This is a genomic window from Allomesorhizobium aridi, from assembly GCF_043769475.1.
Classification (GTDB): Bacteria; Pseudomonadota; Alphaproteobacteria; order Rhizobiales; family Rhizobiaceae; genus Allomesorhizobium.
Map to the genome: position 1 here is coordinate 5,326,341 of NZ_CP171729.1, position 54,595 is coordinate 5,380,935.

Annotated in this window: 54 protein-coding genes, 1 other RNA gene and 3 pseudogenes (2 of these 58 only partly in view); 32 read left to right on the forward strand and 26 right to left on the reverse strand. The window is 63.1% G+C overall.

Annotated features, from left to right (window positions below; genetic code table 11):
- The 4 genes in view from ACG873_RS28395 to ACG873_RS28410 are tightly spaced (at most 31 nt apart) and all read left to right on the forward strand, a layout consistent with a single transcriptional unit that may run on beyond the window.
- Window positions 1-605, forward strand: the 3' portion of a protein-coding gene (locus ACG873_RS28395) for a CoA transferase subunit A (RefSeq protein WP_394889137.1). Its footprint begins 271 nt before the window's first position; the window shows 605 of its 876 coding nt (coding positions 272-876); its start codon lies beyond the left edge, outside the window; it ends in the stop codon at window positions 603-605.
- Complete coding sequence (locus ACG873_RS28400) at window positions 602-1,405, forward strand: CoA-transferase subunit beta (RefSeq protein ID WP_394889138.1); 804 nt, start codon at window positions 602-604, stop codon at window positions 1,403-1,405. The genes ACG873_RS28395 and ACG873_RS28400 overlap by 4 nt, the downstream gene beginning before the upstream one ends.
- Entirely contained in the window at window positions 1,398-2,603 is a 1,206-nt protein-coding gene (gene pcaF / locus ACG873_RS28405) for a 3-oxoadipyl-CoA thiolase (protein ID WP_394889139.1), read from the forward strand. Before ACG873_RS28400 ends, pcaF begins: the two co-directional genes overlap by 8 nt.
- Before the next feature lie 31 nt (window positions 2,604-2,634).
- On the forward strand, window positions 2,635-4,527 hold the full coding sequence (locus tag ACG873_RS28410; RefSeq protein WP_394889140.1) for a bifunctional sugar phosphate isomerase/epimerase/4-hydroxyphenylpyruvate dioxygenase family protein: 1,893 nt from the start codon (window positions 2,635-2,637) through the stop codon (window positions 4,525-4,527).
- A 3-nt stretch (window positions 4,528-4,530) separates the two neighbouring features.
- Here ACG873_RS28410 and pobA read toward each other — a convergent pair whose 3' ends face one another.
- From pobA to pcaD, 6 genes and pseudogenes are all read right to left on the reverse strand, one after another.
- Window positions 4,531-5,697, reverse strand: coding sequence for a 4-hydroxybenzoate 3-monooxygenase (pobA, locus tag ACG873_RS28415; RefSeq protein WP_394889141.1), 1,167 nt, complete (start codon window positions 5,695-5,697; stop codon window positions 4,531-4,533).
- Between the two features lie 34 nt (window positions 5,698-5,731).
- The gene (locus ACG873_RS28420) at window positions 5,732-6,784 is read right to left on the reverse strand and encodes a 3-carboxy-cis,cis-muconate cycloisomerase (protein WP_394889142.1); all 1,053 of its coding nucleotides are present in this window, start codon (window positions 6,782-6,784) and stop codon (window positions 5,732-5,734) included.
- A 3-nt stretch (window positions 6,785-6,787) separates the two neighbouring features.
- Window positions 6,788-7,402: a protocatechuate 3,4-dioxygenase subunit alpha gene (gene pcaG, locus ACG873_RS28425; RefSeq protein WP_394889143.1), complete on the reverse strand. Its 615-nt coding sequence runs from the start codon at window positions 7,400-7,402 to the stop codon at window positions 6,788-6,790.
- A pseudogene (gene pcaH, locus ACG873_RS28430) lies at window positions 7,402-8,155 on the reverse strand (protocatechuate 3,4-dioxygenase subunit beta). The gene pcaG and the pseudogene pcaH overlap by 1 nt, the downstream one beginning before the upstream one ends.
- Complete coding sequence (gene pcaC, locus ACG873_RS28435; protein ID WP_394889144.1) at window positions 8,152-8,556, reverse strand: 4-carboxymuconolactone decarboxylase; 405 nt, start codon at window positions 8,554-8,556, stop codon at window positions 8,152-8,154. Before pcaC ends, pcaH begins: the two are co-directional and overlap by 4 nt.
- A complete protein-coding gene (pcaD, locus tag ACG873_RS28440) occupies window positions 8,549-9,361 on the reverse strand; it encodes a 3-oxoadipate enol-lactonase (protein ID WP_394889145.1) in 813 nt (270 codons plus the stop codon). Before pcaD ends, pcaC begins: the two co-directional genes overlap by 8 nt.
- Window positions 9,362-9,454: 93 nt before the next feature.
- Between pcaD and pcaQ the strand changes: the two genes are divergently transcribed.
- Window positions 9,455-10,363 (forward strand): pca operon transcription factor PcaQ, encoded by a 909-nt coding sequence (pcaQ, locus tag ACG873_RS28445; RefSeq protein ID WP_394889146.1) that lies wholly within the window; start codon window positions 9,455-9,457, stop codon window positions 10,361-10,363.
- Window positions 10,364-10,366: 3 nt separating this feature from the next.
- Here the strand turns inward: pcaQ and ACG873_RS28450 are convergent, their stop codons facing one another.
- On the reverse strand, window positions 10,367-11,281 hold the full coding sequence (locus tag ACG873_RS28450) for an SMP-30/gluconolactonase/LRE family protein (RefSeq protein ID WP_394889147.1): 915 nt from the start codon (window positions 11,279-11,281) through the stop codon (window positions 10,367-10,369).
- Window positions 11,282-11,510: 229 nt separating this feature from the next.
- On the opposite strand from ACG873_RS28450, the gene ACG873_RS28455 reads away from it, so the two are divergent.
- From ACG873_RS28455 to ACG873_RS28470, 4 genes and pseudogenes are all read left to right on the forward strand, one after another.
- Complete coding sequence (locus ACG873_RS28455) at window positions 11,511-11,843, forward strand: hypothetical protein (RefSeq protein WP_394889148.1); 333 nt, start codon at window positions 11,511-11,513, stop codon at window positions 11,841-11,843.
- A 121-nt stretch (window positions 11,844-11,964) separates the two neighbouring features.
- Window positions 11,965-12,869 (forward strand): annotated as a pseudogene (locus ACG873_RS28460) (EamA family transporter).
- 171 nt (window positions 12,870-13,040) lie between these two features.
- Window positions 13,041-13,202: a hypothetical protein gene (locus tag ACG873_RS28465; protein WP_394889150.1), complete on the forward strand. Its 162-nt coding sequence runs from the start codon at window positions 13,041-13,043 to the stop codon at window positions 13,200-13,202.
- Window positions 13,199-14,641 carry an FAD-dependent oxidoreductase gene (locus tag ACG873_RS28470; RefSeq protein WP_394889152.1) on the forward strand — a complete coding sequence of 481 codons (1,443 nt, stop codon included), beginning with the start codon at window positions 13,199-13,201 and terminating at the stop codon, window positions 14,639-14,641. Before ACG873_RS28465 ends, ACG873_RS28470 begins: the two co-directional genes overlap by 4 nt.
- A 74-nt stretch (window positions 14,642-14,715) precedes the next feature.
- Here the strand turns inward: ACG873_RS28470 and phhA are convergent, their stop codons facing one another.
- Window positions 14,716-15,546, reverse strand: coding sequence for a phenylalanine 4-monooxygenase (gene phhA, locus ACG873_RS28475; protein WP_394889153.1), 831 nt, complete (start codon window positions 15,544-15,546; stop codon window positions 14,716-14,718).
- Window positions 15,547-15,687: 141 nt separating this feature from the next.
- Between phhA and ACG873_RS28480 the strand changes: the two genes are divergently transcribed.
- Complete coding sequence (locus ACG873_RS28480) at window positions 15,688-16,164, forward strand: Lrp/AsnC family transcriptional regulator (RefSeq protein ID WP_394893750.1); 477 nt, start codon at window positions 15,688-15,690, stop codon at window positions 16,162-16,164.
- Between the two features lie 29 nt (window positions 16,165-16,193).
- On the opposite strand, the gene ACG873_RS28485 is transcribed toward ACG873_RS28480, so the two are convergent.
- The gene (locus tag ACG873_RS28485; protein ID WP_394893751.1) at window positions 16,194-17,390 is read right to left on the reverse strand and encodes a lytic murein transglycosylase; all 1,197 of its coding nucleotides are present in this window, start codon (window positions 17,388-17,390) and stop codon (window positions 16,194-16,196) included.
- A gap of 65 nt (window positions 17,391-17,455) precedes the next feature.
- A complete protein-coding gene (recR, locus tag ACG873_RS28490) occupies window positions 17,456-18,061 on the reverse strand; it encodes a recombination mediator RecR (RefSeq protein ID WP_394889154.1) in 606 nt (201 codons plus the stop codon).
- Between the two features lie 94 nt (window positions 18,062-18,155).
- On the opposite strand from recR, the gene ACG873_RS28495 reads away from it, so the two are divergent.
- Window positions 18,156-18,665, forward strand: a complete 510-nt coding sequence (locus tag ACG873_RS28495) for a GNAT family N-acetyltransferase (protein ID WP_394889155.1) — start codon at window positions 18,156-18,158, stop codon at window positions 18,663-18,665.
- 125 nt (window positions 18,666-18,790) lie between these two features.
- Here the strand turns inward: ACG873_RS28495 and ACG873_RS28500 are convergent, their stop codons facing one another.
- From ACG873_RS28500 to ffs, 3 genes are all read right to left on the reverse strand, one after another.
- A complete protein-coding gene (locus ACG873_RS28500) occupies window positions 18,791-19,114 on the reverse strand; it encodes a YbaB/EbfC family nucleoid-associated protein (RefSeq protein WP_394889156.1) in 324 nt (107 codons plus the stop codon).
- Between the two features lie 15 nt (window positions 19,115-19,129).
- The gene (locus ACG873_RS28505; protein ID WP_394889157.1) at window positions 19,130-20,950 is read right to left on the reverse strand and encodes a DNA polymerase III subunit gamma/tau; all 1,821 of its coding nucleotides are present in this window, start codon (window positions 20,948-20,950) and stop codon (window positions 19,130-19,132) included.
- 117 nt (window positions 20,951-21,067) lie between these two features.
- An RNA gene (gene ffs, locus ACG873_RS28510) (signal recognition particle sRNA small type) lies at window positions 21,068-21,164 on the reverse strand.
- A gap of 138 nt (window positions 21,165-21,302) precedes the next feature.
- Between ffs and ACG873_RS28515 the strand changes: the two genes are divergently transcribed.
- The 3 genes from ACG873_RS28515 (at window position 21,303) to ACG873_RS28525 (ending at window position 23,706) form a co-directional block, all read left to right on the forward strand.
- A complete protein-coding gene (locus ACG873_RS28515) occupies window positions 21,303-21,722 on the forward strand; it encodes an HIT domain-containing protein (protein WP_394889158.1) in 420 nt (139 codons plus the stop codon).
- A 95-nt stretch (window positions 21,723-21,817) separates the two neighbouring features.
- Window positions 21,818-22,759, forward strand: coding sequence for an NAD(+) diphosphatase (gene nudC, locus ACG873_RS28520; RefSeq protein ID WP_394889160.1), 942 nt, complete (start codon window positions 21,818-21,820; stop codon window positions 22,757-22,759).
- A gap of 65 nt (window positions 22,760-22,824) precedes the next feature.
- The gene (locus ACG873_RS28525; RefSeq protein WP_394889161.1) at window positions 22,825-23,706 is read left to right on the forward strand and encodes a bifunctional helix-turn-helix transcriptional regulator/GNAT family N-acetyltransferase; all 882 of its coding nucleotides are present in this window, start codon (window positions 22,825-22,827) and stop codon (window positions 23,704-23,706) included.
- A gap of 30 nt (window positions 23,707-23,736) precedes the next feature.
- Here the strand turns inward: ACG873_RS28525 and ACG873_RS28530 are convergent, their stop codons facing one another.
- Both ACG873_RS28530 and ACG873_RS28535 read right to left on the reverse strand, forming a co-directional pair.
- The gene (locus tag ACG873_RS28530; RefSeq protein WP_394889163.1) at window positions 23,737-24,603 is read right to left on the reverse strand and encodes a prephenate dehydratase; all 867 of its coding nucleotides are present in this window, start codon (window positions 24,601-24,603) and stop codon (window positions 23,737-23,739) included.
- A gap of 2 nt (window positions 24,604-24,605) precedes the next feature.
- Complete coding sequence (locus ACG873_RS28535) at window positions 24,606-25,346, reverse strand: 3-deoxy-manno-octulosonate cytidylyltransferase (RefSeq protein ID WP_394889165.1); 741 nt, start codon at window positions 25,344-25,346, stop codon at window positions 24,606-24,608.
- A gap of 205 nt (window positions 25,347-25,551) precedes the next feature.
- On the opposite strand from ACG873_RS28535, the gene ACG873_RS28540 reads away from it, so the two are divergent.
- From ACG873_RS28540 to ACG873_RS28580, 9 genes and pseudogenes are all read left to right on the forward strand, one after another.
- Window positions 25,552-26,259 (forward strand): c-type cytochrome, encoded by a 708-nt coding sequence (locus ACG873_RS28540; RefSeq protein WP_394889167.1) that lies wholly within the window; start codon window positions 25,552-25,554, stop codon window positions 26,257-26,259.
- A gap of 154 nt (window positions 26,260-26,413) precedes the next feature.
- Window positions 26,414-28,295: pseudogene (locus tag ACG873_RS28545) on the forward strand (extracellular solute-binding protein).
- A complete protein-coding gene (locus ACG873_RS28550) occupies window positions 28,295-30,175 on the forward strand; it encodes an extracellular solute-binding protein (protein WP_394889168.1) in 1,881 nt (626 codons plus the stop codon). Before ACG873_RS28545 ends, ACG873_RS28550 begins: the two are co-directional and overlap by 1 nt.
- 66 nt (window positions 30,176-30,241) lie before the next feature.
- Window positions 30,242-31,336: a microcin C ABC transporter permease YejB gene (locus tag ACG873_RS28555; RefSeq protein ID WP_394889169.1), complete on the forward strand. Its 1,095-nt coding sequence runs from the start codon at window positions 30,242-30,244 to the stop codon at window positions 31,334-31,336.
- Complete coding sequence (locus tag ACG873_RS28560) at window positions 31,336-32,469, forward strand: ABC transporter permease (protein WP_394889171.1); 1,134 nt, start codon at window positions 31,336-31,338, stop codon at window positions 32,467-32,469. The genes ACG873_RS28555 and ACG873_RS28560 overlap by 1 nt, the downstream gene beginning before the upstream one ends.
- On the forward strand, window positions 32,466-34,109 hold the full coding sequence (locus tag ACG873_RS28565) for an ABC transporter ATP-binding protein (protein WP_394889172.1): 1,644 nt from the start codon (window positions 32,466-32,468) through the stop codon (window positions 34,107-34,109). The genes ACG873_RS28560 and ACG873_RS28565 overlap by 4 nt, the downstream gene beginning before the upstream one ends.
- A gap of 21 nt (window positions 34,110-34,130) precedes the next feature.
- Window positions 34,131-35,072: a 2-hydroxyacid dehydrogenase gene (locus ACG873_RS28570; protein ID WP_394889173.1), complete on the forward strand. Its 942-nt coding sequence runs from the start codon at window positions 34,131-34,133 to the stop codon at window positions 35,070-35,072.
- A 914-nt stretch (window positions 35,073-35,986) separates the two neighbouring features.
- On the forward strand, window positions 35,987-36,265 hold the full coding sequence (locus tag ACG873_RS28575) for a type II toxin-antitoxin system RelE/ParE family toxin (protein WP_394889174.1): 279 nt from the start codon (window positions 35,987-35,989) through the stop codon (window positions 36,263-36,265).
- A gap of 12 nt (window positions 36,266-36,277) precedes the next feature.
- Complete coding sequence (locus ACG873_RS28580) at window positions 36,278-36,565, forward strand: HigA family addiction module antitoxin (protein WP_394889175.1); 288 nt, start codon at window positions 36,278-36,280, stop codon at window positions 36,563-36,565.
- 45 nt (window positions 36,566-36,610) lie between these two features.
- Here ACG873_RS28580 and argB read toward each other — a convergent pair whose 3' ends face one another.
- Window positions 36,611-37,510, reverse strand: coding sequence for an acetylglutamate kinase (argB, locus tag ACG873_RS28585; RefSeq protein WP_394889176.1), 900 nt, complete (start codon window positions 37,508-37,510; stop codon window positions 36,611-36,613).
- A gap of 126 nt (window positions 37,511-37,636) precedes the next feature.
- Here argB and ACG873_RS28590 point away from each other — a divergent pair, with 126 nt between their 5' ends.
- The 4 genes from ACG873_RS28590 (at window position 37,637) to msrB (ending at window position 40,218) form a co-directional block, all read left to right on the forward strand.
- Window positions 37,637-38,176 (forward strand): sigma-70 family RNA polymerase sigma factor, encoded by a 540-nt coding sequence (locus ACG873_RS28590; RefSeq protein ID WP_394889178.1) that lies wholly within the window; start codon window positions 37,637-37,639, stop codon window positions 38,174-38,176.
- Entirely contained in the window at window positions 38,173-38,886 is a 714-nt protein-coding gene (locus tag ACG873_RS28595; protein ID WP_394889179.1) for an anti-sigma factor, read from the forward strand. Before ACG873_RS28590 ends, ACG873_RS28595 begins: the two co-directional genes overlap by 4 nt.
- Before the next feature lie 162 nt (window positions 38,887-39,048).
- Window positions 39,049-39,525: a fasciclin domain-containing protein gene (locus ACG873_RS28600; protein WP_394889180.1), complete on the forward strand. Its 477-nt coding sequence runs from the start codon at window positions 39,049-39,051 to the stop codon at window positions 39,523-39,525.
- A 195-nt stretch (window positions 39,526-39,720) separates the two neighbouring features.
- On the forward strand, window positions 39,721-40,218 hold the full coding sequence (msrB, locus tag ACG873_RS28605) for a peptide-methionine (R)-S-oxide reductase MsrB (protein ID WP_394889182.1): 498 nt from the start codon (window positions 39,721-39,723) through the stop codon (window positions 40,216-40,218).
- Window positions 40,219-40,455: 237 nt separating this feature from the next.
- On the opposite strand, the gene yihA is transcribed toward msrB, so the two are convergent.
- The 6 genes from yihA to ACG873_RS28635 form a co-directional block, all read right to left on the reverse strand.
- Window positions 40,456-41,103 (reverse strand): ribosome biogenesis GTP-binding protein YihA/YsxC, encoded by a 648-nt coding sequence (gene yihA, locus ACG873_RS28610; RefSeq protein ID WP_394893752.1) that lies wholly within the window; start codon window positions 41,101-41,103, stop codon window positions 40,456-40,458.
- A 20-nt stretch (window positions 41,104-41,123) separates the two neighbouring features.
- Window positions 41,124-41,762, reverse strand: coding sequence for a CatB-related O-acetyltransferase (locus ACG873_RS28615; RefSeq protein WP_394889183.1), 639 nt, complete (start codon window positions 41,760-41,762; stop codon window positions 41,124-41,126).
- A gap of 149 nt (window positions 41,763-41,911) precedes the next feature.
- A complete protein-coding gene (gene yidC / locus ACG873_RS28620; RefSeq protein WP_394889185.1) occupies window positions 41,912-43,729 on the reverse strand; it encodes a membrane protein insertase YidC in 1,818 nt (605 codons plus the stop codon).
- A gap of 21 nt (window positions 43,730-43,750) precedes the next feature.
- Window positions 43,751-44,104 carry a ribonuclease P protein component gene (gene rnpA, locus ACG873_RS28625; protein WP_394889186.1) on the reverse strand — a complete coding sequence of 118 codons (354 nt, stop codon included), beginning with the start codon at window positions 44,102-44,104 and terminating at the stop codon, window positions 43,751-43,753.
- Window positions 44,105-44,120: 16 nt separating this feature from the next.
- Window positions 44,121-44,255, reverse strand: coding sequence for a 50S ribosomal protein L34 (gene rpmH, locus ACG873_RS28630; protein WP_008833937.1), 135 nt, complete (start codon window positions 44,253-44,255; stop codon window positions 44,121-44,123).
- A 190-nt stretch (window positions 44,256-44,445) separates the two neighbouring features.
- On the reverse strand, window positions 44,446-45,354 hold the full coding sequence (locus ACG873_RS28635) for an SDR family oxidoreductase (protein ID WP_394889197.1): 909 nt from the start codon (window positions 45,352-45,354) through the stop codon (window positions 44,446-44,448).
- A 103-nt stretch (window positions 45,355-45,457) separates the two neighbouring features.
- On the opposite strand from ACG873_RS28635, the gene ACG873_RS28640 reads away from it, so the two are divergent.
- The 4 genes from ACG873_RS28640 to ACG873_RS28655 all read left to right on the forward strand — a co-directional run bounded on the left by ACG873_RS28640 (window position 45,458) and on the right by ACG873_RS28655 (window position 49,937).
- Window positions 45,458-46,027 (forward strand): TetR family transcriptional regulator, encoded by a 570-nt coding sequence (locus ACG873_RS28640; protein ID WP_394889199.1) that lies wholly within the window; start codon window positions 45,458-45,460, stop codon window positions 46,025-46,027.
- 149 nt (window positions 46,028-46,176) lie between these two features.
- A complete protein-coding gene (locus tag ACG873_RS28645) occupies window positions 46,177-46,944 on the forward strand; it encodes a TVP38/TMEM64 family protein (protein ID WP_394889200.1) in 768 nt (255 codons plus the stop codon).
- 49 nt (window positions 46,945-46,993) lie between these two features.
- On the forward strand, window positions 46,994-48,421 hold the full coding sequence (locus tag ACG873_RS28650) for a dihydrolipoyl dehydrogenase family protein (RefSeq protein ID WP_394889201.1): 1,428 nt from the start codon (window positions 46,994-46,996) through the stop codon (window positions 48,419-48,421).
- Window positions 48,422-48,449: 28 nt separating this feature from the next.
- Window positions 48,450-49,937: an ATP-binding protein gene (locus ACG873_RS28655; RefSeq protein ID WP_394889202.1), complete on the forward strand. Its 1,488-nt coding sequence runs from the start codon at window positions 48,450-48,452 to the stop codon at window positions 49,935-49,937.
- A gap of 29 nt (window positions 49,938-49,966) precedes the next feature.
- Here ACG873_RS28655 and ACG873_RS28660 read toward each other — a convergent pair whose 3' ends face one another.
- Window positions 49,967-50,395 (reverse strand): hypothetical protein, encoded by a 429-nt coding sequence (locus ACG873_RS28660; protein WP_394889203.1) that lies wholly within the window; start codon window positions 50,393-50,395, stop codon window positions 49,967-49,969.
- Window positions 50,396-50,591: 196 nt separating this feature from the next.
- On the opposite strand from ACG873_RS28660, the gene ACG873_RS28665 reads away from it, so the two are divergent.
- Window positions 50,592-50,954 carry a winged helix-turn-helix transcriptional regulator gene (locus ACG873_RS28665; protein ID WP_394889204.1) on the forward strand — a complete coding sequence of 121 codons (363 nt, stop codon included), beginning with the start codon at window positions 50,592-50,594 and terminating at the stop codon, window positions 50,952-50,954.
- On the opposite strand, the gene ACG873_RS28670 is transcribed toward ACG873_RS28665, so the two are convergent.
- The 3 genes in view from ACG873_RS28670 to cobS are tightly spaced (at most 12 nt apart) and all read right to left on the reverse strand, a layout consistent with a single transcriptional unit that may run on beyond the window.
- The gene (locus ACG873_RS28670; protein ID WP_394889206.1) at window positions 50,935-51,960 is read right to left on the reverse strand and encodes an esterase-like activity of phytase family protein; all 1,026 of its coding nucleotides are present in this window, start codon (window positions 51,958-51,960) and stop codon (window positions 50,935-50,937) included. The genes ACG873_RS28665 and ACG873_RS28670 overlap by 20 nt on opposite strands.
- On the reverse strand, window positions 51,957-53,855 hold the full coding sequence (cobT, locus tag ACG873_RS28675; RefSeq protein ID WP_394889207.1) for a cobaltochelatase subunit CobT: 1,899 nt from the start codon (window positions 53,853-53,855) through the stop codon (window positions 51,957-51,959). The genes ACG873_RS28670 and cobT overlap by 4 nt, the downstream gene beginning before the upstream one ends.
- Window positions 53,856-53,867: 12 nt before the next feature.
- Window positions 53,868-54,595: the 3' portion of a cobaltochelatase subunit CobS gene (cobS, locus tag ACG873_RS28680; protein ID WP_394889209.1), read on the reverse strand. 259 nt of this gene lie beyond the right edge of the window; only the last 728 of its 987 coding nucleotides appear in the window; its start codon lies beyond the right edge, outside the window; the stop codon is at window positions 53,868-53,870.

Here is a 54,595-nt window from a genome sequence, read left to right on the forward strand (position 1 = left end):
ACGGCTTCCCGAATGCGCTGGAGATCGAGGAGCACAGTCATGCGGCCATGGCCAATGCCTACGAGGCGGGCGCGGCCGGATTGCCCTGCGCCGTCTTCCGCGGCTATCGCGGCGCCGAACTGGCGAAGGTCAATCCGAACATCAAGCCGATTACTTGTCCGTTCAGCGGCGAACAACTCGCGGCGGTTCCCGCGGTTCGTCCCGACGTGACTTTCATCCACGCCCAGAAGGCCAACCGGCGCGGCGACGTGCTCGTCGAGGGCATAATCGGCATCCAGAAGGAAGCGGTGCTCGCCGCCAAACGCGCGGTGGTTACGGTCGAGGAGGTGGTCGAGAATTTCGACGGCTTGCATCCCAATCTGACAATCCTGCCACGCTGGACGATCTCGGCTATTTCCGTCGTGCCTGGCGGCTCGCATCCGTCCTACGCGCACGGCTATTACGCCCGCGATAACGCGGCCTATCTCGAATGGGACGAGATTGCCGCCGATCGCGACCGCTTCCGCGCCTGGATGGAGGAGAATGTGATGCGGGCCAAGTCGGAGGATTTCGCCGCGCGCGTGGAAGGCCTCAGGGCCGGCGCAAGTCTCCGGAGCGTGGCATGACCGGCTTCACGCCCAACGAGATGATGACCATTGCGGCGTCGCGCGCGCTGAAGAACGACGATGTCTGCTTCGTCGGCATCGGTGCCCCCTCGGCCGCCTGCAACGTGGCGCGGTTGACCCACGCGCCCGACATCACGCTGATTTACGAGAGCGGCACAATCGGGACTGCGCCGGACGTGCTGCCGCTTTCGATCGGCGACGGCGAGCTTTGCGATACGGCGGTGACCACTGTCTCGGTGCCAGAAATGTTCCGCTACTGGCTGCAGGGCGGGCGCATTTCGATCGGCTTTCTTGGCGCAGCGCAACTCGACAAATTCGGCAACATCAACACCACCGTCATCGGCGACTATGCGCATCCGAAGACCCGTCTGCCGGGCGGCGGCGGCGCGCCCGAGATCGCTACCTCGTCGCGCGAAATCTATATCACCATGGCGCAGAGCAAGCGCGGCATGGTCGAGAGGATCGACTTCTACACATCTTTCGGCCATGGCGACGGCGGCGATCACCGCAAGCGCCTGGGTATCGACACCGCAGGGCCGACTCTGCTTATCACCGACCTCGCCATCTGGAAGCCCGATCCCGAAACAAAGGAGTTCACAGTCGTGTCGTTGCACCCGGGGGCCACCCGTGAAATGGTCCAGGAGACCTGCGGCTGGACGGTGAAGTTCTCTCCGGCGCTCGAAGAGACGCCGGCGCCGAGCGAACTCGAACTCGCCACGCTTCGCGATCTGAAGGCGCGTACAGACGCCGCTCACAAGCGCGATGCGATAGCCGCTAGAAGAGGGTCGAACGATGGCTGAAGCCTTTATCTGCGATTACATCCGCACGCCGATCGGCCGCTTCGGCGGAGCGCTTTCGGCGGTGCGAACGGACGATCTTGGAGCTGTTCCGCTGAAGGCACTGATGGCGCGCAACGCCAGTGTCGACTGGGCGGCCGTCGACGACGTGGTCTATGGCTGCGCAAACCAGGCCGGCGAGGACAATCGTAACGTCGCGCGCATGTCGCTGCTCCTGGCCGGACTACCGGAAGCGGTGTCTGGTTCGACCGTCAACCGGCTGTGTGGCTCGGGCTTGGATGCGGTAATCATCGCGGCCCGGGCTATCAGGGCTGGCGAGGCCGAACTGATGATCGCCGGTGGCGTCGAATCCATGTCTCGAGCGCCGTTCGTAATGCCGAAGGCAGAAACGGCGTTTTCGCGCAATGCCGAGATCCACGACACGACGATCGGCTGGCGCTTCGTCAACCCGTTGATGAAACAGCAGTACGGTATCGATTCCATGCCCGAAACCGGCGAGAACGTCGCCGAGGAGTTTTCGGTCTCCCGCGCCGACCAGGATGCCTTCGCCGTGCGCAGCCAGAACAAGGCGGTAGCCGCTCAGGAGAATGGCCGTCTCGGCAAGGAAATCACCGAAGTAACGATCCCCCAGCGCAAGGGCGATCCGGTCGTCGTCGGCCAGGATGAACATCCCCGCGCCGGCACGACGCTGGAAGCGCTGGCAAAGCTGCCGACGCCCTTCCGGCAGGGCGGCACGGTTACGGCCGGCAACGCCTCCGGCGTCAATGACGGAGCCGCGGCGCTGATCGTCGCTTCCGAAGCTGCCGCAAGGAAGTATGGCCTGACGCCGATTGCCCGCGTTCTCGGCGGCGCGGCCGCCGGCATCGCGCCGCGCATCATGGGTATGGGCCCAACCCCTGCGACGAAGAAGCTCTGCGCCCGCATTGGCATCACGCCGCGAGATTTCGACGTGATCGAACTCAATGAAGCCTTTGCCTCCCAGGGTATTGCCGTGCTCCGTGAACTCGGCATCGCCGAGGATTCGGAGCATGTGAACCCGAATGGCGGAGCGATCGCGCTCGGCCATCCACTCGGCATGTCGGGAGCGCGCATCACCGGAACCGCCGCCCTGGAACTCAGGGAGCGCGGCGGCAGGCTGGCGCTGGCCACAATGTGTATTGGCGTCGGACAGGGCATAGCAGTGGCCATGGAACGGGCCTGATCCATAGAAGCCCATCGGAGGGTCGAAGCCGATGAAAACCTCGATCGCAACCGTCTCTATCAGCGGAGACTTTTCCGAAAAGCTGGCGGCGATCGCTGCGGCAGGCTTCGACGGCGTCGAGATTTTCGAGAACGACCTTCTGGCCTCCGACGCGTCGCCCGCCGAGGCCGGCCGGATGGTCCGCGATGCCGGCCTCGAGATCACGCTGTTCCAGCCGTTCCGCGATTTTGAAGGCATGCCGGAGCCGCATCGGTCACGCGCCTTCGACCGGGCGGAGCGGAAGTTCGACTTTATGCAGGAACTGGGCGCCGACCTGATGCTGGTCTGCTCCAACGTCTCCTCCGTCTCGCTCGGCGGCATCGACCGCGCCGCGGACGATTTTCGCGAGCTCGGTGAGCGTGCCTCGGTGCGCGGGCTGCGCGTCGGCTATGAGGCGCTGGCTTGGGGCCGGCACATTAACGACCACCGCGACGCTTGGGAGATCGTGCGTCGAGCCGACCATACCAATGTCGGGCTGATCCTCGATTCCTTCCACACCCTGGCGCGCAAGATAGACGTCGGCTCGATCCGCGCCATTCCGAAGGACAAGCTGTTTCTGGTCCAACTTGCCGACGCGCCGAAGATCGAGATGGACCTGATCTATTGGAGCCGGCATTTCCGCAACATGCCGGGGGAGGGCGACCTGCCCGTCCGCGACTTCATGCGGGCTGTGGCGGCCACCGGCTATGACGGCTTCCTGTCGCTCGAAATCTTCAACGACCAGTTTCGCGGCGGCTCGCCAAAATCGATCTCGGTCGATGGTCGTCGCTCGCTGATTTATCTCATGGATCAGGTGCGCCGCGACGAGCCCGCTGCCGCCGCTGGCCTGCCTGAAATGCCCGATCGGATCGCCGTGAGCGGCGTCGAGTTCATCGAATTCGCCGCCAACGAGGCGGAGGGACGCGAACTGGCGGCTTTCTTTCGCGGCATGGGATTCGCGAAATCCGGCAAGCACGTCTCCAAGGACGTCACGCTCTACCGCCAGGGGGATGTCAACCTCGTCATCAACACCGAACGCGAGGGTTTTGCGCATTCCTCCTACGTCGTGCACGGCACCTCAGTCTGCGCCCTCGGCCTCAAGGTCGAGAATGCGGCCGCGACCGTGGAACGCGCCAAGGCACTGGGCGCGGAGATATTCAGCCAGCCGGTCGGGCCTGGCGAACTGACCATCCCCGCGATCCGCGGCGTCGGCGGCGGGGTCATCTACTTCATTGACCAGACGTCGGAACTGCGCCGCGTGTGGGAGACTGAGTTCGTTCCCATCGAGGATGACGATGCACCGCGGGATGCCGGTCTCACTGCCATAGATCATGTCGGCCAGACCATGCTGTATGAGGAGATGCTGACCTGGCTGCTGTTCTACACATCCATCTTCAGGACCAGGAAGACGCCGATGGTCGACATCATCGACCCGGCTGGTGTGGTGCGCAGCCAGGTCATCGAGAGCGACGAGGGCAGCCTGAGGCTGACGCTGAACGGCGCCGAAAACCGCCGCACCTTCGCCGGGCATTTCATCAATGAGTCCTTCGGCTCCAGCGTCCAGCACGTCGCCTTCGGTACGGATGACATATTTAACGCCGCTGCCGCGCTCCGGGCGAACAGCTTCGAGCCGCTGCACATCTCGCCCAATTATTACGATGACGTGGAGGCTCGTTTCGGCCTTGATCCCGATCTCGCCGATCGGCTGCGGACAGAAAACATCCTTTATGACCGCGACGACAACGGCGAGTATTTCCAGCTCTACAGCCCGAATTACGGCGAGGGCTTCTTTTTCGAGATTGTCGAGCGGCGCGGCGGCTACCGCGGTTACGGCGCTCCGAACGCGCCGTTCAGGATCGCGGCGCAGAAGCGGCATTTGCGGCCGAAGGGCATGCCACGCGCCTGACGCTCAGTAAGGCAGGCCTACGTAGTTTTCAGCCAGCGCAGTGGAAGCCGCGCGCGAGTGGACGAGATAGTCGAGTTCGGCTTCCTGGATGCGCTGCCCGAACGCGCCGCCTTCGGGGAAACGGTGCAGCATGGTGGTCATCCACCACGAGAAGCGCACAGCCTTCCACACCCGCGCCAGCGCGCGGCCCGAGTAGGCGTCCATGCCCGCCGTCGATCCGTCCGCATAGAATTCCCGCAGGCCCGAAAACAAATAGCGCACGTCGCTGGCGGCAAGGTTCAGGCCCTTCGCCCCGGTCGGCGGCACGATATGGGCGGCGTCGCCGACCAGCGACAGTTTGCCGAATTGCATCGGCTCGACGACGAAGGAGCGCAACAGCGCGATCGACTTCTCGAAGGACGGGCCGGTGGTGACGGCGGCGGCGCTCTCCGCCGGGAGGCGGCGGCGTAACTCGTCCCAGAAGCGGCCGTCGCTCCAGTCCTCCACTTTTTCGTCGATCGGGCATTGGATGTAGTAACGGCTGCGGGTCATCGAGCGCATCGAGCAGAGCGCGAAGCCGAGTTCATGATTGGCGTAGATCAATTCGTGGCTGGCCGGCGGCACCTCGGCCAGCACCCCGAGCCAGCCGAACGGGTAAACCCGTTCGAAGCTCTGCAGCGCGCCCCCAGGGACCGATCTGCGGCTCACACCATGATAGCCGTCGCACCCGGCAATGAAATCGCAATCGATGCGGTGCGATTGCCCGTCCTTCTCGTAGGTGACGAAGGGGCTGCCCGAAATGTCGTGCAAGGCAACATTTGCGGCCTCGAACACGGTCGTCAGCCCGGCCTTCTCGCGCTTCTCGACGAGGTCGCGTGTCATCTCGGTCTGGCCATAGACCATCACCCGCTTGCCGGTCAGCGCGTGGAGGTCGATGCGGTGCAGCCGGTTGTCGAAAGCGACGGCAAAGCCGTCATGCGGCAGCCCCTCGGCATGCATGCGCTCGCCCGCGCCCGCCTCGTCGAGCAACTCGACCGTGCCCTGTTCAAGCACGCCTGCGCGTACCCGGCTCAGGAGGTGATCGCGGTCGACGCGCTCCAGGATGACATTGTCGATGCCGATGCCGGCGAGCAATTGCCCGAGCAGCAGGCCGGAAGGGCCGGAACCGACGATCAGGACCTGCGTGCGCAACGGCTTCTCCTGGAAACGGTGACATGCATGTCGGCTACGCTCCGAGCCTGTCCATCCTGCCGATCAGTTCCGCCGCAAGACGCAGCGATGAGCCGGCCGCGACGATCATCTGCGGCAGGATGAGCCACTCCAGCGACCAGGCAGAACCAGAGCGCTCCTGCTCGTGAACCAGTGCGTGGTGCATGCCTGAAAGCTGCGTGGCGTTGAACCTCGCCAGCGTGACCAGAATTTCGGCTGCAACGGGGTTCTGCTTGTGCGGCATCGCCGAGGAGCCGCCGCCGCCGCTCAGCGCGATCTCATCACCCGCCTGCGCCATCAACGCGACATCTTGGCCGAATTTCCCGAGGCTGCCGGTCAGCAGGGACAGGAAGCTTGCGAATTCGGCCATTCGGTCGCGCTGGCTCTGCCACTGTGGAACGTTCGCCAGGCCCAGCCTTTGCGCCAGCGCCGCACGGACTGCCTCGCCCTTGCCGTCGAGCTTGTCCAGCGTGCCGGCCGCGCCGCCGAACTGGATGGTCAGGAGTGTCGGCCGCAATGCCTCGAGCCGAGCCTTGTGGCCGACGAGCGGGTCGCGCCAGCTTCGGATGCGGTCGCCTGCGCTGATCTCTATTGCCTCCTGCATGCGCGTGCGGCCCATCAGCGGATTTGGGCCGAAGCGTTTGTCCAATTGGTCGAAACCTTCCACCTGTGCGTCCAACCGGCGTTCGAATAAATCCAGCACCGGCTTCAGCCGCAACACGAGCGCCGTGTCGATCACATCCTGGCTGGTCGCGCCAAAATGCAGCCGGTCGGCATGCGGCGCGGCGATAGCTTCGCGCATCTGCCGGACCAACTCCGGGACCGCAACCCCGTCGTGTGCTACGCCATTCCGAAGGGCCGCTATGTCTGGCTTGAAGCCGGCGAGCGCCTTGGCTATGGCGCTTGCGGCTTCCTGCGGGATGACGCCCGCTTCCGCTTCGGCCTCGGCAAGCGCGATCTCGAACCGGAGCATTGCCGCGAGTTCCGCATCGAAGCCAAAGAGTGTCTCGATCTCCTCGTCGCCGAAGAGGCTGGAGAGGAAAGGATGGTCGAAAGCCGAGACAGCCATGGTCTAGATGTCGAAGAAGACGGTTTCCCGCTCGCCCTGGAGATGAATGTCGAATGTGTACGTATCGCCGTCGCGCGTCGCGATCAGCGTCGGCACGCGAACGCGGTGCTCGATGCGCGCCAGTATCGGGTCCTCCGCGTTGGCCTCTTCCTCGTCGCCGAAATACATCCTGGTGTGCAGGCCGATATTGATGCCGCGCGCGACGATCCAGATCGTGAGGTGCGGCGCCATCAGCCGCCCGTCCGGGAACGGCACGCGGCCGGGCTTGACCGTCTCGAACAAGCATTCGCCCGTCGTCATGTCGGTCGCCTGCCGGCCCCAACCGGTGAAATTGGGATCAGCCGCCCCGCGCATTTCCGAAGGCGAATTGTAGAGGCCGGCCGCATCAGCCTGCCAGATTTCCACCACCGCGTCCTTGAGCGGCGTGCCCGACCCGTCGATCACCCTGAGCTTCAGCGTAATGCGTTCACCCCTGGTTTTCTCGTTGACAATTGCGGTGCCGAGATCGCCGTCATAGACACCCGAAATGCCGGAAAAGTTCGGCGTCAGGCCGATATGGGCGTAGGGTCCGGCGGTCTGCGAAGCAGTTTCCTTCAGCCGATCGAGGCTCTGCACCATCAGTTGCCCTCCAGCCTGTTTTCGAACAGCGACGAGCGGCGGCCCCGGAGCACGATGTCGAATTTGTAGGCGCGAGCGTCCATCGGGATCGTCGCCTCCATGTCGAGCGCCGCGACAAGGCGTTCGATCGCGGCGCGGTCGGGAATTGTCCGCACGATCGGACATTGCCAGATCATCGGGTCGCCCTCGAAATACATCTGCGTAATCAGCCGCTGCGCGAAGCCATGGCCGAAAATCGAGAAATGGATATGCGCCGGACGCCAGTCGTTGGGGCCGTTCGGCCAAGGGTAGGGGCCGGGCTGGATCGTGCGGAAGGCGTAAGAGCCGTCTTCGTCGGTGATAGTGCGCCCGCAGCCGCCGAAATTCGGGTCTAGCGGCGCGATATAGCCTTCCTTCTTGTGGCGGTAGCGCCCGCCGGCATTGGCCTGCCAGAACTCGAGCAGCGCGCCTGGAAACCCCCTTGCCGCGTTCGTCGAGGACCTTGCCGTAGACGATGATGCGCGGCCCGATCGCGCTTTCGCCGGGCTTGGCGAAATTGTGGATCAGGTCATTGTCGAGTTCACCGAGAATATTGTGGCCGAACACCGGCCCGGTGATCTCCGACAGCGTCCCGTCAAGCGACAGCAGCGCCCGCCGCGGCGAACGCAGCACGGAGGTCTTATAGATCGGCGTATAGGCAGGCGGATGAGCGTTGAGATCGCGCCGGAAGAATGCGCCGGTCTCAGGCCTGCGGTTCGATATGCGCTCCGTCATCGCTGTTCGCCCTTGCCGTCCATCTCGTTAAACACCTGCTTGGCGATCTTGATCGCTTGGTTGGCTGCCGGCACGCCGGCATAGATCGCCACATGCAGCATCGCCTCGCAAATATCCTCGCGGCTGGCCCCGGTGTTGGCAGTGGCACGGACGTGCATGGCGACTTCCTCGGAATGGCCGAGAGCGGCCAGTAGCGCGATGGTGACCATGGACCGTTCGCGCTGCGTCCAGTTCGGACGCGACCATACATGGCCCCAGGCCGCTTCAGTAATGAGTTCCTGGAACGGACGGTCGAAATCGGTCTTGGCGGCTTCCACGCGATCGACATGGGCATCGCCGAGCACCGCGCGCCGTGTCGCCATGCCGACGCCGTAGCGGTCCGCTGGTCCTGCCTCACGCATCGGCAGTGCCTCCGAGATCGTTGCGCGCGAGGAATTCGCGGATTCTTGCGGCGAGCTGCGCCGGTTGCTCCACGCAGGGGATATGCCCGGCATTTTCGCTAATCGCGAACTCCGCGCCTGGTATCAGATCCGCCATCGAGCGGACCAGCGCCGGTGGCGTCGAGCCGTCCTGGTCGCCGACAAGGCAGAGCGTCGGCACTGTGATGCGTCGCACCAGGGCAGTGTGGTCGGCGTCGCGCACCGCCGCGCAAGTTCCCGCATAGCCTTCGACCGGCTGCCGCGCCAGCATTGCCCGGCAGCCGGCGAGCAGCGCCGGCTTCTCGGTGTGGAAGGACGGCGTGAACCAGAGTTTCAGGATGCCGTCGGTAAGCGAATCGATGCCGTTCCGGCGTACGGCGTCGATGCGCGCGTTCCACGTTTCCGCGGTGCCGATCTTGTGGGCGGTATCGCACAAGATCAGCGCGCGCACGAATTCCGGACGCAGCCCATAAACGCACTGCGCGACAAGCCCGCCGACCGACAGGCCGCAGATGATCGCTCCGCGCGCGCCGACGAAATCCAGCAGGCCGGAAAGGTCGGCGGCATGGTCTTCGATTTCGTAAGGTGGGGAGCCTAGTCCCGACAGGCCATGGCCACGCATGTCGTAGCAAAGCGTGGAGAAGTCCGCGGCGAGATCGTCCGCGACTTCGCGCCAAATGCGGAAATCGGTGCCGAGCGAATTGGCGAAGACGATCAGGGGTTTTCCCGGCCCGCCGTCCCTGTGCTCGTAATGAAGCGTGATGCCGCCGATTTCAGTGAACTGCATCCAGGCTCCTCCTTCTCTCAAATTGATATGCTTTTTCAGTTTCGTAAAATCATTTCTTTTGCCAGTTCGATAACCATTGGGTTATCACATGGCATGATCGATCCCCGCATCAAGCTTCGCCATCTGCGCACCTTTCTTGAAGTGGCGCGCCAGAAAAGCGTGATCGGGGCGGCAAATCTCCTGCATATCAGCCAGCCGGCGGTGACCAAGACAATCCGCGAACTTGAGGAGACGCTTGGCGTCTCGCTGTTCGAGCGGGAGGGCAGGCGCATCCGTATCACGCGCCACGGCGAGATATTCCTGCGCCACGCCGGCATGGCAATCAGTGCGGTGAGACAGGGCGTCGATTCCGTGACGAACGCCTATGAGGGCGAGGGGCCGCCGCTGCGCATCGGCGCGTTGCCGACCGTCTCGGCCCGGATCATGCCGCGAGCGATCTCGCTCTTCCTGAAAGAAAGCACCAGAAGCAGCATCAAGATTGTGACCGGTGAGAATTCGGTGCTTCTCGAACAGCTCCGCCTCGGCGAACTGGATCTTGTCGTCGGCCGCCTGGCGGCGCCGGAGAGAATGAGCGGCTTTTTCTTCGAACACCTTTATTCGGAGAAGGTGGTGTTCGCAGTCAGGAGCGGGCATCCGTTGCTCGAAGCCGGTCAGGATATTTTCGCGCGGATTGGCGATTTCCCGGTGCTGATGCCGACGCGCGGCTCGATCATCCGGCCATTCGTCGAACGGTTTCTGATAGCCAACGGCATGCCTGCCATCGCGACAGAGATCGAGACGGTCTCCGACAGCTTTGGACGCGCTTTCCTGCGGGCTAGCAATGCGGTCTGGGTAATCTCGGAAGGCGTAGTCGCGAACGATCTTTCCGATGGGACGCTTGCCGTGTTGCCGGTCGACACCGCGGACACAAGAGGGCCGGTCGGGCTGACAATGCGCACCGACACGGCGCGGCCGCCGGCTTTCGAGGTGCTGCTGCAGACCATCCGCGAGGCGGCGCGCTGAGGCTCAGCCGTTGATGGTCAGATAGGCGGAATAAAGCGACGTGGTTCCGCAGATGAAGAGGCGGTTGCGGCGTGGCCCGCCGAAGGTAACGTTGGCGACCGACTCCGGAATCCGTATCTTGCCGATCAGCGTGCCGTCCGGCTCGAAGCAGTGGACGCCGTCGCCCGCGCTCGTCCATAAGCGGCCATCGCGGTCGACCCGGAACCCGTCGAACAATCCGTTCGAGCATTCTGCGAAGACCTCGCCGCCCGACAGGCCGCCTTGGTCGGAGACCGCGAAACGGCGGATATGGCGCGGCCCGCCCGGCATATGGCTGGCGCCGGTGTCGGCGATGTAGAGCAGGCTTTCATCCGGCGAGAATGCGATCCCGTTGGGCTTGACGAAATCGTCGGCGACCTTCGTCACTGAGCCGGTCCCGGCGTCGACACGGTAGACGTGGCAGCCGCCGATCTCCTCGTCCTGTCGTTCGCCCTCATAATCGCTCATGATCCCGTAGGTCGGGTCGGTGAACCAGATCGAGCCGTCGCTCTTGACCACAAGGTCGTTCGGCGAATTGAAGCGCTTGCCGTCGAACTGGTCGGCGATCACGGTGACCGAGCCGCCGAACTCGGTCCGTGTCACCCGGCGGGTCAGGTGCTCGCAGGTTAGCAGCCGGCCTTGGCCGTCAACGGTGTTGCCGTTGGAATTGTTGGACGGCTTGCGGAATTCCGAGACGACGCCATTGGTTTCATCCCAGCGCAGCATGCGGTTGTTGGGGATGTCCGAGACGACGAGATAACGTCCCGGGCCGAACCATGTCGGACCTTCCAGCCAGCGCGCACCGGTCCACAAGCGCTCGACCCGCGCATGCCCGGCGAAGCAACCGGCAAAACGTGGATCGATAACCTCGAATCCGGTTCCCTCGACTTCTCCGAACATGTTTCCCCTCCCTCGGCAGCGAAAAGGCCATGCAGTTTCTCGCGTGCCAACGATTCACATATTGGCAGGCTGTCGTCAAAGGAATGAACCCAGCCTGTCGGCCGGTAGCGTTCCACTGGTACTCGGTTCGCGACCCCAGGACAGCAGTTGGATCTCCATAATGCCGTTCAGCCTCTGTTCAGGCGGCATATGAACAGCTGCCGTGATGAACTGCTATGAGATATGCCCAATGCTGAAATGTCTTTTCCTCGTTGGTGCCATCGCTCTGATAGCCTCGCCCGCGCTTGCCGATCCTTACAAGGACGAGAGCGGCAAGGGTTCGTACCGCGCATGGGATCACCGTGACCGCGACCAGTACCGCGATTGGCGAGAGCGCGACCGGGATGATCACAGGCGCTATTCCTATCATATCCCCCGTGGGCATTTACCACCGCCGGGAAGCTGCCGCGTGTGGCTCTACGACCGCCCGGCTGGCCAGCAGCCCCAGCCGACAAGCTGCCGTCAGGCGCAGCGATTGGCTTACCGCTATGGCGGCAGGGTAATCTGGGGCGGCGAGCGGTAGTCTTTTCCACCCATAGTCGACACTAGCTGTTGGCCAGGCAGCTTGCCTAGCGGGCGGCGGTTGGCCTAAAGGCTGAACCGCGACTTTTCGGTCGCCTTGGATGAGTGGCCGCCAAAGACGCATGGAACTCTGGATACCCATCACCATCGCCGCAGCCTTCCTGCAGATCTGCGGTCGGCGGCGCAGAAACACCTGAAGGGCGTGATGGGCACGACCGGCGCGACCTTCGTGCGCTTCGGCTTCGGCGTTCCGTTCGCGCTGTTCTTCGTCTTCGCGCTCAACCGCTTCGCCGGCTATCCGTTGCCAAGCGTCAATGGCGCCTTCTTCGCTTGGATGGTCATCGGCGGGATCGGCCAGATCGCTGCGACCTTCCTGCTGGTCTATCTGTTCTCGTTCCGCAATTTCGCGGTAGGCACCGCCTATTCGCGCACCGAGCCGGCGCAGGCGGCGCTGTTCGGCTTGATCTTCCTCGGCGAGCGGGTGACGGCGGGCACATTGTCGGCCATTGCCGTGAGCGTGTTTGGCGTCATGCTGATCTCGGTCGCCCATATGGCCGTCAGCTGGCGCACGCTGGTTTCGTCCGTGGTTTCCCGCAATTCGCTGATCGGCCTGGCCTCCGGCACGCTATTCGGCGTGTCGGCGGTAGCCTACCGGGCCGCGTCGCTGGCGCTCGGCGGTCCGAACTTCATGATGCAGGCGGCGGTCACGCTGGCCTTTGTCATTGTGTTCCAGACGCTGGTGATGGGCGCCTGGATGGTGTTTCGCGATCGTACAGAAATAGGACACATCGCGAGAGCCTGGCGTCCCGCTCTGTTCGTCGGCCTGGTCGGCGCATCCGCGTCGTTCGGCTGGTTCATGGCCATGACCTTGCAGCAGGCGGCGGTGGTCAAGGCCTTGGCGCAGATCGAGATGCTGTTCACCTTCGCGTCGTCGATCTTCTTCTTCAAGGAGAAGATAAATGCATTGGAAACAGCAGGTTGCCTGCTGATCGTGGGCGGTATCCTGCTGCTGCTCCTGGTCGGCTGAGCACGCCATCGAATGCGCTGGACGCAGACGCATTAACCCTGCGGAAAGCATATCCTCGGCAAGCGCCTTCGGCGAACCGCGCGTAAGCCCCGTTTGGCATGGTTCTGGCTATATCCGTCGTGAGCGTCCCGGAGCGGAGCGCTCGCCGCAGCCCCCTGACGGAGCACGACCATGACTGAAGCCAGAACGAAACGCTCAACGCGCCGGAGCTTTCTCCGCACGCTGCTTGCGATACCGGCCGCCGCCTTCTTCTTCCGCAACATCCGGCTGACCGAACACGACGATATCGTCGAGGTCGATGGCTGGATACTGAAGCGGAGCGACATACTATGATATTCCAGGACGCTGCCGCCTATGCGGCATCCGGTTTCGCGCCGAAGGTCTGCGTCATCGGCGCGGGACCGGCCGGCATCACGATTGCCAGGAGACTGGCGGCGGCGGGCATTCCGGTCGCCCTCCTTGAGGCCGGCTCCAACGAATGGACCGAAGAATCGCAGGATGCCTACAAGGGCGTGACGGTCGGCGATCCCTATTTCGATCTCGACGCTACGCGGCTGCGCTATTTCGGCGGCTCCTCCAATCATTGGGCGGGCTGGTGCCGTATCCTCGAATCCTACGATTTCGAGCCCAAGACCCACATCCGGAACTCGGGCTGGCCGATCCGCCGCAGTGATATCGAACCCCATTTCGACGAGACCTACGACATACTGGGACTGTCGCCGTTCCGCCCGGATGTTCCGATCACCGACACTTTCCGCCTGTTCCAGGTCATCAAGAGCGAGCCGGTTCGGTTCGGCGAAAAATATGCAGCCGAGCTTGGCGCGAGCAAGACGATCGCAGTCGTCCTCAACACAGAGGTCACGGAACTTTCCGGCGACGGCCGCTCGGTGACCGGCGGCAAGCTCTGGTCGCGCGGCCAGGCAGCCGGCGAGATCCACGCGCCGTATTTCGTAGTCGCCACCGGCGGCCTCGAAAATTCGCGCCTGCTGCTCTGGTCCAACGAGCGCTCGAACGGCGGCGTGGTGCCTAATGCCGCGGCACTCGGGCGCTACTGGATGGAGCACCCGATGTACATAACCGGCGACGCCTTGATCACCAACCAGGCGTTCGAGCTCGACCATGAGGGCGAAGCCTTCTTCATGCCTTCGCCCGAGGCGATAGCGCGCCTGGAACTGCCCAACTTTCATGTGCAGCTGGAGACCGCGCCTTATCGCGGGGTGAAAGCGATGATCGCCGGAATGGCGTGCTATGCAGCGCCCGAAACGACCGAGTGGCTGTCGCACAAGCTCGGCCAGCGGCTGCAATGCACGGCGCGCGTTCACATGGACTGGGAGCAGTTGCCGCGCGAGCACAATCGCGTCGCCCTGTCGACGACCGAACGCGATGCGGCGGGCGTGCCACGCATCGAACTGCACTGGAAGAAGGACGAGAGTGACCGCCGGGTGATGCTCGAAGGCATGCGCCTGTTCGGCGAAGAGTTTGCCCGCAAGGATCTCGGCCGCATTCACATCAGCGAATGGGTGCGCAACGGCGAGGATTACCCGGACGGCATGGAAATTGCCGGCAACCACCACATGGGCGGCACCCGCATGAGCGACGACCCGAAGCTCGGCGTGGTCGATCGCGACTGCAAGGTTCACGGAATGTCGAACCTGTTCGTCGGCGGCTCGTCGGTGTTCGCGACCAGCGGCCAGTGCACGCCGACCACCACGATCGTGACGCTGGCGCTGAGGCTTGGAGAACACCTGAGCCGCACGATCAGCAATTCCTGAGTTCCCGCGGGGGGAACGGGCGCCCGCGCCGGCATCGACGCCAAGTCGAGCCGCAGTGCGGGCGCCTACGCATTCTAGATTGTCGCGGGATCGAGCACCGGTGCATCTTTCCAGCGGGCGATGATCGCAGCAAGATCCGACTTTTCGAAACCGTCCTTTAGCGCCGAGAATGACGGCAGCACGAAATAGGCGCGTTGGAATTTGTCGATCTCGTAGACCGTCCGCATGACCGTCTCGATGTCGAATGGCACGTGGTGCGCGTCGGGGCTTTCCACGGCGAACTGCAACTCGCTGAACGACGACATCAGTCCGGCTCCGAAGGCCTTGACCTGGCCGGCCTCCTGCATCAGGCCGAACTCGGCCGTGTACCAATAGAGCCGCTCGATCATGTCGCCGCCGCCGAGCTCGATCAGGCTTTCCGCCTTTTGGCCGTACATCTGCATGAAATCGGCGAAAGCGGGCTGCGTCAGAGCGGGCACATGGCCGAAAAAATCGTGGAACATGTCGGGCTCGACGATGTAGTCGAGTTCCTCGCGCTTGCGCAGCCAGTTGGTGACCGGGAAGCGGCGTTCGGCGAGATGGTCGAAGAAGGCGGGCGCCGGGATGAGGCCGGGTACGGCCACGAGTTCCCAACCGGTTAGCTTGCGCAGTTTCTGGCTGACTTCATCAAAATCCGGGATGCGGTCGATGAGGCCGAGCGCTTCAACCCCGTCGAGATAGGATTTGTGCGCCAGCCGCTTCGTAAGCTTGGTCTGGCGGTCGGACAGGATGCGCCAGACCTCCTGCTCGGCATCGGTGTAGTCGTATTCCTGTTCGACGGTAAAGTCGGAGCGGCAGACGGCATAATTGCCGCGCAGACCCTTGTCGGCGCATTCGCGCGCATAATCCTGAACGCTGATTTCCATGTGTTCCTCCTCATTTCGAGGCCTCAAGGCTGACCTGCTAACAGGATACGCCGGGTTCGCGAGTGAATGTTTCCCGGGATGTCGCCGTGAAAGGCAAAATGAGGTAAGGTTCGCAGCAAAAGCCAAGGATCGGGAGTGAACTTGCCTCAATTCGACGAATTCGAGATCAGGATGCTGGAGATACTGCAGCACGACGGCCGCAAGCCGGTTTCAGAACTGGCGCAGGAGATCGGTCTGTCTAACACGCCTTGCGCGCGGCGCTTCGAGGCGCTGCAGCAGGCCGGCATCATCAAGGGATTTTCGGCGCGGATAGGCCGCCGGGCGATCGGGCTGATGGTCGAGGTGTTCATCCAAGTCCGGCTCACCAGCCACAGCGACGAGTCGCCCGAAAAATTCATCGCGGCGGTTCAGCGGATGGACGAGGTGTCCGCCTGCTGGACGATGACCGGCGACTACGATTTCCTGCTGCACGTCATGGTGCCGTCGGTCGACGATCTGAACGCCTTTGTCATGCACCGGCTGATGCGGCTTGCCGGCGTGCGCGATGTCCACACGCAACTGGTGCTGCAGAACATCAAGGGCCCGGGCCACGTGCCGCTCGGTCACCTGCGGGTGTGACTGCAGGCTTTTACCTGCTGCCCATCAGGCTATCTCAATGCCTCGACCAGCGCCTTGTCCGGAAAACAGGTTGCGGCGCGGCCGGCTTTTTCCTGCCAGTCACCGATAGAGCGCCTTGTCTTGAAGCCCGGCAATCCGTCCGCGCCACCCACGTCGTAGCCGAGCCCTTCCAGCCCGCGCTGAAGTGCCGCCACATCGGAGCGATAAAGCCCGCCGACCTTGCCCCAACGGCCGGCGAAATTCCTGTCGCCGCCGGCGATGCGATCGGCGGCATGGCCGATGAACAGCGCATAGAGGTCGCTCTCATTGTACTTCTTGAGCACGTAGAAATTGGGCGTGACGATGAAGGCCGGGCCGCTGCGCCCGGCCGGCATCAGCAAAAAGCCCTCGGCGCGGGCCTCATGCGCCGGGAACGGCTTGCCGCCTACGCGTGAAATCCCCATCGTCGCCCACTCGGATATTTTTCTCCCCCGGTCCGGACCTTCGAGCGCGCAGGAAACGCTGTCGGGAACCGTCACCTCGAAACCCCAGTCGCGTCCTTTAACCCAGCCATAATTGACGAGATAATTGGCGATCGAGCCCAGCGTGTCGGGCACGGAATTCCAGATGTCGGGCCGGCCATCGCCGTCGAGATCGACGGCATGGTCGAGAAACGAGGTCGGCAGGAATTGCGGCTGGCCGAGTGCGCCGGCCCAGGAAGACTTCATCGACTTCGGGCTGGCAAGGCCGCGCTCGACCATGACGAGAGCGGCGATCACCTCCTTGCGGAACATGTCCTTGCGGGTCGACATGAACGCCTTTGTCGCCAGCACCTCGAAGGCGTTGTTCGGGATTTTTGCCGTGCCGAAGCCAGATTCGCGACCCCAGATCGCCAGCGCAACCTCACCCGGAACGCCGTAGCGCTTCTCGATCGCGGCAAGCGTCTTTGCATGCTGTCCGGCGCGCGATCTGCCGCCGGACGTCACCCCGCCGATCGGGCCGAAATAGCTGCCGGGCGAGCCGAACTCGGCCTGGTGCTGCTTCTTCGGCATCTTCGGCTTTTGCCCTGGCATCAACAGGTCGGGCAGATCGAGATTGGGTTTTATGCCGGTGAACGCCGCCTCGAAAGTCTGTTGCGAGACGCCATTGGCGCTGGCCTGCGGCCACAGATCATTCTGGAGCCATGCCCGGAACTGCTCGTCGATCTTTGCGGCGGTTGCAGGGGAAGAGCAAAGCAGCAATACCATCCCGAAAAGCGTCAGGAGGTGTGGTTTAGTGCGGCGCATCACGCCTCCATGAAAGGCAATCAAGATCAAAACACGGTACGCGATTTCAGCGCAGCGGCCAGCGTTCCCTCATCGAGATAGTCGAGTTCGCCGCCAACCGGCACGCCATGCGCCAGCCGCGTCACCTTGACGCCGAATTCGGCGAGCTGATCGGTGAGGTAGTGGGCCGTCGTCTGGCCTTCGACCGTGGCGTTAACGGCAAGGATCACCTCCTTGACCTCGCCCGCCGCAACGCGATCGACCAGTTGCCGGATGGTGAGCTGATCCGGACCGATGCCGTCGAGCGGCGACAGCGTGCCGCCGAGCACATGGTAGAGTGCGTTCAGGCCCGTGGCGCGCTCCATCGCCCAGAGGTCCGAAACATCCTCGACGACGATGATCGTCGACTGGTCGCGGCGCGGGTCGGTGCAGATCATGCACGGATCGGCCGTATCGACATTGCCGCAATTCGAGCAGATGCGGACCTTCTCGACCGCCTCGCTCATCGCCGAAGCCAGCGGACCGAGCAACTGCTCCTTCTTCTTGATGAGGTGCAGCGCCGCGCGTCTTGCCGAGCGCGGCCCGAGCCCTGGCACTTTGGCCAGGAGCTGGATCAGGCGTTCGATTTCGGGGCCGGCGACTCGTTTCGACATGGCGTTGGTTTAGCGGGAATGGTTGAAATTGGGTAGCGTCGGCTTTGCGGCGCGCTATGCTGGTTTCGCCGGAGGCAAGCAAAAAAGGCGGCTCATGAGCAGGGACAACATCATCATCCGAACGGCCACTCCCGACGATGAGAAGATATTATCGGACCTGCTGACAGCCGCCTATGGAGAACTCGCCCGAGGTTCGTATGATTCCGAAGCGCTTGCCGCCGCCCTGCCGCTGATGTCGCGCGCAAATCCGAAGCTGCTGGCGAGCGGGAGCTACTATATCGCCGAAATCGACGGGGCGGCCGCGGGCAGCGGCGGCTGGACGATGGACAAGCCGGGCGGCGGCGAAATCGTCGATGGCGTCGGCCATATCCGCCACTTCGCCACGCATCCGGCCCATCTGCGCAAGGGTGTTGCTCGCCTGCTCCTGGAACATTGCCTTGCCGAGGCTCGTGCCGCGGGCGTCCATACCATGATGAGCCAGTCGACCTTGCCGGCCGAGAAATTCTACGCCGCAGCGGGCTTTCGCCGGATTGGGTCTATCGAGGTCGAGATGGGGCCGGGCGTGGTTCTTCCAGCCATCGAGATGCAGCGGCAGCTGAGCTAGGTGTATTGAGATTCAGGTCAGGCCGGATTTCGAGAACCGAAACGGAGCGTACGTTCAGGTACGCGAGTACCGGAAGCGCAGAAAGCCGACATTTGCAGGCCGGCATCACCTGAATATCAATACACCTAAAAAGGCAGCTTCATGCCGGGAGGTATCGGCAGCCCCGCCGTCAGCGCCTTGGTCTTTTCCTGCATTATAGCCTCGACCTTGGTCTTGGCGTCGTTGTGCGCGGCGAGAATCAGATCCTCGAGAATCTCGACATCGTCCTCCTTGAACAGCGACGGGTCGATTTTCAGAGATCTCATCTCGAACTTGCCCGAGATCGTCACCTGCACCAGACCCCCGCCGGACTGGCCGGAGGCTTCCAGACTGGCGATTTCTTCCTGCATGGCTTGGAATTTGGCCTGCATTTCCTTCGCCTTGCCCATCAGGCCGATAAGATCCTTCATGGCGATATCCTTTGCTCAGTTCTCATCATCGTCTTCGATCGCCGCTTCGGGCGGCAGGTCGGCGTCTATATCGGGGATGTCCGGCGCGTCGGGGATGCGCACGTCGATGATCTTGGCGCCCGGAAACCGCGCCAGGATCGAGGCGACGGCGGGGTCGCTGCGGGCGTCCTGGAAGGCGTTTTCGCGCTTGCTCGTTTCCTGTTCGGAAAGCGTTTGCCCGCCTTCCTCGCGCGACAGCGAAACCAGCCAGTTACGGCCGGTCCAGGCCTTGAGCTTGACGGTCAGGTCGCCGAGCAGCGTCTTCGGCGCATCGCCGGTCAGGCTGACATCGAGCCGGCCGGGTTCGATCTTGACCAGCCGCACGCAGCGCTTGACCAGCACCTTGAATGCCATGTCGCGATGCGTGTCGGCCAGCGCGACCAGATCGGCCAGCGACTTGATCTCGACGGCGGGAGGCGGCGCGGCTTCGGCGACCGGTTCGGCCTTCGGCATTTCCGCCGGCGCGGGTTCGGTCGCAACCAGCCGCATCGTCTGGCCGCCGCCATTGCCGGCCGGCATGCGGCTCTGAGCGACTGCGCTTGCGCCAGCGCCAGGGTTCGTGGGTGAACCCGACGGCAGCGGCTGTCGCGGCGGGGCGGTTACAGAAGGCGACGGCCCGTCGCCAAGCGACTTCAACGCTTCGTCCAGCGTCGGCAGATCGGACGCGTGCGCGAGGCGGATGAGCACCATTTCGGCCGCACTAACCGGACGGTTCGAGATCTGCACCTCGGGAATGCCCTTGAGCAGCATTTGCCAGCTGCGCGACAGCACGCGTACCGACAGCGCCTGGGCGAATTCGCGGCCACGGCGGCGCTCCTCCTCGGAGAGCGAAGCGTCATCAGTCGCTGACGGCACGAAGCGCAGACGGGTGACGAGATGGTTGAATTCGGCAAGATCGGTCAGCACCGCGACCGGGTCTGCGCCGGTATTGTACTGGGCGCGGAATTCGATGAGGGCGGCAGCCGCATCGCCCTTCATCACATGCTCGAACAGGTCGACGATGCGGGCGCGGTCGGCGAGCCCGAGCATCGAGCGGACCGCCTCCGCGGTCACCCTGCCGGCGCCATGCGCGATCGCCTGGTCGAGGATGGATTGCGCGTCGCGCACCGAACCTTCGGCGGCGCGCGCGATCATCGCCAGCGCGTCGTCGTCGACTTCGATCTCTTCCAGAGTGGCGATGTTGCGCAGATTGGCGGTCAGCGTCCCGGCGTCGACCCGGCGCAGGTCGAAACGCTGGCAACGCGACAGGATGGTGATCGGGACTTTGCGGATCTCGGTGGTGGCGAAGATGAATTTCACATGCGGCGGCGGCTCTTCCAGCGTCTTCAACAGGCCGTTGAAGGCCTGCGTGGACAGCATGTGCACCTCGTCGATGATATAGACCTTGTAGCGCGCCGAGACCGGGGCGTAGCGGACCTGCTCGATAATGTCGCGAATGTCGTCGATGCCGGTGTGAGAGGCGGCGTCCATCTCGATGACGTCGACATGGCGGCCGTCCATGATCGCCTTGCAATGCTCGCCAATTGTCGTGAGTTCCACCGATGGCTGGTCGATCTCGGCCGTCTTGTAGTTGAGCGCCCGCGCCAGGATGCGCGCCGTGGTGGTCTTGCCCACCCCGCGTACGCCGGTCAGCATCCAGGCCTGCGCAATGCGGCCCGAAGAGAATGCGTTGGTGAGGGTGCGGACCATCGGCTCTTGGCCGATGAGGCTCGAAAAATCGGCCGGCCGGTATTTTCGCGCAAGAACACGGTAGGCGCCGGGGGCCTTGCCTGTCTGGTTGCTTCCGGCTTCGCTCATTCGCCCGTTTTGCTCCACTGGCCAACTGTGCTCGGCCGATTCCAGAAACGTGAGTGTCGCCCGCGCCGCAACGCGCCGTCAATGTCGCGGCGGCCTGGAAACGCGGTTTGCGAAGAGGTGGGAGGCTGGAACAATGACCCGTTCCGGGCTCGTTAGGGCTGCTTCCTTCCGGACCTGACCCGGTTGGCGAGTGGATCGTCCACCACCAACCTCCCGGGTTCCATATCGTCAATTGCATCGCAAATTGCAAGACCACCGGCCGAATCGGTCCGGAAGAGCGATTCCGCCATGATTCTCTTGCAGCCGTCCGGAAGGCGCTCTAGCCTTTCCGCCAAAATCGAGGAAAACGCCCATGCTGCCTGGCCAAAAGGCCGGATTCGAGCTCGATGCGCGGTTAGAGGCCGACAGCGAACAGCTTATGTGGCTGGGACTCTGCGAACTGCGCCTCATGAACGACAGGCGCTGGCCATGGCTAATCCTGGTCCCGCAGCGTCCAGGAGCGGAGGAAGTGCACGAATTGACACCGCTCGACCAAGCCATGTTGACCTTCAGATCCAACATGGTCGCGCAGGCGCTCAAATCCGTAACCGGCTGCACCAAGATCAACACCGCGGCGCTCGGAAATATCGTGCGCCAGCTTCATGTGCATGTGATCGCCCGGTCGGAGGGCGATCCTGGCTGGCCGGGGCCGGTTTGGGGCTACGGCATGCGTGAACCCTACAAGCCCGACGACATCCGGCGCTTTTCCGAGAAGATCAAAGCGGCGCTGTAACGCGTTTGGGACGGTTTACTTTTTTCGCTTGCGTGAAATCTCGGCAGCCGCTGTCTATCTGCGGGAAAACTGAACTGTCTCTGGAGCCAATTTGAATGAGCTTCCGCCTTTTCGATGCACCCGAGCGCGAGCCAAGCCAGTTCGTCGGTTTCGCCGGCAACCGGATCGACCGGCAGTCGGAACTGCGCGGCGAGGATAGCGTCGAGAAGGCTTTGGCAAATCCCGCCGCGCGGCTGATGCTGATACGCGAGGGACGCCTTTTCCTGAAGCGAATCGAGGACCGCTTCGACGCGCATTTTGCGCTGGACGAATGCCATCCGCTTGAAGCGAGGTTGGACGACGCGATCCTGCTCGGCTTCGACGAAAGCGGGCCGATACTTGCGGCACCCTGCCTCCTGGATCCCGAGAGCCTGCCCGAGACGATCAAGGCGATCGACCACCGCTCGATTTACATTCAGGGCCTCATCGATCCGGCGGCGCTTGGCGCGTTGGCGCAGGGCGCGGCGCTGCTGTCCTGGCACGCCAGCCACGGCTATTGCGGCAGATGCGGGCACCGGACCGAAATGAGGGCGGGCGGTTACAGGCGGCATTGCCCAGCCTGCAATATCGAACATTTCCCGCGCACCGACCCCGTCGCGATCATGCTTTCTGTTACCGCCGACCGCTGCCTGCTCGGGCGAGGCAAACATTTCGCGCCTGGAATGTATTCGGCGCTCGCCGGCTTCATCGAACCCGGAGAAACGATCGAGGCCGCGGTGCGCCGCGAGACCTTCGAGGAGGCCGGCATCCGGCTCGGACGGGTGGTCTATCACGCCAGCCAGCCCTGGCCATTTCCCTATTCGCTGATGATCGGCTGCTTCGGCGAGCCGCTGAACGAGGACATTTCAGCCGACACGAACGAATTGGAAGACTGCCGCTGGTTTTCTCGCGGCGAAGTTCTGGCGGCCATGGCTGGAACGCACCCTGGCGGCATTTTCATTCCGCCCAACGGCGCCATCGCCCATCACCTCATCGGTACCTGGGCGGAAAGCGAGTAATGCAATTTACCTGATCGAAGTCAGATAAATCTTGCCTTGGCAAAATACCTGACTAAAGTCAGGCGATGGATGTTTCGCAAATCGCTCAGATACGCAGCTTCAACCGCGCGGTGACTCGCCGTGTCGGCGCGCTGGACGATAGTTATCTGCGCCGCGGTCGCCCGCTCGGCGAGGCACGGCTTATTTTCGAGATCGGGCCGGAAGGCGCGGGGCTTGGCGCGCTTCGCAGCCGGCTGGGACTGGATTCAGGTTACCTCAGCCGCATGCTGCGGTCGCTTGAGGCACAGGGTCTCGTCTCGGTTGAGAAGCTCGACCGAGATGCCCGCAGCCGCCGCGCCATTTTGACCGAAAAGGGCCGTGCCGAGCACGCAGCCTACGACGCCCTGTCGGACGAACTGGCGAATTCCATTCTCGAGCCGCTTTCAACGACAGTGCGAGACCGGCTCACCGCTGCGATGGCGGAAGTCGAGCGGCTACTCGCCGCCACGTCGATCACCGTAGGGGAGGAGGCTGCCGACACTGCGGAAGCGCGGCAATGCCTGGCACAGTACTTCGACGAACTCGCCGAGCGCTTCGAGGAGGGGTTTGACCCGGGTAAGGGAAACACGACGACGGAGGACGATTTCATTCCTCCCATGGGCAGTTTCGTGATCGCCCGTCTCGACGGCAGTCCCGTCGGCTGTGGGGCGCTGCGGATGATCGATGCCGAAACGGCGGAGATCAAACGGATGTGGGTCGCACCGTCCGCACGCGGGCTTGGCGTCGCCAGCCGCATGCTGCGCAAACTGGAGACGATCGCAGCAGGCTTCGGCGTCAAGACTGTGTGCCTCGACACCAACCGCTCGCTCAAGGAGGCGCAGTCTCTCTACAGGCGCGAAGGCTATACCGAAATTGCCCGCTTCAACGACAATCCTTACGCCGACCACTGGTTCGCCAAGCGCCTGTAGCCGACGTCACCGTTGCAGGCCCGCGTTGCTTCAGTCCGCCACTTTCCATTCTTCACGCGATTCGCTGCGCGGATAGACGCCGAGGATGCGCATCTCCTTGGAGAAGAAGCGAAGCTCGTCAAGTGCCAGTTTGACGTTGTGGTCGTCAGGGTGACCCTCGATGTCGGCATAGAACAGCGTCGCCGTGAACGCGCCGAGCTGATAGCTTTCGAGCTTCGTCATGTTGACGCCGTTGGTGGCGAACCCGCCCATCGCCTTGTAGAGGGCGGCAGGCACGTTTCGCACGCGAAAGATGAAGGTCGTCATCATCCGCGCATCGGAGGTAGGTCGTTCAACCCAATTCTTGGATCTAGACAAGACGACGAAGCGGGTGACGTTGTTTTCCGTATCCTCGACGTTCTCTTCCAGGATATCCAGGCCGTAGAGGCTGGAAGCGAGGCGGGGCGCCAGAGCGCCCATCGTGCGGTCCTGGATCTCGGCGACCAGCTTTGCCGCACCCGCCGTGTCGCCGGCGACCATCGGCTTCCAGCCGTTCTTGCGGATGTATTTGCGGCACTGGCCAAGCGCATGGATGTGGCTGTGTATGGTCTTGAGCTCCTGCCGTTTCACGCCGGGCAACGCCATGAGCTGGAAATGGATCGGCAAAAAATATTCGCCGACGATGTGCAGGCGGGATTCAGGCAGCAGATGATGAATGTCGGCGACGCGACCGGCGATGGTGTTCTCGATCGGGATCATCGCCAGATCGGCCTTGCCCGTCTCCACCGCGTTGAACGCGTCCTCGAAAGTCGGGCAGGGCAGCGGTTCCATCGAGGGATAGACGTTGCGGCAGGCAGTGTCCGAATTAGCCCCCGGTTCTCCCTGGAAGGATATCTTGTTGGTCTTTTCGGGGGACATGGTCAGGCTTTCATGGAACCGGTCAGAATTTCGCGGGCGCGCGCCAGGTCTTCCGGCGTGTCGACGCCAAGCGGCACCGACTGCACGATCTCGGCGTCTATGCGCATTCCCGCTTCGAGCGCTCGCAACTGCTCGAGCCGCTCTCGTTTTTCGAGTGGCGAGGGCGGTAGACTGACGAAGCGTTCCAGCGCGGCGCGCCGGTAGGCGTAGAGCCCGATGTGATGGTAGAGCGGACCGTCCCCCCAGGGGGCGGTCGCGCGCGTGAAATAGAGCCCACGAAGCCTTGTTTCGGAAAGCGGCGAGCCGACGATCTTGACCACGTTGGGATTGGTTTTCTCCTCGTCGCGGAAGATTTCGACGCCCAGCGTGGCGATATCCACCGACCGATCCTCCAACGGCCGCAAGGCGGCGCGGATGGTTTCCGGATCGATGGTCGGCAGGTCGCCCTGGACATTGATGACGATCTCGACCTTGCCGTCAGGATCGAGCGCCGACAGGGCTTCGAAGATACGGTCCGAACCGGACTGGTGGTCCGTCCGGGTCATCACCGCCTCGAAGCCGTGATCGCGAATGGCCTCGGCCACAGCCGGTTCGTCGGTCGCCACGACCACCCGGCCAAGCCCGCTCTCATGCGCCCTTTCGGCGACATGGACTATCATCGGCCGGCCGGCAATGTCGGCCATCGGCTTGCCCGGAAGGCGGGTCGAAGCCATGCGGGCGGGGATCAGAATGAGGGTCGACATGATGCGGGTAAATCAGTCTCGGAAGGGCGGTTGAAAGTGTCAAAAGGTCTCACTGGCCTCGCCCTTATAGGTGTTGCAACGCACAAGCAAAAGACCTAGTTTCCGCCGCAATTCGGCCGGGCTCGGCCGGTTGTCAAAACATGCCGGCTGCCCCGTGGAGGCGCACCTCCCGCCAGCCAGCCGTATGCAGGAAGCCTGGGCGCAGATGGACTCTTTCGAATTCAACAAGCTGATCGGCGCTCTCCTCGGCGCGGTGTTCGTCGTGTTCTCGATTTCGATCGTCTCCAATGCAATATTCGCCTCCCCCGCTCCGGAACAGTTCGGCTTCGCCATCGAGGCCCCCGAAGAAGAGACGGCGGAGAGTGGTCCCGCGGCGCCTGCGGAAGAGCCGATAGCCGTATTGCTGGCCAGCGCCAACCCTGAAGCCGGCGCGGCCGTTTTCAAGAAATGCACGGCCTGCCACACCGGGGAGAGCGGCGGCGCGAACAAGGTCGGCCCCAATCTCTGGAACATCGTCAACCGTCCGCTGGCCTCGCATGAAGGCTTCGCTTATTCCGCGGCGATGAAGGAGTTCGCGCAGGGCGGTTCGGTGGTCTGGGATTACGAGCACCTCAGCAACTTCCTGGCCTCTCCCAAGGGCTACATCAAGGGCACCGCAATGGGTTTCGCGGGTGTCAAGAAGCCGGACGAGCGCGCCAACCTGATCGCCTATCTGCGCACGCTTTCCGACAGCCCGGCGCCGCTGCCCGAGGCGGCAGCCCCTGCAGCCGCAGCTGAACCCGCTGCCGCCACCCCCGAAGGCACCGCCGCGCCGGCTGAAGCTGCACCTGCCGAGGCACCTGCAGCGCCAGCCGAAGCTGCACCCGCACCGGAAGCAACTCCTGCACCGGCCGAACCCGCGCCTGCGCAATGACAAATTTGTAATCTCGAAAATCACGAAAAAGCCGGGTTCCTCCCGGCTTTTTTGTTAGACATTCCGAATATGCCGCCGAATGCTGGTGCCGGACCGTTTTCGTGAGCCGGCGTTGGCCTAGATAGGCTCTCGAAGGTCTGATGGAGAATGAGTGATGAACGTTTGCGGAATCGGTTTTCTTGGCAAGGCCGGATTGGCTGCCGCGATATTCGCATCCAGCCTCTTTTCGGCATCGGCGGACGAATGGCGCACCTCCGACTCGCTGACCGGCGAGATCCAAATACGGCCAGGATTTCAAACGTTACGACTATGTGAATCCGGACGCGCCCAAGGGCGGCACGCTCAACTTGACAGTCGTCGGCACCTTCGACAGCTTCAATCCCTATATCGTCCAAGGCAGCCCTGCGGCAGGCTTCGCCGCATTCGGCGGCGGCATCCTGTACGACACGCTGATGGAGCAGTCGGTCGACGAGCCGAGCGCCAGCCATGCGCTAGTGGCCGAGGCCTTCAAGTTTCCTGACGATTTCTCCTCGGCCACCTATCGCCTCAACCCGAAGGCGAAATGGCACGACGGCAAGCCGATCACCGTGGAAGACGTCATTTGGTCCTTCAACGTGCTCAAGGAGCACAGCCCGCAATACAGCCATTATTACGCCAACGTGACGGAAGCGGTGGCGATTTCCGATCGCGAAGTCGAGTTCCGTTTCGACCAGAAGGGAAATCGCGAACTGCCGCACATCATGGGCGATCTCGTCGTTTTGCCGAAGCATTGGTGGGAAGGCACCGATGCCTCAGGCAAGAAGCGGGACATCACAAGGCCGACGCTGGAAGCCCCGCTCGGCTCGGGCGCCTATCGCATAGAGAGCTTCAAGCCGGGATCGCAGATAGTCTGGGCGCGTGTGCCCGATTATTGGGCGGCAGATGTGCCCGTGAAGGTCGGACGCGAAAATTTCGATCGCCAGACATTTCTCTACTTCCAAGATGACAACGCAGCCTGGCAGGCATTCACCAAGGGCGGCTATGAGGACATTCAAGTTGAAAACAGCTCGCGGCGTTGGATGACGCAATATACCTTCCCCGCAGCCAAGGACGGCGACGTGATCAAGAAGGAGTTCAAGAGCACCGCCGGCGTTTTCATGCAGGCATTCGCGCTCAATCTGCGGCGGCCGCAGTTTCAGGATCGGCGTGTGCGCAAGGCGCTGACGCTCGCCTACGATTTCGAGTACCAGAACCGCACGCTGTTCTTCGGGCAGAATACCCGCACCAGCAGCTATTTCGTGGGAACCGAACTCGCCTCGAGCGGTCTTCCCACCGGTAAGGAACTCGAGATTCTCACGCCCCACAAGGACAAGCTGCCGCCGGAACTTTTCACCGAGGAGTTCAAGGTTCCGGTCTACGACACGCCACAGGCCGAGCGGAAATACCTGCGGGAGGCCATCGCCCTTTTCGCTGAGGCCGGCTGGAGGATCAGCGGCGGCAAGATGGTCAACGACAAGGGCGAGCAGTTCAAGATCGAGTTCCTCGGCAGCGGCCCGACGGATGAGGTCATTGCGAACTCCTATATCGAGAACCTCCGCAAAATCGGCATCGACGCTTCGCTGCGCATCGTCGACCCGTCGCAATACGTAAACCGCGTCAACAATTTCGACTTCGATGTGGATACGACTGCCCTCAACCAATCGGCATCTCCGGGCAACGAGCAGCGTGATTTCTGGGGCTCGAAGGCAGCAGACTCGCCGGGATCGCGCAACGTCATGGGCATCAAGGACCCCATTGTCGACGCGCTGGTTGACCGCGTCATCTTCGCAACCAATCGCGAGGATCTCGTCGCCGCCACCCACGCGCTCGATCGCGTGCTTTTGTGGAACTATTACGTCGTCCCGCAATATCATCGCCCGGTTCAGTGGGTGGCCTACTGGAACAAGTTCGGGATACCGGAAAAACAATCGGAATATATCGGCGCCGACATCGAGTCCTGGTGGGTCGACCCTGAAAAGGAAGCAGCGCTCGCGGCCAAATACGAGAGCATCAATTGATGCGGCCGATTCCGCGACGGAGCTTCCTTGCCGGGGCCGCATCCGCGGCGGCGGCGCCGCTGCTGCCTTCGTTTGCCTTCGCGGCGACGCCGACCGGCACGAAGCTGCATGGCCTTTCGGCCTTCGGCGACCTGAAATACGCGGCGGATTTCACGCATTTCGACTACGTCAATCCGGATGCGCCGAAGGGCGGCACATTCAATTTCTCGCCGCCCAGCTGGTTCTTCAACCAGAGCACGCTGACCTTCAACACGCTGAACAGCTTCGTGCCCAGGGGCGATGCCCCTCCGCGTATGGAAATATGTTTCGACTCGCTGATGACCGGTATCCTAACAGGCCCGCTCGACGAACCCGACGCCGTCTACGGGCTGCTTGCCGAGACAGTCACACTCTCGGACGACCGCAACACATTCGAGTTCGCTTTGCGCCCCGAAGCGAAGTTCCATGACGGAACGCCGCTGACCGCCGAGGACTGCGCCTTCACCTTCAAGCTCTTCAAGGAGCATGGCCACCCGAATCTGATGCTGCCGCTGAGCGAAATGACCGACGTAGTGGCAGTCGATGCGCGCACCTTCCGCCTTGTCTTTTCGGGCAAGCAATCGGAGCGCACGGTGCTCAACGTGGTCAGCTTTCCGATCCTCTCGAAAACCTATTTCGAAGCCAATCCGTTCGACGGACGCGGTCTGAAGCCGCCGCTCGGCTCCGGGCCGTACAAGGTCGGGCGTGTCGTCGCCGGACAGGCCATCGAATATGAGCGCGTCGCTGATTATTGGGGCCAAGATCTGCCGGTCAATCGTGGGCTGTACAACTTCGATCGAATCCGGATCGAATTCTACGGCGCGCGGCAGGCCGCATTCGAAGCCTTCAAGAAGGGCGACATCTTCTACCGGCAGGAACACACCGCGCGCGTCTGGGCCACGGAATATAGTTTTCCGGCTGTCGCCGCGGGTAAGGTCATCAAGCGCGAGTTTCCTGCCGAGAAGCGGCCATCGATGCAGGCAATCGCGGTCAACCAGCGGCGCGAGCGTTTCCGCGACCGGCGCGTGCGCCAGGCGATCGCGCTTTGCTTCGACTTCGAATGGACGAAGCGAAATTTGTTCTACGATGCCTATGAGCGGTCGCAGTCCTCCTTCGAGAAGTCCGACTACAAGGCCGAGGGCATGCCGTCGCCGGCGGAACTGGAGTTGCTGGAGCCCCTGCGCGACAAGATTCCGCCGGAAGCATTCGGCGAGGCGGTCATCCAGCCGGTGTCCGACGGATCCGGCCGCGACCGCAAGCTTCTGAGCGCGGCATCCAAGCTGCTGGCCGAGGCGGGTTGGAAGCGCGACGGACCGCTGGTCACCAATGGCAAGGGGGAAAGTCTGGCTGTGGAATTCCTGGTCGAGGAAGACTCGCTTGCCCGCGTTTTGACGTCGTGGATGGAGAACATGAGGGCGATCGGCTTCGACGCCACCATCCGTATGGTCGATTCGGCGCAGTACCAGGCGCGGCAGGCCGATTTCGATTTCGATCTCGTCATGATGGCGCTTTCCTTCACCGCCACGCCGACCCGCGACGATATGGAATCGCTGTTCCATTCTCGCTCGGCCGATCTGCCGGGTTCGAGAAATTTTCCGGGTACGGCCGACCCTGCCATCGACTCATTGATCGATGCGATCGGCCGCGCCGCAGATCGCGAAAGCCTGGTTACGGCGGTCCGCGCGCTCGACCGGGTCTTGCGCGCGCGGCTCGACTGGATTCCAAATTGGTATTCGGCGAATCACCGGGCGGCTTTCTGGGACATGTTCGGCTTCAAGGAGCCGAAACCAGATTACGGCTTCCCGGTCGAAGCCATGTGGTGGTTCGACAAGGACAAGGCGGCGGCTATTGGCAAAGGGTGATGAACGACGTGACGCGGCTTTGCTGATGCGTTGCCATTCTTCGCACTCTTCGGCGGGCACGGCCTGATGGGCGCCTATATCCTCCGACGCGTGCTTTTGATGATCCCGACGCTGTTCGGCATCATGGCGATCTCGTTCGTTGTCATACAGTTCGCACCGGGCGGTCCGGTCGAGCAGGTGATTGCGCAACTGACCGGGCAGGGCGGCGAGGACCGCCTTTCGGGCGGCGGCGGCGACATGGGCGCGAGCAATCTCGACGCGGGTGGCGGGGCCTCATCGAGATACCGCGGCGCGCAGGGGCTTAATCCCGAATTCATCGCCAAGCTGGAACAGCAATTCGGCTTCGACAGGCCGCCGCTCGAACGCTTCTTCAAGATGCTGTGGGACTATGCCCGCTTCGATTTCGGCGAGAGTTTCTTCCGCGATATTTCGGTCATCGACCTGATCCTCGAGAAGATGCCGGTGTCGATCTCGATCGGGCTGTGGACCACCCTCCTCTCCTATTTCATCTCCATCCCGCTCGGCATCCGCAAGGCCGTCAAGGACGGGTCGGCCTTCGATGTCTGGACGAGCGGAATCGTTATCGTCGGCTATGCAATCCCGGGCTTCCTGTTCGCGATCCTGCTCATGGTGCTGTTCGCCGGCGGATCGTTCTTCGACTGGTTCCCGCTGCGTGGCCTGACATCGGACAATTTCGACCAGTTGTCGCTCGGCGGAAAAATCCTCGACTATTTCTGGCATCTGGCGCTGCCGCTGACGGCGCTGGTGCTGTCCGCCTTCGCAACCACGACGCTGCTCACCAAGAACTCGTTCCTGGACGAGATCCGCAAGCAGTATGTCGTCACGGCGCGGGCCAAGGGGCTGTCCGAGGGGCGCGTTCTCTACGGCCATGTCTTCCGCAACGCTATGCTAATCGTCATCGCCGGCTTTCCCGGCGCTTTCATCGCGGCCTTCTTCACCGGGTCGCTGCTGATCGAGAACATCTTCTCCCTGGACGGGCTTGGGCTGCTCGGCTTTCGCTCCGTCGTGGCGCGCGACTATCCGGTCGTCTTCGCCAATCTCTATATCTTCTCGCTGATCGGTCTGTTCGTCGGCCTGATCTCGGACCTGATCTACACCTGGATCGACCCGCGCATCGATTTTGAGCGGAGGGACGTCTGATGTCGACGGTCGAAGGAACCGCTGTGCGCGCCGCCCGGCCATGGCTGTCGCCGCTCAACCAGCGGCGCTGGCAGAATTTCAAGGCAAACCGCCGCGGCTACTGGTCGCTCGGGATATTTCTCGTGCTGTTCATCCTGTCGATGTTTGCCGAGTTCGTCGCCAACGACCGGCCGATCCTTGCCTTCTACAAGGGCGAGTTGCTGGTTCCGGCGTTGGTCGATTATCCGGAGGAGAAATTTGGCGGCTTCTATGCCGTCACCGATTATCGCGACCCGGTGATATCGGACGAGATCGAAGCCAATGGCTGGCTGATCTGGCCGCCGGTCCGCTATTCGTATCGCACGGTGAACAATGAAATCCCGGAAGCCGCTCCGTCCCGGCCGTCATGGATGTTCACCAAGGAAGAGCGCTGCCAGCGCTATCCGCTGGGCGTCGACGACCCGAACTGCACGATAGGCAACTGGAATTGGCTCGGCACCGACGATCAGGCGCGCGACGTTCTGGCCCGCGTCATCTACGGCTTCCGCGTTTCGGTGCTGTTCGGCCTCATCCTCACCTTGGGATCGGCGGTCATCGGCGTTTCGGCCGGCGCGGTCCAGGGCTATTTCGGCGGAATGACCGATCTCATATTCCAGCGCGTCATCGAGATATGGTCGTCGATCCCGGTGCTCTACCTGCTCCTCATCATTGCGGCCATCCTGCCGCCCGGCTTCTTTATCCTGCTCGGCATCATGCTCCTGTTTTCCTGGGTGAGCTTCGTCGGCATCGTGCGCGCCGAATTCCTGCGTGCGCGCAATTTCGAATATGTGAACGCGGCGCGTGCGCTGGGCGTCTCCAACGGGACCATCATGTTCCGCCATCTTCTGCCCAACGCGATGGTGGCGACGTTGACGTTCCTGCCCTTCATCTTGAATGGATCGATCACCACGCTGACCTCGCTCGACTTCCTCGGCTTCGGCCTGCCGCCCGGTTCCGCCTCGCTCGGCGAACTGCTGAAGCAGGCCCAGCGCAATCTCAACGCGCCTTGGCTCGGGATCTCGGGTTTTGTCGTGATGTCGCTGATGCTGTCGCTGCTGATCTTCGTCGGCGAGGCCACGCGCGACGCGTTCGATCCACGCAAGACGTTCAAATGAGGGGCGCCCAGTTGACTTCCCCCCTTCTCTCCGTCCGCGATCTTTCCGTCGCCTTCAGCCAGGGCGGCAGAACGACCGCGGCCGTCGACCATATCTCCTTCGATATCGCCAAGGGCGAGACGGTGGCGCTGGTCGGCGAATCCGGGTCGGGCAAGTCTGTCACGGCGCTTTCGGTGCTCAAGCTCCTGCCTTACCCGCCGGCAAGCCACCCGTCCGGCCAGATACTGTTCCAGGGCAACGATCTTCTGGCCAAGGGCGAGAACGAGTTGCGCAAGGTGCGCGGCAACAAGATCACCATGATCTTCCAGGAGCCGATGACTTCGCTCAATCCGCTGCACACGATCGAGCAGCAGATCGTCGAGGTGCTGTCGCTGCACCAGGGCCTGGGCGACCGGCAGGCGCGCGCCCGCACGCTGGAGCTTCTCAATGAAGTCGGGATCCGCGAGCCGCAGAAGCGGCTCGATGCCTATCCGCACCAATTGTCGGGCGGCCAGCGGCAGCGCGTGATGATCGCCATGGCGCTGGCGAACGAGCCGGAACTCTTGATCGCCGACGAGCCTACCACGGCGCTCGATGTGACCGTGCAGGCGCAGATACTCGAATTGCTCGCCGGACTGAAGGCCCGCAAGGGCATGTCCATGCTGTTCATCACCCACGACCTCGGCATCGTCCGCAAGATCACCGATCGGGTTTGCGTGATGACCAACGGCAAGATCGTCGAAACGGGGCCGACCAGAGAGATTTTCGACAAGCCGCAACACGACTATACCCGCCACCTGCTCGCCGCCGAGCCGAAGGGCCAACCCCCGGCTGCCGATACGAGCGCGAAGACGGTGATGTTGGGCGACGGCGTCAAGGTGTGGTTTCCTATCAAGCAGGGTTTTTTCCGCAGAACCGTCGACCATGTGAAGGCGGTGGATGGCATTGATGTCACGGTACGCGCCGGCCAGACGCTGGGCGTGGTGGGCGAATCCGGCTCGGGCAAGACGACGCTCGGCCTCGCCCTCGCCCGCATGATCTCGTCCGAAGGCAAGATCCATTTCAATGGCCGCGACATCGACCGGCTTTCGTTCAACGAAATGCGCCCGCTGCGGCGCGAATTGCAGATCGTGTTCCAGGATCCGTTTGGCTCGCTCAGCCCGCGCATGTCGATCGCCGAAATCATCGAGGAGGGCCTCAAGATCCACGAGCCGAAATTGTCGGCCGAGGATCGCGACAGGCGAGTGGTCGACGTGTTGAAGGAGGTCGGGCTCGATCCTGAGACGCGCTTCCGCTACCCGCATGAGTTTTCGGGCGGGCAGCGCCAGCGCATCGCGATCGCGCGGGCGATGGTGCTCAACCCGCGCTTCGTCATGCTCGACGAGCCGACCTCGGCGCTCGACATGAGCGTGCAGGCGCAGGTGGTCGACCTCCTGCGCAACTTGCAAGCCAAGCACGATCTCGCCTACCTGTTCATCAGCCACGACCTGAAGGTCATCCGGGCGCTGGCCAACGAGGTGATCGTGATGCGCAACGGCAAGATCGTCGAATCCGGCTCGGCAAAGCAGATTTTCGAGGCCCCGCAGTCCGACTATACGAGGGCGCTGATTTCGGCGGCCTTCAAGATCGAGACCGCGCCGACCGGCGTCGTCAGCGAATAGCGTTCCAGGAAGAAACGAGACATGCAGAAGGGCCGCATCCTGCTTTCGGTCACCGGCTTCAATCCGCGGCGCTGGATGGAATTGTTGTCCGTCGACCGCGAGGTGGTGCTGGAACCTGACGGTCCGACCGACCCGTCCATCACCTACGCGGTGGTGTGGAAGCAGCGCCCGAACGTGCTTGCCCGCCTGCCCAATCTGCGGGCGATCTTCTCGATCGGCGCCGGCGTCGATCACATCTTCACCGATCCGGGCGTGCCGGACGTGCCCATCGTGCGCGTCGTCGCGGAGAATCTCACCCAATATATGACCGAGTATGTCGTATGGCGGGTTCTCGACCATCATCGGCAAGGCATGCTCTATCGCGCCCAGCAGCGGAAAAAGGTCTGGCACGAGCCGCCGCAGCGGCCGGCTAACGACATTTCGGTCGGCATCATGGGTCTGGGGCAGCTCGGCCGAGCCGCGGCCGCCGCGCTGCTGGCGCTCGGCTTCCGGGTCAATGGCTGGGGCCGGACCGACCGGCCGATGGCCGGTGTCACCACCTTCTCCGGCGATGGCGGGCTGATCCCGTTCCTCAATGCGACCGACATTCTCGTGGTGCTTTTGCCGCTGACGCCGGCAACGCAAGGCATCGTCAATTATTGGTTGCTTCGGGAATTGAGACGGCGCAACGGGCTTGGCGGCGCCGTGCTGATCAATGCCGGGCGCGGCAGATTGCAGCGCGACGCCGACATACTTCGCGCGATCGAAGACGGCACGCTGAAGGAGGCGAGCCTCGACGTCTTCGAGGTCGAGCCGCTGCCCAGGACCAGCCCGCTCTGGTCGCATCCGCGCGTCTTCGTCACGCCGCATGCGGCGGCGACTTCCGATCCCGCGCATCTGACAGCTCCCATGCTCGCGCAGATGGACGCCTATGAGCGCGGCGAGCCGCTGCAAAACGTCGTCGACCGCGAGGCGGGATATTAGTGGGGGCCTCTTTCGAAGAGGCGATGAGCTGCGGTGCGCATACATGGATTGATCCTTCACCTAATCACCCCCTCACCGGCTCGTTTTACTTGCCACCTCTCCCCAGCCGGGGAGGAGCGGCTTCGGCGATTGGCGCATTTCTCCATCCCTACCAGTGCGCCTTCGAGGCGCGCTGCGCTCGCATCTCAGGATGAGGGAGGTTGGGTGCCGGCCGTCAATCTCGAAGGTTTAGCCCGACGCCACGCAATCCTCATCCGAGGTGCGAGGGAGCCTCGCCTCGCCTCGGTAAACTCAGGAGACGCGCTTCCTCTTTGCCACGCTGCGTTGCCGCCCTGGCTGTTGTTCGAGAAGTCACCCCTTGCGAGGTGGGATGATGGGCGGCCGTCCGATCGCGCATCAAAGTTAAATTATATGCGACCTTGCGGCCGCCCATCCGGCATTTTTGGTTCCGCCCGCTCCGTTTGCTCGGGAAATGGTGGAGGCCGCCGGCATTGGCGCCGGTCGTCTTCGCGGCCACTTCCCGCCTCCGTGCCTCCTCTCGACACACAGGGGCCGTATTACCCCCTTGGAGCCAGGTTTTCGGCGGAACCCCCCGGACCAATCGCCACGTTAGCGACCGATCGGAGGCGCCGGTTCCTCCCCCGCAAATCACCGTCATGACCGGCGGTCCCGCGGGAGGAACGGGCCTATTGTGCGGGCGCGGCAGGGGGTGTGGATAAACGAGCGCGCGAAAATTGTTCTCGCCGGCTACTATCCCATTGATCAGGAACGGATCTTTTCTTGACCGCCTCGAAATGAGGGTGGATTCTATCCACAATGGAGGTAGGCGAATGTCGCCTTTCATGAGCAGATCGACGCTTCAGATTCATTTACTCCGGCTTGATGTACTACGACATACGTAGTACAATCGGCGCGTGATCAAATCCTGGGCGAACAGCGCTACCCGGAAATTTGCCGAAGAGGGAAAGGGCAGGTTTTCGGGATTGGATGAGGGTTCCGCGAGCGATCTCTTGGCTGCTCTTGATGCCGCGTCCTCGTTGAAGGATCTCAGCCCATTGAAATCGGTAGGGCTTCACAAGCTGACAGGAAATCGCAAGGGGCAATGGGCGATGACGATAAACGGTCCGTGGCGGCTATGTTTCAAATTCAGGGACGGCGATGCCTGGGACGTGGAGATCGTCGATTATCATTGATAGGAGCGCACGATGGTCCCGGTTCATCCAGGTCGTATACTCAAGCGCGAATTGATCGCGCGGGAGTTGTCGGCCAATCGACTGGCGTTGGCACTTAGGCTGCCGTCCGGCAGAATTACCGACATACTGAACGAGAAACGCGGCATTTCGCCGGACACGGCTTTGCGGCTTGCCCGCTACTTCGGCAATAGCGCGCGCTTTTGGCTCAATCTGCAAACAGCGTTCGAACTCGCCGTCGCGGAACGGGAAATCGGCTCCTTGATCGCCGAAGAGGTAAAGCCGCTTACGGATGCCGCCTGACGCATTGCGGCGGAATTCTTATGACCTGCTAAGTGCGCGCCGCACCTACGGCACGATGAGCGTGCCGGCGCCGTGTTGGGTGAAGAGTTCGAGCAGGACCGCGTGCGGCGTCTTGCCGTTGAGGATGACGACGCCCTCAACCCCGCGCTCGATAGCCTCGATGCAGGTCTCCACCTTCGGGATCATGCCGCCGGAAATCGTGCCGTTCCTGATAAGTGCGCGGGCTTCCGCCACGGTAAGCTCGTCGATGAGGTTCTTGTCCTTGTCGAGGACGCCGGGGACGTCGGTCAGGAAAAGCAGGCGAGACGCGCCCAGCGCGCCGGCGATGGCGCCGGCGAATGTGTCGGCGTTGATGTTGTAGGTGTGGCCGTCGCGGCCGGGGGCCACCGGCGCCAGCACCGGGATCATTTCGGAACGCGCCAGCAGGTCGAGCAGCGTGCGGTCGACCTCGACCGGTTCTCCGACGAAGCCGAGGTCGAGCACGCGCTCTATGTTCGAGTCCGGATCGGTGACGGTCTTCCTGGCCTTTTCGGCGAAGACCATGTTGCCATCCTTGCCGCAGAGCCCGATCGCCCACTCGCCCTCGGCGTTGATCAGCGCGACGATCTCCTTGTTGATCGAGCCGGCCAGCACCATTTCGACGATCTCGACCGTCTTGCGGTCGGTGACGCGCAGGCCGCCCTCGAATTTCGATTCGATGCCCATCTTGCTGAGCATCGCGCCGATCTGCGGACCGCCGCCATGCACGACGATCGGGTTGACGCCGGACTGCTTCAGAAGGGCGATGTCGCGCGCGAAGGCCTGGCCGAGCGCCGCGTCGCCCATGGCGTGGCCGCCATATTTCACCACCACGGTCTTGTTCTCGTAGCGCTGCATGTAGGGCAGGGCGGCGGAAAGCAGGTGCGCTTGCTCGGCGGCGGTTGCGGCAATGTCCGTCGGTGTCATCAGGCTTTCCCCGGAACTGGAATCGGCGGTTACTTAGCGGCAAAGATCATGACGGGCAAATGATAAGCGTGGCCGATCTGGCCCGGCACCGTTGCAAATCAACGGCAAAGCCGTAATTTGGCGCCGATGACGCCGCAGGACATTACGAAACTGATTGTCCGCACCTCGATGGGGGAACGTGCGGCTTTCGACCTGCTTTACCGGCAGACCAGCGCGAAACTTTTCGGGGTCTGCCTGCGTGTCTTGAATGATCGCGCCGAGGCCGAGGAGGCGCTGCAGGAGGTGTTCGTCAAGATATGGACGAAGGCCGACCGCTTCGCGGTTTCGGAACTCAGCCCGATTTCGTGGCTGGTGGCGATCGCGCGCAATCATTCGATCGACCGCATCCGCGCGCGACGGCCGCCGGCCGTCGGCGTGGACGCCGCGCTGGACATAGTGGACCCGACGCCCGGGCCCGAGGCGATGGCGGTGGCGGGTGGGGAAAGCGAACGCATTCAACGTTGCCTCGATGAACTGGAGCCGGACCGTGCGGCGGCCGTGCGCGGCGCCTATCTGTCCGGGGAAAGCTATGCCGAACTGGCGGAGCGCCATGGCGTGCCGCTCAACACGATGCGAACATGGCTGCGCCGCAGCCTGATAAAGCTTAGGGAATGTCTGGAGCGATGAGCATCGCCGACGAAAGCGGACCGGAACCCGGAAGCGACGACATGGTCGCCGCCGAATACGTTCTCGGCGTGCTGCCGGCGGACGAGCGTCGGGCGGCGGCCCGGCGCATCGACGCCGAGCCGGATTTCGCGCGGCTGGTTGATGAGTGGGAGGTCCGGCTTTCGCCGATGGCCGGGGCGTACCCGGAAGTGGAGGCGCCGACTTCGGTGAAAGCGGCGCTCGACCGGCGCCTGTTTGCCGGCGAAAACCCGACGGCAATGTCCTCCTGGTGGTCGAGCCTGGCTTTCTGGCGCGGGCTGGCTGTTGCCTCGCTCGCCGCCCTCGCGCTTTACATCGCCGTTCCCTACCTGTCGCCGCCGGCGCAGACGCCGCCGCGGCGGCTGGTCGCGTCGCTGGCGGCGGAGGGAAGCGATGTGCGCTATCTTGCCCTCTACGATCCCGAACGCGGCGCGGTCGGGCTTTCGCACGTTTCGGGCGAACGCGCTTCGGGCCGCGATTTCGAACTGTGGATGATCGAGGGAAACAACCCGCCGGTTTCGATGGGCGTGATCCCGGCCGGCCCCACCGCGCATATCGAGATTGCGCCGGAAGCCCGCGAGAAGCTCGGCTCGGGCGCGGTTCTTGCCGTCAGTCTCGAGCCGGCAGGCGGCTCGCCCACCGGTCAGCCGACCGGTCCGGTCGTGGCGGCGGGCGATCTGAAGAACATCTGACGAATTTTTTTTGGCCGTGCGAAACTTCGGCATTCAGCGCCCGTATCTCCCTGCGTCCCCGATTTGCGGGAAAATCAAACCAGGGAGTTCCTTCACATGCGCAAGTACCTCATCGCCGCCGCTCTTTCCGTGCTCGCCACCGCCGCCTAGGCCGAAAACCCGATGGTCGGCGGCGCCGCCATGCCCGCGGAAAAGAACATCATCGAGAACGCCGTCAATTCCAAGGACCACACCACGCTGGTCGCAGCCGTGAAGGCGGCCGGTCTCGTCGAGACGCTGCAGGGCGCCGGCCCGTTCACCGTCTTTGCGCCGACCAACGCGGCCTTCGAGGCGCTGCCGGCGGGCACCGTCGAGACGCTGCTGAAGCCCGAGAACAAGGATCAGCTGACGAAAATCCTGACCTGCCATGTCGTCGGCGCCGAGGCCATGTCGGACGCCATCGGCAAGATGATCGCCGACGACGGCGGCACGCACCCGGTCAAGACCGTTGGCGGTTGCACATTGCAGGCCAAGATGGACGGCGAAAAGATCACGCTGACCGACGAGAACGGCACGGTTGCGACCGTGACGATCGCCGATGTCGACCAGTCGAACGGCGTCATCCATGTCATCGACAAGGTCATTACGCCGAAGGCGTAGCATCCTTCGCGGCCGCCGCGCATCCCTCCAAGCCGTCGGCGACCGGATCGTGCAGATCTGTACCTGCGCGATTTTGAGCGCCCCAGCCAGCCGCTCCGTCGGCTTGCATGGGGCGCCTTTTTCACGGGCATCAATGGGAGTTGATTTGGCCGTGAGTGCCCAGGCGGCTAAGACCTGAGCCCAGAGGAGAAAGCCATGAATAGACGCAGCTTCCTGTTTTCCGGCGCGGCCGTCGCATTCCTGGCCGGAACGACGGCGCTGTGGCGCATGGGCAAGCCGACCGACGCCAGGGCGGAATCCTTCGAGGTGACAAAGACCGAGGAGGAATGGCGCGCGCTGCTGAGCGAGGCGCAGTACGCGGTGCTGCGCGAGGAGGACACCGAGCCTGCCGGCACGAGCCCCCTCAACAACGAGAAGCGCAAGGGTATTTTCCACTGCGCCGGCTGCGATCTTCCCCTCTATCCTTCGGAGACGAAATACGAATCCGGAACCGGCTGGCCGAGTTTCTGGGATTCGCTGCCGGGCGCAATCGGCACCAAGGAAGACAATTTGCTGTTCATGACGCGGACCGAAGTTCATTGCCGCCGCTGCGGCGGCCATCTTGGACACATATTCGACGACGGTCCCCCGCCGACCGGCAAGCGCCACTGCCTCAACGGATTGGCGCTGACGTTCAAGCCGGCCACCGCGTAGAAATCGCCGCAAATTCGCTCTGCTGCCTCCTCTTTTTGGCGGGTTCGCATGTGAGGAGTTGGCTGTGGGGTCACAGCTCTCTCGATTGTTCTGATCGGATTCTGATTCTTCAGCGTTCCGGCATGGAATCCATGCCGGAACGCAGAGGAGATAAAAATCGGAGCAAAGGATGTTCTTTTCCTGGAGATGGGGATGCCTCTACAGGCAGGGCAGCGGGCGGTGGAAAATATCGCTTCCTCACCCGCCCCGGACCGCCAGGGCGATCGCCTCGCGCAGTTCGTCCATGCCGTCGCCTTTTTCCGAGGAGGTGGCGATGACCGTCGGGAAGGCGGCGGGGCGCTTGCGGATTTTTTCCAGCGTCTCGGAGATCAGCCGCGGAATGCCGGCGGCCTTGATCTTGTCGGTCTTGGTCAGGACGATCTGGTAGGAGACCGCGGCCTTGTCGAGCAGCCGCAGCACCTCTTCGTCGTTCTTCTTGACGCCATGCCGCGCGTCGATCAGCACATAGACGCGCTTCAGCGTCGCCCGGCCCTTGAGATAGTCGAAGACGAGCTTGGTCCACTCGTCGACCTTTTCCTTGGGCGCGGTGGCGTAGCCGTAGCCGGGCATGTCGACCAGCGCCATCGGCGGCAGGTCGGCGCCTTCGCCGGAATAGCCGTCGGGAACAAAATAGTTGAGTTCCTGGGTACGGCCGGGCGTGTTCGAGGTGCGGGCGAGGCCCTTCTGGCCGACGAGCGCGTTGATCAGCGACGACTTGCCGACATTGGAGCGGCCGGCAAAGGCGATCTCGACCGGCCCTTCCGGCGGCAGGAACTTCATCGACGGAACGCCGCGAATGAAGATCCATGGCACAGAAAACAGGTCGCTCGCGACTTCCGCTGCCATGCCGTTTCGTGTCTCTTCGTTCAAACTGCTGCCTCCAGGCGGTCGATGTCGGCACCGCGTATGGCGTCGAGATTGCGGGTGAGCTTATCGGCCGGCCAGTTCCACCATGCAATGGCCAGGAGCCGCTTTATCGTCATCCTGTCGTAGCGCAACTTCACCACCTTGGCCGGATTGCCGGCGACGATCGCATAGTCTGGCACGTCGTGCGTGACGACGGATTTGGCTGCGACGATCGCGCCGTCGCCGATGGTCACGCCGGGCAGGATCAGCGCCTCCATGCCGATCCAGACGTCATTGCTGACGACAGTGTTGCCGCGGTTTTCCTTCGCCCAGGTGCGCGGGTCGAAGCCTTCTTCCCAGCCATGCCCGAAAATGTTGAACGGGTAAGTCGAAAAGCCGGACATCGCGTGGTTGGCGCCGTTCATGATGAAGCGGGCGCCTTCGGCGATGGCACAGAAGCGGCCGATGATGAGCTTGTCGCCGATGAATGGGTAGTGATGCAGCACGCATTTTTCGGCGAAGCGGTCGGGTCCGTCCGGATCGTCATAATAGGTGTAATCGCCGATCTCGATGTTCTCGGCCGTGACCAGCGATTTCAGGAAGCCGACGCGCGGGTGCAAGGGAATGGGATGTTTGATCGCGGGGTTGGGTCCGTCCATGACAGGGTCCGTCCAGTCGGCAATGGGGGCAGGGCGCAATGGATGCTACAACGTAGCGCTGCGCTGTGCCGACATCTATACGCAGGACCAGCATTTGGCAGAAATGAGAAAAGCCCCGGCCGGGCCGGGGCTTTCCGTTGGAAGGCCGGCTATTCGGCCGGACTGGGCTTTTTCTTGAACAGCCCGATCAGATTGTCCCACAATTCGATCTTGGCGCCCTGGCGCTTCATGATGACGCCCTGCTGGATGATCGAAAGCAGGTTGTTCCACGCCCAGTAGATGACCAGGCCGGCCGGGAACGACGCCAGCATGAAGGTGAAGATCACCGGCATCCAGGTGAAGATCATCGCCTGTGTCGGGTCCGGCGGCGTCGGGTTCATCCGCATCTGCAGGAACATGGTGACGCCCATGATCAGCGGCCAGACGCCGATATGGAGGTACTCCGGCACCATGAACGGCAACAGGCCGAACAGGTTGAACAGCGATGTCGGATCGGGCGCGGCGAGATCCTGGATCCAGCCGAAGAAGGGCGCATGGCGCATCTCGATGGTGATGTAGAGCACCTTGTAGAGCGCGAAGAAGACCGGGATCTGGATGAGAACCGGCCAGCAGCCAGCCAGCGGGTTGATCTTCTCGGTCTTGTAGAGCTCCATCATCGCCTGCTGCTGCTTCATCTTGTCGTCCGCGTATTTCTCGCGGATTTCCAACATCTTCGGCTGCACCATCTTCATGTTCGCCATCGACTTGTAGGACTTGTTGGCGAGCGGGAAGAAGACGGCCTTGACCACCACCGTGGTAGCGAGGATCGCCAGGCCGAAATTGCCGAGCAGATTGTAGAGCCAGTCGATGAGATGAAACATCGGCTTGGTGATGAAGTAGAACCAGCCCCAGTCGATCAGAAGCTCGAACTGGCGGATGTTGCGCTCGATCTCGTAGGCGTCGATCCTGGCCACTTCCTTGGCGCCAGCGAAGACCTGCGTTTCCACTGTCGCGGACTGCCCCGGAGCGACCTGGATCGCATCCGTCAGATAGTCCGACTGATAGCGGCTGCGTCCTTCGCTGAAATAGCCGAAGCGCGGCTGGAAGGGTTGCTTGCCCGACGGAACCAGCGTCACTGCCCAATATTTGTCGGTGATGCCGAGCCAGCCGTCCGTGGATTTGCCGGGGACGATCAGTTTGTCGTCCTCGATCGTCGAATAGTCGATTTCCTGCAGGCCTTCCTCGCCTGTGACCCCGATCAGGCCTTCGTGGAGCACGTAGATCGACGCGGTGGTCGGTTTGTCGAAGCGCGTGACGCGGCCGTAGTTGGACAACGAGACGGGGGCCGAGCCGGCATTCGCCACCGTGTCGGTAACGGTGAACATGTAGCCGTCATCGACCGCGATCGTGCGCTTGAAGGTAAGGCCCTTGTCGTTCGTGTAGGAGAGCGTGACGGGCGTGTCCGGCGTCAGCGTCGGGTTGCCCTCGACGGTCCAGACGGTGTCGGGTCCGGGGACAGAGCCGGTCGCCTCGTTGCCGACAAACCCGATCTCGGCATAGTAGCCGTTGGGCAGGGCCGAGGGATTGAGCAGTTCGATATTGGGCGAATTCTTGTCGACCGTCAGACGGTAATCCTTGAGCCGCAGATCGTCGATGCGCGCGCCGGTCAGGTTGAGCGAGCCGGCCAGGGCCGGCGTGTCGATCGCGACGCGCTGCGAGACGGCAAGCGCCTGCTCGCGGCCGGCGGGCGTAGTACCGTCGGTTCCGGGCAGGCCGGGCACCGACCCGGCAGGCGCGGCGGGGGTTTCGGTTCCGGCCGCGCCCGGCGTGCCAGGCTGCGCCTTCTTCTCGGCTTCAGCGCGCTCGGCCTCGATTTGGGCGATCTCGCGCTCGCTCTCGATGCGCGGGTTCATGTAGAACACCTGCCACAACGTCAGGATCAGCACCGACAGCGCGATGGTAATAAAGAAATTACGGTTGTTTTCCATCGTGGCCTTTAGTCCGTGACCTTAGCGCTTTGAGCGGATGCGGCGTGAAAGTTCGGCTGCAAGCTGGCCGAAAGGGGCGTCGAGAACGTCTTCGCGCCCGACGATGACATAATCATTGCCGGGCTGCATGTCACGTGCGGCATGAACGCGGACAGCCTCTTTGAGGCGCCGACGCACGCGGTTACGCTGAACCGCGTTGCCGGTCTTCTTCGTGACCGTGAAGCCGACGCGCGGCGGGCCGGCGTCGGAGCGATCCAGCACTTCCAGCAGAAAAAGCCGCCCACGGCGCTTTTCACCACGCCGGACGGCAAGAAATTCCGCCCGCTTGCGAAGCCGAGCAGGGGAGGGAAGGCCAGGCTTGCCGGTATCCGGCAACGATCCCGTCTTTCGCTCAGGCAGACAGCCGCTTCCTGCCGCGGTTGCGACGGGCTGCGACGACGCCGCGGCCGCCCTTGGTGGCCATGCGCGCGCGGAAGCCGTGCCGGCGCTTGCGGACGAGTTTGGATGGCTGATAGGTACGCTTCATTTGTTTTAATACCGCGGTGTGCGGCCCTTCTTGAGACTGCCACTTTTTGTGAACAGAGCTTCGCCGGCCTTCCTTGGCGCAATCGGAACTGCGCCGGACGCGTGGCCCGAGCGTGAGCGGGCTTATAGAAACAAGGTTTTGCGAAGTCAATCGTTGCGGCGGCAGCGTGAAATCCGGATTCCCCAGCCGCCTACCGATAGCCGGTCGCGTCGGCCGGCTTGCCGGCGTCCTGCACTTCCACGACGTATGGCCAGGCATCGGGGCGAGAGCCGTCGAGATCGGTGAAGCCGTAGACCTGCGCCACCCCACCGCTGGAAAGCGACTGGCCGTTCCAGCGCGCGCGGTCGGGATCGGCCGCCAGTGCCGCCACGGCGCGTCCTACGAAGCGCGGCGTCTCGGAGATCACGAAATGCGGCACCTTCGCGATCGCGTCGCGCCAGTTCGCCTCGGTGACACCGAAGGCCTCCAGCATCATCTCCGAACGCAACCATCCGGGCGTCAGCGAAACCGAGGTCGCGCCGTGCGGCGCGAGGTCCTTGGCGTGTGCCCAGGCCATCCGCGTCACCGCCACCTTGGCGAGATCGTAGAAAGGCGAGAGCCTGTAGTGGTCGGCATTGTATTCGGCTGTGCCGTCCGTCACCTCGACGAGAAGACCACCCGGGCGCTCGATCATCAGCGGAAGGGCATAATGGGCCGTGATCAGGTGGGTGTCGATGCCGAGACGCAACATGCGCAGGCCGTTCTCAAGATTGTGGTCCCAGACCGGCTTGTTCCACTCGAAGAGCTTCTCGCCGCCCCAGATGTCGTTGACGAGCACGTCGAGCCTGCCCTGCTCGGCGCGGATGCGGTCGACCAGCTTCTGGACGTCGCCGGCGATCAGATGATCGACCTGTACGGCTATGCCCTTGCCGCCCGCCGCGGAGACCAGTTCCTCCGTTTCCTCGATTGTTTCGGGGCGGGCATATTCGGATTGCTGGCTGCGCGTCGTGCGTCCGGTCACATAAACCGTCGCGCCGGCGGCTCCCAATTCAACCGCGATGCCGCGGCCCGCGCCGCGCGTTGCGCCCGCAACCAACGCAATCTTTCCCTGAAGCGTCATCGAACTCTCCCACGCTGAATTCACAATGAATTTCTGTCCGAAGGTTGGCATTTGCCGGCCTTTCGTTTATAAACGAATATTCAGTTATAAACGAAAGGTCAAGATGCCGCGCACCAAGAGGCTATCCGACGAGCAGGTTCTGGAAGGCGCGCTCAAGCTCCTTCACGAAAGCGGGCCCGAGGCTCTGACCTTTGAGAGCGTAGCTCGCGCCTGCGGCCTTTCGGCAGCGACATTGGTGCAGCGCTTCAAGAACAAGGCGGGTTTGAAGCAAAGCACGCTGTTGCTCGCCTGGGACCGGCTGGACGAGAAGACCGAGCAGCTTGCGGCCACTGTCCCGAAAACTCCCGACGGAGCGGTCGAACTGCTGGTCGCGCTGTCGAGCGACTATGGCGGGATCGAAGCCTATGCGGAGGGACTGCTGGTCCTGCGCGAAGATCTCCGCGATCCCATCCTTAGGGCGCGGGGCGCTGCCTGGAAGGCTGCACTGTCCACCGCCCTCGAAGATTGCTTCTCCCAAGTCAGGCGTGCGCCGCAAGGGATCGGCCTGCTGACGGCATCGCAATGGCAGGGCTCGCTCCTCTGGTGGAGTTTCGACCCCGAGGGAAGCGTGGAAAGCTATGTCGAGGCAAGCCTGCGCCGTTTCATTTACGCCATAGTCGTGTCTGGATCTTAACGGCGGTCCGACGTCGCGTCTCACGAAGGGGTGAGCGCCGCGCAAGATCCAGTCAAAACGAGGTGAGAGGCGCCGTCATGCGCTTGCATGCGCGCCCTTTGTGGATCAACTGGCCTTGACCGTCGGAAAAATCGCGTAAGGTAGGACGAATGGCCACGGAGGCAGTCGCAACAAGCATGGCCGAGGACGAAAAGGGGCGGAAACCCGTGGCGAAGCGCTGGCGCTTCCTGCCGCTTCTCCTGATCGTGGCCGGGCTCGGCTTCGGCTATGCGATGGGCTGGCATCGTTATCTGACGCTGGAATTCCTCGCCGACAGCCGTCTGGCCCTGAAAGCATTGGTCTCGGCCAACCCGGTCGCAGCGCCGCTTGGCTTCACGCTGCTTTACGCAGTCGCGGTGGCTTTTTCATTTCCGGCGGCTTCGGTCCTGACTATTTTCGCGGGCTTCCTGTTCGGCTGGCTGTTTGGCGCGGTGCTCGCCGTCATCGGGGCTACGGCGGGCGCCACGGCCTTGTTCCTAGCCGCGCGCACCGCCTTCGGCGGGTTCCTGAAGGAGCGCGCCGGCGGCGCGGCGGCCAGGCTTTCGCAAGGGTTCGAGCGCGACGCTTTCAGCTATCTCCTGGTCCTGCGCATCGCCCCCTTCATCCCGTTCTTCGTCGTCAACATCGCTCCTGCCGTCTTCAACGTGCGCCTTCGGATTTTTGTTGTGGCGACGCTGATAGGCATCCTGCCCGGCGCCTTCGCCTATGCCTGGCTCGGCCAGGGCGTCGACAGCGTGCTGGTGGCGGCGCGGCGGGCCGGCCGGGAAGTCGCCGTCGGCGACTTGGTTACGCCGGAGATCACCATCGCCTTTGCGGCGCTCGCGCTTGTCGCGGCTCTCGCCGCCGTCGTAAGGAAAGTCTGGATGCGCGCGGCCTGACGTGGCCGGCAGAACCGCCCGGCAATCCCGTTCCCCGCAAAGGCATTTGATGGCGAAGGTCCTTACTCCCGACATCTGCATCATCGGCGCCGGTTCCGGCGGCCTTTCGGTCGCGGCTGCATCGGCGGCCTTCGGCGTTCCGGTCGTGCTTATCGAGAAGGGCAGGATGGGCGGCGATTGCCTGAATTATGGCTGCGTTCCATCCAAGGCGCTGATCGCGGCGGCCAAGCAGGCCCACATGATGCGCCATGGCGAGAAATTCGGCATCGGCGCAGTCGAGCCCGAAATCGATTTCCGCAAGGTCAACGGCCATGTCCACGGCGTGATCGAAGCTATCGCGCCCAACGATTCCGTTGGCCGCTTCTCCGCGCTCGGCGTCCACGTCATCCAGGCGGAAGCGCGCTTCAAGGATGATCGCACGGTGGTTGCCGGCGATTTCGAGATCTGCGCCCGACGTTTCGTTGTGGCCACCGGCTCGTCGCCGCTGGTTCCCCCGATAGAGGGGATAGACAGTGTCGACTACCTGACCAACGAGAGCGTGTTCGACCTGAAGCGGCGACCGGGGCATCTCATCGTGATCGGCGGCGGCCCGATCGGAATGGAGCTTGCGCAGGCGCATCGCCGGCTGGGTTCGCGGGTGACCGTGCTCGAGGCGGCGAAGGCGCTCGGCAAGGACGATCCCGAACTTGCAGCACTTGTGCTGAGGCAGATCCGCGCCGAGGGTGTCGACATCCGCGAAAATGCGAAGGTCGCCAAGGTCGAGAAGCGTGGCAAGACCGGCATCCGCGTTCATATCGAAACGGACGGAGGGCGAAAGACAATCGACGGCACGCATCTGCTTTTGGCTGCGGGACGCGCCGCCAATGCCGCCGGCCTCGATCTCGAAAAGGCCGGCATAGATTATGACGCGAAGGGTCTGAAGGTCACCGGTAGGCTGAGGACCACCAACCGCCGTGTCTATGCGGTGGGCGACGTGGCCGGCTCGCTGCAATTCACCCATGTCGCCAACTACCACGCCGGCATCGTCATCCGCGCGCTGCTGTTTCGGCTGCCGGCGCGCGAGAGGCTCCGCGCCATGCCGTGGGTGACCTTCACCGATCCCGAGCTTGCCCATGTCGGCATGACCGAGGCGGATGCGGTGAAGGCCGGTGTAAAAATCCGCATCCTGCGCTGGCCTTATGCCGAAAACGATCGCGCCCAGGCTGAACGCAGGACCGAAGGCCACATCAAGGTCGTCGCCGACCGGCGCGGCAGGATACTCGGCGCCACCATCGTCGGGGCCAATGCGGCCGAGATCATCAATATGTGGGCGCTGGCATTGTCGAAAGGACTGAACCTGCGCGACGTCGCCGGCTACGTCGCGCCCTATCCGACAATGAGCGAAATTGGCAAACGCGCCGCGATCACCTATTTTGCGGGTGTGGCGGGCAAACCGCTGGTGCGCCGGCTGGTGCGCTTCCTGCGCCTGTTCGGTTGAACCGGCGGCATGCCGGAAGACGGAGAGTATGACCGAGAACACCACGCCAGAAGAAAGCGCAGCCATCGACGGGGACCGCAGCGTGCCGCTGTCGCGCGGCCTTTCGCTGAAGCTCCTGGTGCTTACGATCCTATTCGTGCTGATTGCCGAAGTGCTGATCTTCCTGCCTTCGATCGCCAATTTCCGGCTGCGGTGGCTGGAGGAACGGCTGGGCACAGCGGCCGCCGTGTCGACCGTTCTGGTCGAGGACGATGCCGCCAGCCTGTCGCGCGCGGTTCAGGACGATGTGCTGAGGGCGATCGGCGCCAAGGCCATCGCGGTTCGCGACGAAGGCGTGTCGCGGCTGCTGGTGGTGGCCGACATGCCGCCGCAGGTCGACCAGCATATCGATCTTGCCGCGGCCGGGCCGATGGATGCGATGATGGGTGCGGTCGACACACTGTTCTTCGGCGGCGGCCGCATGCTGCGCGTGTTCGGCAAGGTCGGCGACAGCGACAAGGAATTCGAGATCGTCGTGCCCGACAAAAAATTGCGCAACGCCATGCTTGTCTACTCGCGCAATGTCGCTTTCCTGTCGCTCCTTATTTCGCTGATCACGGCGATGCTGGTCTTCTACGCCATAAACCGCATCATGATCCGCCCTATCCGCGCCATGACCGGTTCGATGCTTGCCTTTTCCCGGGCGCCCGACGACCCTGGCCGCATCATCGAGCCGGAGGATCGCGGCGACGAGATCGGCGTCGCCGAGCGCGAGCTTGCCGGCATGCAGCGGCAGTTGCAGAAGACGCTCGGCGAGCAGAAGCACCTCGCTGACCTTGGCCTCGCCGTATCCAAGATCAACCACGACATGCGCAACATCCTCGCCTCGGCACAACTGATGTCGGACCGGCTGCGCTCGGTAAAGGATCCGACCGCCCAGTCGCTTGCGCCCAAGCTGGTGCGGGCGCTCGACCGCGCCGTCTCCTATTCCGAAGGCGTGATGGCCTATGGCCGCACCCAGGAGGCGCCGCCCTCGCGCCGCAGGCTGCGGCTGAGGCAATTGGTCGACGACGTGCAGGAACTTCTCGGCATAGACCCCGCCGGCGGCATCGAATTCGTCAACGCGGTCGATCCCGCCTTCGAGGTCGATGCCGATTCCGAGCAGCTTTTCCGCGTGCTCACCAATCTCTGCCGCAACGCGCTGGAGGCAATGGCGGCGGACCGGGAGCGCGCGGTGGTCAACCGGCTTTCGGTGTCGGCCGAGCGGATCGGCAGCGTCAGCCGCATCCTCGTCGCCGACACCGGCCCAGGCCTGCCGCAGAAGGCCAGGGACAATCTGTTCGCCGCGTTTCGCGGTTCCGCCCGCAGCGGCGGCACCGGGCTTGGCCTGGCGATCGCGCACGAGCTGGTCCGCGCCCATGGCGGTTCCATCGATCTCGTCGAAAGCGTCGGCGGCCGGACCGTTTTTTCCATCACCATCCCCGACCAGCCGGTAAGGCTCGAGGACGCCCGCGGCAATCTGCGCCGCCCGGCGTGAGGCGAGGCCGCGGCCCAGGTGGATATGAGCTATGACAGCGCCGGCTTCGTCCCGCGTGCCGTTTCGAACGCGAGCGCCGTCAACGGACCGACCATGAGCCACTGCACGACGGTGAATGCCGTCTCGATAACGAGATAGTCCGGAACGGACGTCATCACGTTCTTGGCCGCGACGGCGATGGTTGTGAAACTCCAGGAAAGCAGTGCGCCGAGCGCGGCATAACGCAGCCCGCGCGACAGCCAGCCGTCGCTGCTTCCAGCAAACGCCCTGTCGAAGATATAGGCGAAGATCGCCGCCTGGATCAGCATCGAGACGAAGCCGAAGGGGACGATGATGCTCTCGCGATAGATCTGCAGCGCCTTGTAGTAGCCGTCGAAGAGAATCAGGTGCCAGACGAAACCGAGCGCAAAGGTCGGTACGAGATAGGCAAGCACCGGCAAGGCGTAGCGTTTCGTCATTCTGTCCTCCGTGAACACGAGCGTATCCCACTCGGCTTCCGCCGCTCCGGAAATCCGCCAGCATAGTGACTTTTATTTTGCAAGTCGCCGCATGAAACCATATATCGAAGTCACTTGCAACATGAAAGTCGAGAGGTGCGTCTTGGTGTATCCACAGTTCCGGTCTCCGTGTCCCGTCGCCTCGGCGCTTGATCTGGTGGGCGACAAATGGAGCCTGATCGTGCTGCGGACGATCTTTGCCGGCCGCCACCGCTACAACGAACTCGCAGACATAGCCGAGAAAATCTCGACCAACATACTGGCAGACCGGCTCGCGCGGCTGGAGGAATACGGGCTGATCGCGAAACGCGCGTATCAGCACAACCCGGAGCGCTTCGAATATCATTTGACCCAGCGGGGGGCGGATTTTCTGCCGGTTCTCCAGCAGCTGGCGATCTGGGCGCGGGAGCATATTCCAGACCGCTGGTCGCTGCCGGGCTGGTTTGCCGAAGGGACGGCCAGGCAGTTTTATCCAGAGCCCGGCACAGACGGCGCCGCGCTCAATCCTCGTGCAGGATGAACTCCAGGTAGAGATTGCGCTGCAGGATGGAGTGGTTGTCGTCGGAGATCAGCGACACGATCTGCGCGCCGTCGGAGCGCAGCCAGACGTCGAGGCCTTCCATATTGTCGATCTGAAAACTCATGTCGGCTTCGAGCAGCACCGGCCCGTCGGCGACCACGCCCTTGGCGATAGACTCGCCGAAGATGCGGCGCAGCCGCATCTTCACACCTTCCGCCATCGTGTAGCTGCGCTCGAGCAGCAGGAGATCGCCGTCGGGCAGGAAGGCGCCGTCGGTGATGTCGAAATTGCCGTTGCGCTTGACCGTGAAGACGCCCCGGTTCGGCCCTTCGATGATGGCGGCGAAGATGTTGCCTTTTTTGTCCAGGCTCTTTTCCGAGACGATGACCAGCCCGCCTTCGTGCTGCCCGTGCGGATGGGAATGCGCGACGGTTTCGAAGCCGCGGTTCTGGCGCAGTTCATTGGCCGGCACCAGAAAATCCAGTTCGCCGAAGGCGGCCTTCATGCCGTCCGGCTCGATCCTGAACTGCGCGATGCGGTGGTTGCGCTCGAAGGCTACCGTCGCGACGCCGTCCTTGACCGCCAGCCCCTCGCCATCGACCAGCCATTTCCGGTCGACCGATTGCCCGCTCTCGTCGACCATCTGCGTCATGCGAAAATTCTTCATGCCTTCGGGGCGCAGTTCGGCGTCGCGGACGATGGTTCCGAAGAACCAGAAGCCGGTATCGGCGACCCCGACAAAATCCGCACCGGGGGAGGTGAAGCGGATCGCCGAAAGCGCGCCGAGATCGCGCGACGAGGACGTGAGTTCCAGCCCGCCGACGAATTCCAGCGGCCCGAATCGTTTGTCCTCGCGCCCGATGTGGAATTGCGTGATCGGCCGGGCGGAGATTTCGATCGGTTCGACGGCGGGCTGGGCGAGGGCTGACGGCCCGGAGGCGAAAAGCGCAAGCGCAAGAATTGCCTTCGCCAGCCAGGCATTTACCAGGTCGGCGGTTCTGCTCATCCCGCCCGCCTGAGCCCGCCGCGGCGGGTCTCGCGGACACTCTCCTCGCCGAACAGCGAGGCGAGTTGCTCGGTCATCGCGCCGGCAAGCTCCTCGGCGTCGACGATCGTGACGGCGCGGCGATAGTAGCGGGTCACGTCGTGACCGATGCCGATGGCCAGCAGTTCGACCGGCGAGCGCGTCTCGATGAGTTCGATGACGGCGCGCAGATGGCGCTCGAGATAGTTGCCCGGATTGACCGACAGCGTCGAATCGTCGACCGGCGCGCCGTCCGAAATCATCATCAGGATTTTTCTCTGCTCGGTCCGCGCCATCAGGCGCTGATGCGCCCAGAGCAGCGCCTCGCCGTCGATGTTTTCCTTGAGCAGGCCCTCGCGCATCATCAGGCCGAGATTGCGCCGCGCCCGCCGCCACGGCATGTCGGCCGACTTGTAGATGATATGGCGCAGGTCGTTGAGGCGGCCGGGGTTCGGCGGTTTGCCGTCCTTCAGCCATTTCTCGCGCGCCTGCCCGCCCTTCCAGGCGCGGGTGGTGAAGCCGAGGATCTCGACCGAGACGCCGCAGCGCTCCAGCGTGCGCGCCAGGATATCGGCGCAGGTGGCGGCGACCGTGATCGGCCGTCCCCGCATCGAACCGGAATTGTCGAGCACCAGCGTCACCACAGTGTCGCGGAATTTCGTGTCGCGTTCCTGCTTGAAGGAGAGCGGCTGCATCGGGTCGATGACGACGCGGACCAGCCGCGCCGGATCGAGATAGCCCTCTTCGAGGTCGAAATCCCAGGAGCGGTTCTGCTGCGCCATCAGGCGGCGCTGCAGCCGGTTGGCGAGGCGGCCGACGACGCCCTGCAGATTGGCGAGTTGCTTGTCGAGGAAGGCGCGCAGGCGGTCGAGTTCTTCCTCGTCGCAAAGCTCTTCCGCGCCCACCGTCTCGTCGAAAGTCGTGGTGAAGACCTTGTAGTCGACCTGGCGCGGCAAATCGGCGAAGGGATTGTCCTTGCGCTTGGCCTCGCCGGGCGTCTCGGCGTCGGCGTCCTCGTCGTCGGAAACGTCCTCCGCGGTGGCGTCGGAGGCTTCCATCTCGCCCTGCTGCTCCTCCTCGGAGGCGGCTTCGGCATCCTCTGCCTGCGACTGCTCGCCGCCGGAATCGTCCTCGCCGCCTTCCTCGCGGTTTTCCTCGCCCTGCGGCTGGTTTTCGTCGTCCTGTTCGGACTCTTCGCTCTCCTGGTCGTCGCCGAGTTCCTCGGCCATTTCCATGGAAGCGAGCATCTCGCGCACCACGCGCGCGAAGGCCTGCTGGTCGTCGAGCTTGCCGGCCAGCCCGTCGAGATCGGGGCCGGCCTTGTCTTCCACCCATTTGCGCCAGAGATTGACCATCCGCTCGCCACTCTTCGGCGCGGGGCGGCCGGTCAGCTTCTCGCGCACCATCAGCGCCAGCGCCTCCTCGATCGGCGCATCGGCTTGGTCGCGGACGTCGGCGAGATTGGCCTTGGCGTATTTGTCCTCTAGCATCGACCCGATATTGTCGGCGACGCCGGCCATCGCGCGCGAGCCGATGGCCTCGACACGGGCCTGCTCGATCGCGTCGTAGACGGCGCGCGCCTGCTTGCCTTCCGGCGCGAATTTCGAGTGGATGCGGAGATCGTGGCAGGCGCGCTTCAGCGCCATGGAATCGCCCAGGCCGCGGGTCACCGAAATGTCGGTCGCGGTCGGCTTCTTCGGCATTTCGGGCAGACGGGCGCGGTTGCCGGCAAGCGCCGGCTTGTCCTTGGCGAAGCCGACCTCCAGCTCATGATCGCCGGAAATCGCGCGCATGCAGACCGTCACCGCGCGCTTGAAGACATCCGCTTCGCCGCCGGTCTTGGGCTTGTTGCGTGTATTGTCGCCGGGACCCGCCATCGCAGCCTTAGATCACCCCAGCACCACGTTGGCCGCGCTCTCCGGCAGTTCCTCGCCGAAGGCGCGCTGGTAGAACTCGGCAACGATGGTGCGTTCGAGTTCGTCGCACTTGTTGAGGAAGGTCAGCCGGAACGCCATGCCGACATCGCCGAAGATCTCGGCGTTTTCGGCCCAGGTGATGACCGTGCGCGGGCTCATCACGGTCGACAGATCTCCATTTATAAAGGCCGAGCGGGTCATGTCGGCGACGCGCACCATCTTGCCGACGATCTCGCGGCCCTTGTCGTTGCGGTAGTGCTTGGCCTTGGCCAGCACGATCGCCACCTCGTTGTCGTGCGGCAGGTAGTTGAGCGTGGTGACGATCGACCAGCGGTCCATCTGCGCCTGGTTGATCTGCTGCGTGCCATGATAGAGGCCGGTGGTGTCGCCGAGGCCGACCGTATTGGCGGTAGCGAACAGGCGGAAGGCGGGATGCGGGCGGATGACCCGGCTCTGGTCAAGCAGCGTCAGGCGGCCGGCCGATTCCAGCACGCGCTGGATGACGAACATCACGTCGGGGCGGCCGGCGTCGTATTCGTCGAAGACGAGCGCGACATTGTGCTGGTAGGCCCAAGGCAGGATGCCGTCGCGGAATTCCGTGACCTGCATGCCTTCCTTGACGACGATCGCGTCCTTGCCGACAAGGTCGATGCGGCTGACGTGGCTGTCGAGATTGACGCGCACACAGGGCCAGTTGAGGC

What these genes read in the sequence shown, in the direction of transcription:
- ACG873_RS28540 (WP_394889167.1), top strand. Translation starts at nt 25,552, where the DNA reads ATGGACTCTTTCGAATTCAACAAGCTGATCGGCGCTCTCCTCGGCGCG.
- ACG873_RS28485 (WP_394893751.1), bottom strand. Translation starts at nt 17,390, where the DNA reads ATGGTATTGCTGCTTTGCTCTTCCCCTGCAACCGCCGCAAAGATCGAC.
- argB (WP_394889176.1), bottom strand. Translation starts at nt 37,510, where the DNA reads ATGACACCGACGGACATTGCCGCAACCGCCGCCGAGCAAGCGCACCTG.
- ACG873_RS28640 (WP_394889199.1), top strand. Translation starts at nt 45,458, where the DNA reads ATGCCGCGCACCAAGAGGCTATCCGACGAGCAGGTTCTGGAAGGCGCG.
- pcaG (WP_394889143.1), bottom strand. Translation starts at nt 7,402, where the DNA reads ATGGTGCAGAGCCTCGATCGGCTGAAGGAAACTGCTTCGCAGACCGCC.
- ACG873_RS28590 (WP_394889178.1), top strand. Translation starts at nt 37,637, where the DNA reads ATGACGCCGCAGGACATTACGAAACTGATTGTCCGCACCTCGATGGGG.
- ACG873_RS28455 (WP_394889148.1), top strand. Translation starts at nt 11,511, where the DNA reads ATGCTGAAATGTCTTTTCCTCGTTGGTGCCATCGCTCTGATAGCCTCG.
- ACG873_RS28565 (WP_394889172.1), top strand. Translation starts at nt 32,466, where the DNA reads ATGAGGGGCGCCCAGTTGACTTCCCCCCTTCTCTCCGTCCGCGATCTT.
- ACG873_RS28500 (WP_394889156.1), bottom strand. Translation starts at nt 19,114, where the DNA reads ATGAAGGATCTTATCGGCCTGATGGGCAAGGCGAAGGAAATGCAGGCC.
- ACG873_RS28600 (WP_394889180.1), top strand. Translation starts at nt 39,049, where the DNA reads ATGGTCGGCGGCGCCGCCATGCCCGCGGAAAAGAACATCATCGAGAAC.
- ACG873_RS28525 (WP_394889161.1), top strand. Translation starts at nt 22,825, where the DNA reads ATGGATGTTTCGCAAATCGCTCAGATACGCAGCTTCAACCGCGCGGTG.
- ACG873_RS28550 (WP_394889168.1), top strand. Translation starts at nt 28,295, where the DNA reads ATGCGGCCGATTCCGCGACGGAGCTTCCTTGCCGGGGCCGCATCCGCG.
- nudC (WP_394889160.1), top strand. Translation starts at nt 21,818, where the DNA reads ATGAGCTTCCGCCTTTTCGATGCACCCGAGCGCGAGCCAAGCCAGTTC.
- ACG873_RS28670 (WP_394889206.1), bottom strand. Translation starts at nt 51,960, where the DNA reads ATGAGCAGAACCGCCGACCTGGTAAATGCCTGGCTGGCGAAGGCAATT.
- ACG873_RS28645 (WP_394889200.1), top strand. Translation starts at nt 46,177, where the DNA reads ATGGCCACGGAGGCAGTCGCAACAAGCATGGCCGAGGACGAAAAGGGG.
- ACG873_RS28570 (WP_394889173.1), top strand. Translation starts at nt 34,131, where the DNA reads ATGCAGAAGGGCCGCATCCTGCTTTCGGTCACCGGCTTCAATCCGCGG.
- yidC (WP_394889185.1), bottom strand. Translation starts at nt 43,729, where the DNA reads ATGGAAAACAACCGTAATTTCTTTATTACCATCGCGCTGTCGGTGCTG.
- ACG873_RS28535 (WP_394889165.1), bottom strand. Translation starts at nt 25,346, where the DNA reads ATGTCGACCCTCATTCTGATCCCCGCCCGCATGGCTTCGACCCGCCTT.
- ACG873_RS28560 (WP_394889171.1), top strand. Translation starts at nt 31,336, where the DNA reads ATGTCGACGGTCGAAGGAACCGCTGTGCGCGCCGCCCGGCCATGGCTG.
- ACG873_RS28580 (WP_394889175.1), top strand. Translation starts at nt 36,278, where the DNA reads ATGGTCCCGGTTCATCCAGGTCGTATACTCAAGCGCGAATTGATCGCG.
- pcaQ (WP_394889146.1), top strand. Translation starts at nt 9,455, where the DNA reads ATGATCGATCCCCGCATCAAGCTTCGCCATCTGCGCACCTTTCTTGAA.
- ACG873_RS28505 (WP_394889157.1), bottom strand. Translation starts at nt 20,950, where the DNA reads ATGAGCGAAGCCGGAAGCAACCAGACAGGCAAGGCCCCCGGCGCCTAC.
- cobT (WP_394889207.1), bottom strand. Translation starts at nt 53,855, where the DNA reads ATGGCGGGTCCCGGCGACAATACACGCAACAAGCCCAAGACCGGCGGC.
- ACG873_RS28655 (WP_394889202.1), top strand. Translation starts at nt 48,450, where the DNA reads ATGACCGAGAACACCACGCCAGAAGAAAGCGCAGCCATCGACGGGGAC.
- ACG873_RS28660 (WP_394889203.1), bottom strand. Translation starts at nt 50,395, where the DNA reads ATGACGAAACGCTACGCCTTGCCGGTGCTTGCCTATCTCGTACCGACC.
- ACG873_RS28530 (WP_394889163.1), bottom strand. Translation starts at nt 24,603, where the DNA reads ATGTCCCCCGAAAAGACCAACAAGATATCCTTCCAGGGAGAACCGGGG.
- phhA (WP_394889153.1), bottom strand. Translation starts at nt 15,546, where the DNA reads ATGGAAATCAGCGTTCAGGATTATGCGCGCGAATGCGCCGACAAGGGT.
- pcaD (WP_394889145.1), bottom strand. Translation starts at nt 9,361, where the DNA reads ATGCAGTTCACTGAAATCGGCGGCATCACGCTTCATTACGAGCACAGG.
- ACG873_RS28495 (WP_394889155.1), top strand. Translation starts at nt 18,156, where the DNA reads ATGAGCAGGGACAACATCATCATCCGAACGGCCACTCCCGACGATGAG.
- ACG873_RS28400 (WP_394889138.1), top strand. Translation starts at nt 602, where the DNA reads ATGACCGGCTTCACGCCCAACGAGATGATGACCATTGCGGCGTCGCGC.
- ACG873_RS28465 (WP_394889150.1), top strand. Translation starts at nt 13,041, where the DNA reads ATGACTGAAGCCAGAACGAAACGCTCAACGCGCCGGAGCTTTCTCCGC.
- ACG873_RS28410 (WP_394889140.1), top strand. Translation starts at nt 2,635, where the DNA reads ATGAAAACCTCGATCGCAACCGTCTCTATCAGCGGAGACTTTTCCGAA.
- yihA (WP_394893752.1), bottom strand. Translation starts at nt 41,103, where the DNA reads ATGGCAGCGGAAGTCGCGAGCGACCTGTTTTCTGTGCCATGGATCTTC.
- msrB (WP_394889182.1), top strand. Translation starts at nt 39,721, where the DNA reads ATGAATAGACGCAGCTTCCTGTTTTCCGGCGCGGCCGTCGCATTCCTG.
- pcaC (WP_394889144.1), bottom strand. Translation starts at nt 8,556, where the DNA reads ATGCGTGAGGCAGGACCAGCGGACCGCTACGGCGTCGGCATGGCGACA.
- ACG873_RS28635 (WP_394889197.1), bottom strand. Translation starts at nt 45,354, where the DNA reads ATGACGCTTCAGGGAAAGATTGCGTTGGTTGCGGGCGCAACGCGCGGC.
- recR (WP_394889154.1), bottom strand. Translation starts at nt 18,061, where the DNA reads ATGTCGAAACGAGTCGCCGGCCCCGAAATCGAACGCCTGATCCAGCTC.
- ACG873_RS28555 (WP_394889169.1), top strand. Translation starts at nt 30,242, where the DNA reads ATGGGCGCCTATATCCTCCGACGCGTGCTTTTGATGATCCCGACGCTG.
- ACG873_RS28615 (WP_394889183.1), bottom strand. Translation starts at nt 41,762, where the DNA reads ATGGACGGACCCAACCCCGCGATCAAACATCCCATTCCCTTGCACCCG.
- ACG873_RS28515 (WP_394889158.1), top strand. Translation starts at nt 21,303, where the DNA reads ATGCTGCCTGGCCAAAAGGCCGGATTCGAGCTCGATGCGCGGTTAGAG.
- ACG873_RS28450 (WP_394889147.1), bottom strand. Translation starts at nt 11,281, where the DNA reads ATGTTCGGAGAAGTCGAGGGAACCGGATTCGAGGTTATCGATCCACGT.
- pcaF (WP_394889139.1), top strand. Translation starts at nt 1,398, where the DNA reads ATGGCTGAAGCCTTTATCTGCGATTACATCCGCACGCCGATCGGCCGC.
- rpmH (WP_008833937.1), bottom strand. Translation starts at nt 44,255, where the DNA reads ATGAAGCGTACCTATCAGCCATCCAAACTCGTCCGCAAGCGCCGGCAC.
- ACG873_RS28595 (WP_394889179.1), top strand. Translation starts at nt 38,173, where the DNA reads ATGAGCATCGCCGACGAAAGCGGACCGGAACCCGGAAGCGACGACATG.
- ACG873_RS28470 (WP_394889152.1), top strand. Translation starts at nt 13,199, where the DNA reads ATGATATTCCAGGACGCTGCCGCCTATGCGGCATCCGGTTTCGCGCCG.
- ACG873_RS28650 (WP_394889201.1), top strand. Translation starts at nt 46,994, where the DNA reads ATGGCGAAGGTCCTTACTCCCGACATCTGCATCATCGGCGCCGGTTCC.
- ACG873_RS28420 (WP_394889142.1), bottom strand. Translation starts at nt 6,784, where the DNA reads ATGGCTGTCTCGGCTTTCGACCATCCTTTCCTCTCCAGCCTCTTCGGC.